The sequence below is a fragment of the Streptomyces sp. NBC_01707 genome, assembly GCF_041438805.1.
In the GTDB taxonomy this organism is placed as follows: domain Bacteria; phylum Actinomycetota; class Actinomycetes; order Streptomycetales; family Streptomycetaceae; genus Streptomyces.
In genome coordinates this window covers 2,295,223-2,352,893 of sequence record NZ_CP109190.1, presented here as the reverse complement: position 1 = coordinate 2,352,893, position 57,671 = coordinate 2,295,223, and the positions used below count along the sequence as shown (strand labels likewise).

Genomic DNA, 57,671 nt, shown 5'->3' with positions numbered 1-57,671 from the left:
CCGGGCACGAGATGGCGCAGGGCCTGCGGGGCGAGCGGGTCGAAGGCCGCGTCGGAGGGGCCGAGCAGATAGTGCAGCGCTGCCCCGCGTGCCCGGGCGATCTCTTCCAGCTCACTGCGCAGCACGAGTTGGGTGGCGTCTCCGGCGCGGTACAGGAGCGTGAGGTCTCCCGGGTCGCCGGGCAGCGCCTCGAACAGCGCCCGCATCGGCGTGATCCCCACGCCTCCCGCCAGCAGCAGCACCTTGCGCCGGGTGCGGCGGTGTGCGGTCATCGCCCCGAACGGCCCGGTGGACAACACCCGGGTGCCCGGCCGGAGGCGGCGCATCCGGCGGGTGTGGTCGCCGATCGTCTTGACGGTGACGCGCAGGGTGTCGTCGCGGACGGGCGCGGACAACGAGAACGGCAGGGCGGTGTGCCACAGCCTGCGTTGCAGGAACCGCCAGCGAAAGAACTGGCCTGCCTCTGCGCGGAGTTCGTCGAGGTCGGTTCCCCGCATCACGACGGAGATGACGTCCGGGCCTTCCCGGTGCACCGCCATGACGCGCAGACCGTGGCGCAGCGCCTGCCGTACGGGGACGACGGCCCGGTACCAGAGCAGCAGAATGCCGACGGTCGTATGAAGCATCGCCCACACCCACACGGCCAGGACGCTGCCCGCGATGTCGGGCCCAGCCAGCTGGTGCGCGAAGGCGAGCGCCGCGCCGAGGTAGGTGAGCAGGTGGACGGCCCGCCAGGTCTCGTGCCGTACCCGGCGGCGTACGGCACGGGCGGAGGCGGCCCCGACGGTGATGAGCAGCGCCGTTCCGGCCGTGGCGGCCGCGATGCCGCCGTAGCCGAGGAGTTCCGCGGTGGCGTCGAACAGATCGGCGCCGGTGTGGGCGGCGTAACCGCACAGGGCGAGCAGGGCGTGCCCGAGGCACAGGCCGAGGACGTGTCGGCCACCGTGCGCATGCCACCGGGCGAGACGGTCGGCGCCGACGCCGTGCTCGATCGCGGGCACTCGCGCCATCAGTAGCAGCATGACCAGGATGCCGTACCCGGCGAGCAGTCCACTGAGGTGTGCGCCGCTGGCGAAGACCGCATCCAGTCGAGCCGATGGCTCGACCTGGAGGGCCCACATCAGAACGACTCCCAGGGCGCCGGCCATGACCGCGTCCCGGAGGACCCGGGGCGATATCCGTGGCGACGGAGTGGGCAGGGTGCTGCGGCGTTCGGCCGCCTTGATCGTCACGTCGTCAACCTAGGGCCGCCGCGGGCGGAGAAGGAGCTGGTCGGCGGCGTACGGGAGGTTCTTAAGGTGGCCTTGAGCAAGCGCTGACCACGGGTTAATGCTGAGACACGGCTACGCGATACGGCCCACGACGCGGGCGCTGTCGGGAACACCGAATCGCTGAAGCCGGCCCTCCGGACCCGGGTGCCGACGAGGGCGCAGCGGCCCGGCCCACACCTCGGACGATGTGCGGTAGCCGTCGGCCGACGCGGTCAGCTCCGTGGTGCCGGTCCGTTCGGCCATGACCACCGACACCGCTGCGTGGGCCTCCGCCAGGCGTTACGAGCCGACGGCGTACGGGTCATCCGCCGTCAGTTCCACTCCACCGCGGGGATTCCGCGGTGCGGAACCTCCGTCTGTGCCTCGATGGCGCCAGGGAAGAGGACGCAGGCTGCAGGTCGCGGTTCGGCGAGCGGCGTGAGCAGGGTGACGTGGTCCGGGCCGGGCATTCCGGCCGGTAGGTGGACGATGGGCCGTGCAGGATCGGCGGAGCCGTTGGTCACCACGAGCCGGAACCGGCTGCCGGCCTCGGCGAACTGGGCGATGAGATGAGGGCCACCGGTCACCAGCGGCCAGGCCGCCGATCCGCCCGCCACGCGGTTCAGTACCGCGTGCACGACTGCCTGGGCCTGGTCGCTGCGCGGCGGTGACCATCCGCATTCCTGCCCACGGCATCACCGAGCGGCGCGACGCCTGCCACCTCGACACCCGCAGCCGCGAGCCGCTCCAGGAACCGGACCAGGGCGCGTCAGCACCTCTGCCGCTGACCACAACCGTGTGGGACTGATGAGAGCGGAGTGCACTGAAGCCTCCCTGATACCCGGCGTACGGATAGCTCCACAGAGCCTCATCGAGCAGCTCCAAGATGATCCCCTTCGCCGCCGGGTGCCCCTGCTGGGCGATGTTCACGATCAGCGGGACCGCGACCCCTGCCGCTGAGCAATTCCACCGCCGCCGAGCCCCGAGCCGGCCTCCGGCGCCTGTACCAGGCGACTTCCGCCGCGCAGCACCCGTGAACACCGCCTTACCGGTCGACGGCCCTCATTTGTTAAGCTCCCCGCGCCTCCCGCGGGGGAAGTCCGGTGAGAATCCGGCGCTGACCCGCAACGGTGTGCGTGGGGGACCCCGTGGTCTCTCGCGCGAGCCCGATCGCCCGAGGGTGGCGCGACCCATTGACTGCTCGCCGAGGACTGCGAGAGGGGACCGCACGGCCGGCACGGTCGTCCGGGCTGCTCGACGTACATCAGGCGGCCCCAGGCGAAGGACCGCCCGATCGTGCGCCGAAGTCCCACCGTTCGTCGAATATCCGTGGCGCCTCTGGTCGCCGGGCTGGGGCTGGCACTCGTCGTCTCGCTGGGGTGCGGGGTCGGTCTCGGGGCCGCCGGGATCGGGTGGGGGAGTGTTCTGCGGTTTCTGTGGGCCGGGCTGACCGGCGGGACCGTGCACGCCGGTGACGTGGCCGCCTACACCATCGTCTGGGAGATCCGGCTGCCGCGGGTCGTGCTGGGCGCCGTGGTCGGGGCGGGGCTCGCGTCCGTGGGCGTAGCCGTGCAGGCCATGGTCCGCAACGCGCTCGCCGATCCGTTCGTGCTGGGCATCTCCTCGGGCGCGGCGGTGGGCGCCAACGCGGTCATCCTCATGGGGGCGTTCGCGGGGCTGGGCGTCTGGGCCCTTTCGGTGTCGGCGTTCGGTTCGGCGCTGGCGGCGATGGCTCTCGTGTACGCGGCTGCCAGTTCCCCGCGGGGGCTCACCCCGCTGCGACTGATTCTGACCGGGACCGCGATGGCGTACGGCTTCGAGGCCGTCACCACTGTGATGGTGTTCGGCGCGGCCCGCGGCGAGGCGGCCCGTTCGGCGATGATGTGGCTGCTCGGGAGCCTGGGCGGGGCTACCTGGCCGCAGGTGCCGCTCGCGGCTGTGACCGTGGCGGTGGGGTGGGCGTGGCTGCGGTGGCGGGCCGAGTCGCTCAACGCGCTCGCGATGGGCGACGACACCTCCGCCGCGCTGGGCGTCCGACCGGAGCGGCTGCGCAGGGAGTTGTTCCTCGTCACCGCTGCCGTGACGGGTACGGTCGTCGCGGTCAGCGGGGCCATCGGTTTCGTGGGGCTGATGGTCCCCCACGTCGCACGGATGCTCGTCGGCGCCGACCACCGGAGGGTGCTGGCCGTGGCTCCGCTCGCCGGGGCCGTCCTGCTGGTGTGGGCGGACGTGCTCTCCCGGCTCCTGCTCGCGCCCGCCGAGTTGCCCGTCGGAGTGGTCACGGCCGTGGTCGGGGTACCCGCCTTCCTGCTGCTCATGCGGCGCGGCGGCTATGCGTTCGGAGGCCGCTGACCATGAGGCTCGAAATCGAAGGCGTGACGGTCGAGGCCGCCGGGGCGCGGATCGTTGACGACATCCACCTCACCGTGGAAAGCGGTGCGTTCGTCGGCCTGGTCGGCCCCAACGGGAGCGGCAAGTCGACACTGCTGCGTTGTGTGTACCGGGCGCTACGCCCGGCCGAGGGAGTGGTGCGCCTCGACGGCGACGACATCCACGCCATGGATTCCCGCGCCGTCGCCCGGGTACTGGCCGTGCTGCCGCAGGAGTCCTCGGCCGAGTTCGACTTCACCGTCACCGAAGTGGTCGCCATGGGGCGACTGCCGCACCGCGGCCGTACGGCGGTCTCGGACCGGGAGATATGCGCCGAGGCCATGAGCCGCACGGGCGTCACCCACCTCGCCGACCGGGGATTCCTGGCCCTGTCCGGCGGCGAGAAGCAGCGCGTCCTCATCGCCCGGGCGCTCGCCCAGCGGCCGAAGGTGCTTGTCCTGGACGAGCCCACCAACCACCTGGACATCGCCCATCAGCTGGATGTGCTGTCCCTGGTGCGGGGCAGTGGCCTGACGGTGCTGGCGGCGCTGCACGACCTCAACCTCGCCGCGGCGCACTGCGATCTGCTGTACGTCGTCGCCGACGGCCGCGTAGTTGCCTCCGGGCCGCCACGCGACGTCCTCCAACCCGCGTTGCTGGCCGACGTGTTCGGGGTCCGCGCGCATCCCGTACGGCACCCGGAGACCGGTGCGGTCCAGCTCCTGTTCGACCTCCTCCCCACCCCATAAGGACCCCCATGCGCAAGCTGCTCGCCGCTGTCCTCTGCCTCGCCACGACCGCCGCTGTCTCCGGCTGCGGTGCCGACCTCGAATCCTCCTCCAGGGACGACAGGTCGTCCGCGGTCACCCTCACCAACTGCGGCAGGAAGGTGACGTACGACAAGGTCCCGGAGCGTGTCGTCACCAACGACGTCGGGATAACCGAGCTGATGTTCGCGCTCGGTCTGGAGAACCGCATGGCAGGGTTCGCCATGCCCGACGAGAAGGGCGACCTGACCGACGTGCCATGGAAGGACGGCTACGACAAGGCCAAGTGGCTCTCCAAGGACCAGCTCACCAAGGAGAACGTCCTCGACGCGAAGGGCGACTTCGTCTTCGCCGGCTGGAACTACGGTTTCGGCGACGACGACGGCCTCACCCCCGACGCCCTGAAGAAGATCGGCATTCCCTCGTACGTCCTCACCGAGTCCTGCCGCAACGGCCGTACCAAGACCTCGCGCGGCATCATGTCCCCACTGGACGCCCTGTACACCGACCTCACCAACCTCGGGAAGCTCTTCGGTGTCGAGAAGCGCGCGGCCACGCTGATCGCCGGCTTCAAGAAGCAGATCGCCGATGTGCAGGCGCAGGCCCCCGCGGGGACTGACCGCCCCAAGGTCTTCCTCTACGACAGCGGCCAGGACCAGCCCTTCACCTCCGGCCGTTACGCCGCCCCCGAAGAGATCATCGACAAGGCCGGCGGGACCAACGTCATGCACGACCTCGGCGACTCCTGGACAGCCGTCGGCTGGGAGAGCGTCCTCGATCGAGACCCCGACGTCATCGTCATCTGCAACTACGGAGACGTGACCGCCGAACAGAAGAAGAAGTTCCTTCTCTCCTACCCGCCTCTGAAGAACGTCTCCGCGATCAAGCACAAGCGCGTCTTCGTCCTCGACTACGTCGACCTGGTCGAGAGCCCCCGCAACCCGTCGGCCATCGCCCGCCTCGGCGCGTACCTGAGGAGGGTGGCCGAGTCACAGTGAGGGGGAGTCAAGATGCTGGAGCCGGCGGGTCCGGTCGCGAAACACGACTGCGAGCTGGACAGGGTCACCGGCGCGAGACTCTCGGGATCGTCCCGGCGAGGGACAGGGCGATCAGCGGGTCCAGACTCGGAGACAGCCCCCGTGAAGGCCCGCCATCTCTCGGAGACGGACGCCATCACAGCCCCTGGCCCCCGTCGCCGTCCCGGCAGCCGTCCGTGCCAGGGCCTGTCACGACCGGCAGCTGCGAGGGCAGACCCCACTCGCTCCAGGAGCCGTCGTACACAGCCGACTCCGCGTAGCCGGCCAGCTCGGCCGCCAGCGCCAGAACGCAGGCCGTGACACCGGATCCGCAGCTGAAGACCAGCTTCTCCCGGTCCCCGGCAAGCGCGGAGAACGCCTTGCGCAGCTCCTTCGCCGGGCGCATCCGGCCCTCGCGCTGGAGTTCGCCGAAGGGCAGATTCACGGCTCCGGGCATATGGCCACCACGCAGCCCCGGGCGGGGCTCCTCGGCTTCTCCCGTGAACCGCTCCCGGGTGCGGGCGTCGAAGACGGCCGAGGCCGGGTCGGCCAGGGCCGCTGTCACGTGGCCGCTGTCGATGATCAGCCCCGGGCGGGGCCGCGCGGTGAAGTCACCGCACGGACCGGCGTACGCGGGCTTCCCGCTCTCCACAGGCAGCCCGGCCGCGGCCCAGGCAGGCAGGCCGCCGTCGAGCACCGCGGCCCGGTCGAAGCCCATCGCCCGCAGCATCCACCAGGCGCGAGCACTGGAGTAGATGCCCGCGCGGTCGTAGACGACGACCGTGCTGCAGTCGTCGACGCCCAGAGAGCGCAGCTCCTGGGTGAACCGGTCGGCGCCAGGCATGGTGTGCGGGAGGGGAGACGACCGGTCGGACATCACCCCGTCGATGTCGAAGGGCCGTGCCCCCGGTATCCGCTGTCCGGCGCCCCGGTGCGCGCCCACGGTGGCGTCGAAGACCACGAGCCCAGGCGTGCCGAGCCGCTGCGCGAGCCAGCCGGTGCCGACCAGCGGGCGGGGGAGTGGGGTTCTCGGGTCCGTGGTGCTCACAGCGTTCCCTCCTGGATCTCGGTCGGACGGCATACGGCCTGCTCGTCGGACCAGGCCGCCACCGTCTCCATGTCGGCGGCCACCTCTTCCTCCGTGTCACCGTCGACCACGTGACCGGCCGGACAGAGGCCAGACTTTACGCCTCCGTGGAACACCAGGCCGACGGCCCCGGTGAAGGAGACCTCCCGGACGCAGTGCGGCGCCCCGCCCGCGGGCAGGTGTTCCAGCACACCGGTCGACGGGGGGATGTCGAGGCATCCGGCGGGCCGGTGGCCGGGCGTCGGCGCCGAGACTTGCCGAAGTGTGTGCGAGTGGCTGTGCCGGTGGTTGCGTGTTTCGACCGGTATCGTCCGGCACGTTGTGTCGGGCACCCGGCACCAGCCCGGGCACAGGAGGGCCGCCGTGACCAGTCGTCAGCACTCGACGTCGTCGGATGACGGATCCGCATCGCGGTCGTCGGAGGCGGCCGGCGTTTCGAGTGCGCACGACGCGGTGCGTCTCGCGGTGGTGATCGGCGCTCTCGGCGTGGTGTTCGGAGACATCGGGACGAGCCCGATCTACACCCTGCAGACCGTGTTCAACCCGAGCGATCCACATCCCGTCCCGGTCAGCACGGCGAACGTGTACGGGGTGGTGTCGCTCGTGTTCTGGTCGGTGGTGATCATCGTCATGGTCACCTACGTCCTGCTGGCGATGCGTGCCGACAACGACGGTGAGGGCGGCATCATGGCCCTGATCACGCTGTTGCGGCGGTTGAGCGCACAGCGTGGTCGGCGGGCCACCGTCATCCTGGCGGCGCTGGGCATCTTCGGCGCCTCGTTGTTCTTCGGGGACAGCATGATCACCCCGGCGATCTCGGTGCTGTCCGCGGTCGAGGGGCTGAAGGTCGTCCAGCCATCGCTGGAACACCTGGTCGTGCCTATCACCGCAGTGATCATCGTGATGCTGTTCCTGGTGCAGCGCAGGGGTACCGCGGCGGTGGGTCAGGTGTTCGGGCCGGTGATGATCGCCTGGTTCGTGGCCATCGGCGCGTGCGGTGTGGCCGGCATCGTCGACCACCCGGAGATCCTCAAGGCGTTGTCGCCGACCTATGCACTGGGCTTCCTGTTCGGCCACTTCGGCATCGCATTCTTCGCCCTGGCCGCGGTCGTGCTCGCGGTGACCGGCGCGGAGGCGCTCTACGCCGACATGGGGCACTTCGGCCGCCGGCCCATCACCCGCGCCTGGCTGATCCTCGTCTTCCCCGCCTGCATGCTCAGCTACCTGGGCCAGGGCGCACTGATCCTCGGCGACCCCGCCAACGTCAGCAGTCCGTTCTTCCTGCTCGTGCCCGACTGGGGACGATGGCCCATGATCCTGCTGGCCACGGCCGCGACGGTGATCGCCTCGCAGGCGGTGATCACCGGCGCGTACTCGGTCGCCTCCCAGGCCGCCCAGCTCGGCTACCTGCCGAGGCTGCGGATCGCGCACACCTCCGAGTCCACCATGGGCCAGATCTATGTGCCGTGGATCAACTGGACGCTGTTGGTCTCGGTCCTCACCCTGGTCTTCGCGTTCCGCACCTCCGCGGCGCTGGCCTACGCGTTCGGCATGGCGGTGACGGGGACCATCACGATCACCACCCTGTTGTTCTTCTACGTCGCCCGAGCGAGGTGGCGGACACCGCTGTGGCTGCTCGGCATCGGCGCGACCGTGCTGCTCTTCGTGGACCTGCTGTTCCTGGCAGCCAACCTGACCAAGCTCGCTCACGGTGCCTGGCTGCCTCTCCTGATCGGCCTCACCGCGTTCACCGTCATGACCACCTGGCAACGCGGCCGCGAGATCGTCACCAAGGAGCGGGCACAGCGCGAAGGCGCACTGAGCGAATTCATCGACGAGCTGCGCAGCGGGAAGGCGCCGACGCGCCGCGTCCCCGGTACGGCCGTCTTCCTCAACCGCGGCAAGCAGACCGCGCCTCTGGCCATGCGGGCCAACGTCGAACACAACCACGTGCGACACGAACACGTCGTGATCCTGTCGCTGGAGACCGTGCCCGTGCCCCGGGTCCCGGCCGATCAGCGGTCCGTCGTCGACGATCTCGGCTACGCCGACGACGGGATCGTCCACGTCACCGCACGGTTCGGCTACATGGAGACACCGGACGTGCCCTCGGCCCTGGCACTGCTCGACCCGGCCACGACCGAGGGGCCGCTGCAGCTCGACGAGGCGTCGTACTTCCTGTCGAAGATCGAGCTCCGGCGAGGGAAGACGCGGGTCATGGCGCCGTGGCGTAAGCGGCTGTTCATCGCCACCTCCTACATCACCGCCGACGCCGCCGAATACTTCGGCCTGCCCCGCGACCGGACGGTCATCATGGGCGCGCACATCGAGGTGTAGGCGCGTCGGCGCCATCCGCGATGCCGCCCGGATTCGTATCCAGGCCATGGCCCTGGATCGGTGCCGCCGCACTCAGCCGGCCGATGCTCAGTCGTACGGCTCACCGAGGTCTGCCGGCCGGCACCACGTTCACCGAACGCGTCGGGTCACATCTTCAGTTGTGCGCGAATGAGCGTGTCAAGACGCTGCCATGCTGGAGACGAGGCGTTGACCGTCCCCTGGATGAGGGTGGGGATCTCCGAGGTGACGTCCAGCTCGGGTGGTTCGTCGGATCCGTAACGTTTCCGGGTCGCCTCGACGATCCGGCGCGCGAGGTCGTCGATGCGGGGGTCGTCGGGCACGAGGTCGTACGCGTGGTCGTAGTCCAGGAAGAGCTGTCGCAGAGCGGGATCGGAGAGGCTCCGGGCCTGGTCGTGGAACAGGTCGAGCGCACGGTCCGGGTGAGTGGCGAACACGAGGATCCACAGGTCGCGTTGGAGCTCCACCCAGCGACGGGAGAATCCCTGGTCGGCCAGGTGCTCCAGGTGGGTTACGACGTCGGTGGGCAGTGGTACCGACTGCCCGGCGGCGAGTCGGCGCAGGCGTTTCCGCGCGGCCCGCATGCTTCGGATGCGGGCGGTGAGTTCGTCGTCGATCTCCCGCAGCGCCTGCCGGTAGTCCTCGTCGGTCGCCACTCGCAGCTCCCGGATGCGGGCCAGCGGGACGCCGGCTTCGGCGAGGGTGCGGATCTTGATCAGGTCGATGGCGTCCTTCGCGCCGTATCGCCGGTAACCGGATACGTCGCGGTCGGGCTCGGGGAGCAACCCTTTGTCGTGATAGACGCGGATGGTCTTGGTCGACACTCCCACGTAGCCGGCCAGCTGTCCGATGGTGATCACACGCCTATCGTCCCACTTGACCTTGCCCCTGGGGCAGGGGTGCAGCATGGCGGCATGGCGAACATGAATGCTGATCGGGAGACCTTGCGTGAGCTGGCTGATGAGGGCAACGAGGCAGCTCTGGACCGGCTTGCCGACCTCGTTGACGAGGCCGACGACATCGAGGAGCTGAGCGAGCTGCTGGACGAGGGATCCATGCGAGCCGGGCTGCTGCTCACTCGGCGCGCGGCCACGAGCGGCGACCTGCGCGAGCTGCAGCGCATCGCCGACGCCGGTTACGACGAGGCCGGGAACGAACTGGACCGGCTCTTGAAGGAGCCGGCCGACGCACCCGACCGCGACCCCCGCACATGACGGCACCCACCGCGCGCCCACCAGCGCCCGGTGGATGTCTATCGCGGATGTCGACGCAGATGATTTGGTTGGAGGGCCACGTCCTGCCGACGGAGGGCCCAGGACAGCTTCAGCTCGTACGTGACCGGGCCGAAGATGTCGCAGTCCTCCCATGGAGGCCACGGGGCGCACCATTCCCCGCCGATCGGTGCGGTGTGCCAGGTGGCGCCGTCGTCGCAGGAGTACCCGACGGCGATCTTCGCGGCCAGGCGAAGCGGCCGCACCTGCCGGCTGTCGCCGGCCATTCCAGGGCGTTGGCATCGGTGAAGCGGAAGGCCGACCTCCGCGCTGCGGGCCGGGCCCACACGTCACGACAACGCGGGCCCGGCCCCCTTCCACGCAGCGCCGTCAAGCTCTGTGCGCGGTCACCGTCAGACGCCCGGTGCCGGTGAGCAGGTCGTTCAGCTGGAGCATGTCGCCGGTCACGAGCCCCGCCGACACCCTGCGTCGCGGGAAGCGGGAGTGCAGCCAGCGCCCGAGCCCGGACGCGTCGAGCTCCCCGGGAGGCACGTCCTCGCCCCGCCCACCCGAGACGCTCCACCGGGCCGGACCGCCGAACACTGCACGTTCCAGCCGCTCCAGCCACTTGACGAGAGCCCGCTGCCGACCCGCGTACGCAGTGGCGTGCACGGCTGGATCCAGCAAGGGCCGTGCCCAGCGGACGAGTTCGCCCGCCGGACCCTCGGCCTGAAGTTCGGGCAAGCGCCTGCGTGCGATGCTCAGCCGCGCACTGCCGTACTCGATCCGCATCACCCGCACCCGGCTGCCCGAACCCACCACTCCGGACCCGGCCCATATCCCGAGCCCGGTGAACGGCGATCCTTCCGGTACGCCTCCCGGGCTCCAGGCCCGTTCCAGAGCGGCGAGGACCTCGGCAAGTTCGTGCACATTGCCGACTGCTGTCTCCTCCACGACCCGCGGATCGCGGAGCAGCGCGGTATCGCCCGCGAGATGCTCGGCGGTCGAGACCAGCGTGACCACCGAGGTGGGGTTCCCGAGCCGGCGAAGCCGCGACTCCAGGGTGTCCAGACACACCCGGATGCCGTCGGGCCGGCTGAGCAGCCCGCCGGCGAGCGGCCGCGCGAAGGGCGCATCCGATCCGCCGCGCGCGGGCACCGGCCGGGGGAGCAGGGGAGACAACTGGGTGAGCCACGCGTCGAGTTCCGCGCAGCTCCGTACGGGTGCTCCCAGCCGGACGCTGCCGCCCGGCTCGGCCTGCGCCCGCAGCAGCGGTGGGCCCGGCGGGCCAACGGGCACGGGCATGATCTCCACGGTCGGCGACGACAGCTCGATGCCGCGCGTCGTGGAGACATAGAGTGCGGCCACCCCGGCATCGCGGAACACATGCGCGAGCCCAGCGGCGTCGAGTCCGGAGTGCAGCTGCCTGCCGTAGGGCTGGTCGGGCCACTGCACATCCCCGATGACCCGGAAACCCCCGTCACCGACGAGACGACTGTGCACCCATTCGATCCATGCATCGAGCGGCTGCTTACCGTCCCGCCAGACCAGCCCTCCGCCGCCACCCATGACTACCCTCCCCGTACGGGATCCCGGCCACCCATCGATGGCAGTGGACAGGGTGGCCGTGTCCCGGTGGGTGGCGCAAGCGGTCCGCAGCACCGTCTCGGATCCGTCGCCGCATGTCGTGGTCGTAGCCCCGCACCGTCTCGCCGGAGTCCAGCACTGGTCCGGCCGGCCGACGGCAGCCGGGCCGACGCCCATCACCGCCTCACGCAGCTCTAGTTGACCCCACCTCGAACTCGCAGCGGGCACCGCCGTGGCCCTTGGAGACCAACGCCTGTCGGCCGCCCGAAGCCAACGCCCGGCCCCCAATGGTTCACCGTGCTCTGGGGCGAGTGATCATGGCCCTCAAGCTTCCGACGCGTCGTGCAGTCTGGGCGCCTTCGTACTGGTGGGCGCGGACGGTTTCGAACCGCCGACATCTGCTTTGTAAGCCTGGCGCCGATCACAGGACGGTCCTGGCTGGTCAGCAGCCGTACAACAGCGCCCAGCCTGTCAGTGGGTCTCTGCACCGCCTCGCACCCCGATTGACCGTGACTGACCGCTCGATCTGGCACGGATCTGGCACGGATCTGGCACGCGCCACGCCACCGCCCGGGATTCTCGGTATGGCCGTCCACCTCCGGGCTTCCCCCTCAATGCGAACTTCGGACAGGGTGTGCTGAGGTCCGCTCGACAAGACGGCCGTCACTGGTTGTCGTGGCCGCTGACGAGCCTCCTCAGACGACCCCGAGACTGTGCGAGCACGGGTGGGCACGGCGTCTTCCGCTCCTGAGAGGCCTCAACTGGCAGATGCACTCTCACCGGCGTTCCGCGAACGTACGAGATCGTGCAGCAGCCGTGCCTCACTGGCTACTCTGGGACAACGGGAAGTGACTGGCTGGAGGGGGCGGGTTTATGGATCCGGAGATGGCCGTGTTGGCGGGTACAGCGGGAACAACCCTGGTCACCTTATTGACAACCGAGGCGTGGCAACGCGCTAGGGACGGTATTGCCTCGTTGTGGCGCCGAACTGAGCCAGAGCGAGCTGAGGCGATTTCCGCAGAGCTCGACGTGACTCGAAGAGAGCTGCTGGCAGCGCAGGCCGGCGGCGACCTCGAATCCCGTAGCGAACTAGGTGCAGAGTGGCAGGGCCGCATGCGGCGGCTGCTCGCAGCACATCCCGAGGAGACGGAAGCACTGCGGGCGCTGCTTAGTGAACTAGCCCCATATGCGCCCGCAGACTCATCGGTGACGCAGCACGCCAGTGCCTCGGGTCATGCCCGCGTCTACCAGGCCGGCCGTGACCAGAACTTCGACCGCCGATGAGCGCCCGTAACGATGCCTGGGCCGATGGTCAGGGCCGCGTCTACCAAGCCTCGGGCGACCAGCACATCACTGAGCATCACCACCACACCCCAGATTGGTCGGGCCCAGACTCCGTGCGTCGACCAGCAGTTGGTCGTACCCCTCTGGTGCTTCGCGACCGCGTGGGAGAGATGGACCGTCTGCGCGCCGCGGTCGAGACCGGTGTTGGCAACCGCGTCTATGTCCTCCACGGTCTAGGCGGCTGCGGCAAGACCGCCGTTGCTTGCACGCTCTTCCACTACGCCACCAATCAAGCCGGCAGACTCGGGCTGTGGGTCAACGCTTCCGACCCCGCCTCCCTACGCGCTGGCATGCTCGCCGTCGCCGCCGACCGCGGGGCAAGCGACGGCGAACTGATGGGAGCACGCAGCGGACTACGCCCCGCCGCGGATCTGGTGTGGCACTACCTTGACCGCTCTGACCAGCCCTGGCTCCTGGTCATCGACAATGCCGATGCCCCCGGCATACTGCGCGATGGCGGCTGGCTGCGCACCAGCCCAATCGGCACTGTCGTGGTCACAACCCGGCAGGCAGCGGCGCACTGGTGGCCAGGGGCAGAACTGCTCCAATTTGGCGTGCTTCCACGTGAGGATGCCGCGCTCGTTCTCCGCGACCTTGCGCCGCACGCCGGATCGATCGAAGATGCCGCCGAGGTCGCCGACCGGCTCGGACGACTGCCTCTGGCACTCACCCTCGCTGGCGGATTCCTCGCCCACCAGGTGATCGCCCCATGGAGCCTTGCCGACTACGGCCGCCGACTCGACGGCAGCGCCGGTCTCGACCCCATCGAACTCATCGAACAAGGTGCCACAGCCATCGGCGGTGATTCTCGCCATCTACCCAGCCGCACCTGGCAGCTCTCCCTGGACGCTCTCACCACACTAGGACTGCCCGAATCAGGCCACCTTCTGCGCCTACTCGCTTGCTGGTCCAGTGACCCATTGCCACTCTCAGTCCTGCTCGGGGCCGAACTCGGCCCAGAACTCCGAGCATCTCGAATCGAAACGGCGCTCCGGGGACTCCTTGACCACTCTCTCACCGAGCTGGTGCCTGGCGAGATGCGCTGCCTACGAACCCACGGTGTACTACTCGACAGCGTGGCCAGGACCACGCTCACTGACCAGCGTGAGCAGCTCGTCACCACGGCTGCCCGCCTATGCCTTGCCGTATTGCCCGAGGTACCGGACCGAGGGACTCTGGACGCCCATGCGAATCTGCTCGCACCACATGTGATCGCACTACTGCGGCGAGCAGTTAACTGGGAAGTTAGCCAATCTACGGTAGAAGCTGTGGCGGAATGCACTCTCCGGCTTGTGACAGCTATCCATAGGGCTGGTGATTATGCTTCGGCACTCAGCTTGAGCAACGAAGCTGTGGAGGTGCTAAATTCCACGCTGGATGAGGACAACCTCCTACTCATCAGACTGCGTCAACGTGTCGGGAGATCACTTTTTCGGCTTGGGCGATTCAAGGAGTCCGAGACCCTCTACCAACGCGTGCTGGAAGTCTGCGAAGAGACACTGGGGCCAGATGCACCGGAGACTTTGACAACCTGCTTGAAATTTTCAAGCCCCCTCATCAACCTTGATCGACAGCAGGATGCCGTATCCCTGATTCGTCGCGCAGTGGAGGGCCGTGTTCGTCTATTCGGACCAACACACCCTCTCACGCTTAACGCGCGAGTGTATCTCATGGAACAGACCACCCAGACGGCCGAGTTGACAGCAGGTTCGACCTTGGTCGAAGACTGCCGTCGCGACATCGGTGAACGTCACACTATAACGCTTGGAGCAAAACTCAACTTTGCGTTCGCACTTCAACGCGCAGGGCAACCAGTCGAGGCATTGCCGTACGCCCGCGTCGCCTTTGAAGGTTACCTACAACGTTTCGGCGCCGATTACCCAGTAGCATTGAATAGCCGATTGACTCTAAGCAGAATTCTGTGGGATCTGGGGCACCACACAGAGGCGATCGAGCACGCGGAACAGCTCGTCGAAGGTCGGACCAAGGTGCTCGGACCGAGTCATCCATGGACACTCAGGTCAGAGGAACTCTTGACGCAATATCGAGCAGCAAGGAGAGAACTGTAGAGCTGTCCGCAGGGGGTTTACGGACCAACAGCGGTTGCTGATAGTCGCTGTGGTCGCGGTACATCTCTGTTGTACTGCTGGCCGAGGGGACGGACCGATGCGGGATGGTGGGACCGTGAGTGCAGGCAGCCGCAGGGTGCTGGGCGTCGTGGGCACGGCGGCCGATGGAGTCGAGCAACTACGCACCGGCCTGATCGAGCCAGCGATCGCCCTCGGCTGGCAGGTAGCCGTGACCCTGACCCCGAATGCCGGCCAATGGCTGAGGGCGAACGGCGAACTGGACCGACTGGAAGCCGTAACTGGCCTCCCAGTCCGGGATACACCTCGCCTACCGACCGAGGCTCGCCCACACCCGGTCGCCAACTGCTACGTCGTCGCACCCGCAAGCGCGAACTACGTTGCCAAGCTCGCAACAGGCATCGCCGACAACCAAGCACTGACCCAAGTGAGCGAGGCACTCGGAACGATCGGCGTTCCCGTCGTGGTATTCCCGCGGGTCAACGCGGCGCACGTACGACACCCAGCGTGGGAGGGGCATCTCGCGACCCTACGGAAGGCGCACGTAGAGCTCATTCACGGTCCTGACATCTGGCCGCTCCATGAACCCCGCGAAGGGCCGGCAGTTCGACAGCTCCCCCCACCCGCTGTCTGTCGGGCTGCACCCGCGCATATTCGGGCCGTTCGCGACCGCTGAACGCCGCGGCTGTCCATAATCGTTGATGTCAACGTTGGATGTCAGCGGAACAGCTCCGGCATTGGGCAGACCTCCAACGGCTCATCCTGTCGGTCGGCCCATTTCCACCACACATGGCGACTGGCGCACTTCCACAGCGAACGGCACGTCCGCTTACCGTCGTCCTCCCGCACACAGAGCACGAATCCGCCGAACTGCATGGCTTGGCTGCACTCAGGGCAGGTTGGGGCGTCGGTCATGCTGCGCACCTTAACGGAGCGCGAGGACGCCGCGCTCTGAGCTTGGGAATCGCCGGGCCTTGGGCCCCCATCGGAGAGCTGACCAGCGGGAACGGGTACCAAGGGGAGGCCTTCACGTCTTCTGATTGCCCGCCCCATCCGGCCACTGCACCTGGTGGAACCCGTCCTGGGCCGACCCCGTCAGAAAGAGACCCGCCGCCTTGTCGACCTTCGAGGAGATCAAATGCGCACAAGGGCCATGCGCTCCGTCAGCCTGCTGGCCGCAGTGGTCGCCCTCGGGCTGGCTGTCTCTGGTTGCGGGGATCAGCCCGACAGGGACGCCGGCGGCGACGCGGCGGTAGTGGCCCACCGCGCCCGGCAAGTCGCTGCGGCCTGGGACGGGTCAGCCGCAGCCGCCGCGTGGCGTGTCGGCTACCACCCCATGGGTGATGTCATCCAACTGCCGCGTGGCGGTCTGCGGAGCAAGGCTGATGAGCAGGCATACCAAGACCACAGCTTCGTCCTGCAAGGCAAGTTGCCCGCCACCGGGTCGAAGGATGGCCGGGTGGCGTGGGCCGGGGGCGCGTCCCTCACACGGCCACTGGCGGGGGCGGAAGAGTCGTACAAGACCCTCTCCAGCGGCCGCGTTGGCGGACAGCCACACCTCACCGTGACCGGCGCGAAGCTGGGCACCATGACGGTGACAACCAGCCGCGGACCGGCCACGGTCCCAGCCTGGCTCTTCACCCTTGACGGCTACGCCTCCCCCCTCAAGCAGGCAGCTGTTGCCCCGTCGAAGCTCCCTCAGCCACCGCTCGGCCAGGCCCGTGACGTCCCTGGCTATCCGCTGAACCAGCTGGTCAAGATTGCCGCAGACGGGCGATCAGTGACCGTGGTGGCCCTTCATGGTGTCTGCGACGACGGCCCCGCAGTGGAAGTGCTGGAAACCAGCGGCAGCATGGTGCTGTCGAGCTCCGTCCAGCATCGGAAGGATGGCGGCTACTGCACCAAGCAGGCGAAGTTGCAGCAAGTGACGGTGAAGCTGGAGCGCCCACTGGGTAACCGCGTTTTGCTCGATGCGCACACGGGTCAACCGGTTCCCTACAAGCCGGAGCACGGGCCCTCACCGAGCTGGAGCTGAGCTGCGCCCGTGCAGTCCCCCTACAGGCCACTTGACGATCTATAGGAGCTTCCTTGACGCCCTGGGCCGCGACTGCTCGGTTCTGCCTGGGTCGAAGGTGGTCGGGATGGGAGCCCACAACGCTCGCCACGATTCGGCCGGCACTTGCGAATGGCGACCCGTCCATCCCGGAGTCTGAGCGCCCCGCCGGAGGCATGTCTTGTGCCTTAGTTTCCTCCTCGGTCAGGCTCTCTCTAGGTTCTGCCCGGCCGATCTTGGCTGTGGGAGGATGCCGTCCATGACTTGCAGCCGAAGGGGCCGTGCCGCGTAAAACACCAGCCTCCCTTCGGCCGAGGGAACGTGGCTGCGGAAGACCCTGGGTGCGGTATCGCGATGTCCCGGGTCTGTCGGGAGCCGCGAATGCCGCCGTCCGTGTGCTCGAACGGGAGCGATTGTCTCCGGGCATTGTGGCAGTGGCACTGAGCGTGTGGTCGGTACATGTCCACGGCGCCAAGCGCCGGTGGAGGCAGTGGGAGGCTGAGTTCACCTGTCCCTGCTGCGGCGAAGGCTGGGCCCGGGACAAGCTACAAGAGGCTCTGTTCATGCTGCCGCCAAGGGCCGCCGCCGAACTCCGGGTGCAGATCGAGCGCCTGGATCTGGCGCTTCTTGGGCGAACGCATCACGAGCCGATGGCAGAACCGGAGTTGGCGTGGTGGCATCGCAGGTGCTGACCGTACCCATGCCATCCACTGTTTCGTTGGCTCTTGTATGACCGGTCGGGGAGATCTGACAGAGGCGGAGTGGCGACGCCTGAAGCCACTCCTGCCTACGGGTAACAACCGCTGCGTGCGGTGGCGCGATCACCGCCAAGTGGTCAACGGGATCCTGCACCGGACCTCGATTCGTGCCCACCAGCACGCGGCCGGCGCCCGGAAGGCGTTCTCCCACTGGTGAGTGGTCCATCCCTGCCGGGTCAGACCACGCATGGTGATAATTGTGTCGGTGAGGTCGAAGAATGCCACGATGACAGTGGCGCGCCGCTCGTAGCAGTGGGCGCGGAGACTGCTTCGGCAGCCACTGCTTCCTGGCGGACGGCTGCCCGTCGTGCCCGTCCTCAGTTGACCTCCCGCACTCTTGCAGCGGTCCGCTCGGCGAGCTCGTGGATGCCGTTCGCGGCGTTCTCCGAGAGCTCGCCGAGTATGGCGTCGGCGGCGGTGAGGAGGGCACGGGTCTCCTCGGGGCGGCCCGCGTCGGCCAGGGCGAGGGTGAGCCGGTAGTGCTCCTCGGCGATGAAGCGGCCGAGGCTGACCTGCTGCCAGTGGCGCAGTGAGTCGTCGCCCGGGGTGGCCAAGGCGTCGCGCACAGCGGCCAGGCTGTCCGCCGCCTGCGGCAGCTGGCCCGCCTCCCGCTCCAGGCGGGCGAGGGTGTGCCGGGCCGAGGCCCGGTCCCATGCCGTCTCCTGAAGGGCGGCGTACAGGCGCTGGGCGCGCAGCGCCTGGGGAAGGTCGCCAAGTTCCTCAAAGTCCCGGGCGAGTCCGCTCAGCGGAGCCGTGGCCAGAGTGCGGGGCGCCCCAGGGCGACGGAATCTGCTCTGGTCCATGAAGATGTTGTCGAGTTCGCGGATCAGCGTCGCCCGCGCGAGGTCGACCATCCCCTGGTCCCGCGCCAGGTCGGTCCACGTGGAGACCGGCTCGTCCGACGGGTCCGACCCGAACATCGACTCGTCGAGCGCCCGCGCCCACTGTCGCAACTCGTCCGCGCTTGCGCCCGGTTCCGGCATACCGCCCAGGCCGCACGCTGTGTCGAAGTCCGTCTCCCGGACCTCAAGCAGCAGCGGCAGATCTCCGGTGTCCCCGCGCAACCCCACCAGCATGGCCGCGAGCCGCAGTTCGTCCGTCATCGATGACCGTGTCTCGTGCCGCAGTAGGTGCCGCAGCAGCTCCAGATCGCCCTCGGCGCGGTCGAACTGCGCGGCCCGCAGGGTGATTCGGCGCCGGACCGGGTCCTCGGCGACTTCACGCCATGCCGCGTGGTCGCCCTCCCGCAGGCAGGCAAGGTCGGCACGGCCCGCCGCGAGCACTGGCTCCCACAGCGGGGGACCGGTCGGGCCTATCCGGTCGTACGCGCACCCCTCATCTGCGTTGAGCAGTACGAAGTCCGGCTCGGTCCGCAGCAGCGCGACGCGCAGCCTGCGCACCAGCTCGACCGGGGAGCGTTTCGGGAAGCCCAGCGCCGAACGGAGCTCGGCCCGCTCCTCGTCGATTCCGTAGTACTCACGGATCTCGTCCTCGGTCTCCGCGACGCACGCCAGGATCTTCTCCTCGCGGTCGTCTGGCGACAGACCAGTGTAGCCGCGCCAGCCGGGCAGGCCGATCACGAGCTCCAGGGCCTCGTCGACACTGGAGCCGATGATCCCTGCAGCGCCCTCCGAGTCGGCGTAGAGCACCGAGCCGTCCGCGCACACGAAGTACGTGCCGCCGGTATCGTCCCCGGCTACCGTCTCCAGCGGCCCACCCGAGGCGAGGCGGACCTCCTCGACATGGCCGTGGGCGGCGCGGTCTAGATCGAAGTCGAAGGGGAACGCGGCCAGTTCGGCCAGGCGGCGGTCCTGTCGCAGCAGCCATAGCGCATGATCGGTCATGTCACAGAAAGTAACACCGTCCACTGACAACGGACTCGCGGCCTCTGAGGAGGCCATGCGGATAAGGGAACGATCACGGTCGGCGGTTCGGACGTTCGTCCCAGCGTTGGGTCGTCTAATCGCCTCGTGGTGGCCACATGGCTCGCCACGTCGGCTACACCGGAGGCCGCACCCACGGAGCGAAACGCTGACCAGGGGCGGCGTCGTCGCGCCAGTACCTCAGAACGGTCTCGTGAACGACCTCGAACCGTTCCGCGGCGATGAGGCACGAGACGGACTTCTCACCGCCCGCCTCCGCTTCGAAGGCGACAAGGACGGTCGGATTCTCACCAAGCTGGCGAGCGACTCGCACTAGCTCCTCGCTCGTCGGTAGGCGGAAGACCGGATCGTGAAACATTGTCGGGCAGCTGACGAAGTCCGGATCGCCGAAGACCAGCTCCAAGCCGTGGTGGTACGTGAGGTCTTGTCCGGCCGCCAGACGGAACTCACCGGCGTTCCAGGCGACGACGTCCCAGTCCCACCAGGGCCCCTCGGGGAGCTGGATGCCGACGTGCTGGCGTGCCCTGTCCACCCTTGGCCCCTCATGCTGCTCGAATAGATCGACAGGCTACACAGGGACTCAACACTCCGAACTTGACTTCTTGTATGCCGGAGATGTCCGGATAGCTCTGACCGTGAGCAGGGAGGGCAGAGACTGCCGGTCCCCCTTCAGCGCCCACTCGCCGTAGTTGACGGCCTGGTCCAGGTCGCCCTGTCCGGCTGCCACCACGCCAAGGGTGATCCGCGCCTCCGTCATACGCATCGGTAAGCGCTCGGAGCCGTCGAAGTCCGTTCCCGCCCGGATCACTTCATCGGCAAGGTTCTCGGCGAAGCGGTCCTCTCCGAGCAGGCGGTAGCCGTCCATCGCGTAGAAGTCGAACTTCGCCGGGTCCACCAGGAAACCGATTCGCGCCTCCCGCGTAGCCGACGGCTGACGTTCCTCAGCCCACCACTCGCCCCAGCTTCCATCCCGTCCGCCTTCGGCCCACACATCGTGGAGCGGGCCTGGTTCAGGGCGTCAAGGTGGAGCGCGTCGCTGTACGGACGACTTTGACGCCCTGGGCTGCGACTGCTCGGTTCTGCCTGGCCGAAGGTCGTCGGGATGGCAGCCCACGACCCTCGCCACGACTCGGCCGTAGTCTGAGCGCCCGCGCCGGAGGTATGTCTTGTGCCTGCGGTTCCCCTCGATCAGGCTCTCTCGCTCTAGTTGCGCGACCGGCGTAGCCGGGGCCCAGAGCGGGGCGGAGACAGGAGCGCAGGGGCCCCGGCGGTGAGCCGGGGAGCGCGCGACGAGCCTTGAACCCGTAGAGAAGGTTTCTACTCACGCAGCACATAGCTACCTGTCTTGTCTCGGTTGATCCTTGACGTTGTGGCCTCACCTGATGCTTGACACCGCTTGCCTCGGCTTGGCTGTGCGCGTCGTATCCGCGTGCAGGGAGGGCCGGGGCCGTGCTGGTGGAGTTGAGCGTGGTCGAGCAGCGGTATCACGCGGTGATGGAGGTCGCCGCGGGGGTTCCGGTCACTCAAGTCGCCGCCCGGTATGGGGTGTCGAGGCAGTCGGTGCACTCCTGGGTGCGCAAGTACGAGCAGTCGGGCCTGCCGGGATTGGCAGACCGGTCTCACCGGCCGGACTCGTGCCCGCACCGGATAGCCGGGGAGGTGGAGGCGCTGGTGTGTGAGTTACGGGACCCACCGTGCTTCGGCCGGCTCAAGGTCGAACGAGAAGCGGACCCGCAGCGGACATGCGAGGCATGGCCGACTCCCCTGCTCAACAGGTCAGTTGATCGCGCGGCCAGAATCACGATCCGGCCCAACGATCTTTGACGTGGCACGCACTTCCGTGCCGGACCGGATGATCACTGGCATATGCTCCGCGTGCTCGCATACAAGACAGACCGAGGGGGCGTTCATGAGTGATTCTCGGAGAGCCGGTTCGGAGACCAGGGACGGGGGCTGGGAGGGTGAGGAACAGGGAGGGGCACCGTCTTCGGTGAACGTGAGCGGTGCGCCTGACAGCGGGACCGGGCCGTGGCGCATGCTGTCGTGCCTGGGGGTTGTCGTAATCGTCCTGGCAGCGCTGGTCGGAGGGACCGTTTGGCTGTTTCAGGATGAACTGTTCCACCCGTTCGGCGACGTCCGGGCGTGCGAGGGAAGTGAGGTGCAGTTGCCAGGCGTGATCCGCGCCGGCGGTGCGTCGATACCCGCCGGTGCCTCCGAAGTTCACTACTTCACCGGGGACGGCAGCGCTCAGGTCACCTTCGTGAGCAACCAGATGCCGGACTACCTTTACCGTGCGGGCATCCTCCCCGATGGCAATCCCCTGTTCGACGAGAAGTACGGCACCAAAGGGGTTGCCAACGATGAGATCGAGCTCCCGGATGGTCTGTGCGGCTCTACCCTGCGAGGTCCCGTCTGGATCTACGACTCCAGAAGCGCCACCGGGTCCGGCTTCACCGTCATGGTCGAGCGTTCTCCCACGGCCGACGACTCCCTCCGATTCCCGACTCGCGCCGTGGTCACCTACAACCTCCCCTGACGCGCACGGTGGACAGTTGCCGGTCTGCTGATCAGGCCACCTGCCGACCAGCATGACTGAAGAAGTCCACGAGCCTGATGAGGGGCGCGCGTCCCTCCTCAGGCCTTCTTGCAGCTGGGTGCGGGTTGTCAACTTGACCCAGGGGGCGCGACGTTCTCGTGTCCGGGTGAGGGGACACTTGCGGCACGGCGCATCTGCTGTCGCTGGCGGCGCAGCAGCCAGACACCCAGCAGCAGTCCCAGGGCCGCGCCCGTGGGTATTCCCACCATGAGCCCGTGCTGCAATCCGGAGTTCCCGGCAGCCGGCGCGATGACGGTCGTCAGCAGGATGACGGAGGTCAGGCACACCAGCAGCCAGGCCAGGTGAGCATAGAGGCGGCGGGTGAAGTAGGCGCTGCGGGCGGGACGGTCGGGAGGCTCGACCAGGGAGGCTGTGGCGACCTGTCTCCCAGGTGTCCGTCATGGTGTGCGGTTCTCCTGAGAGGGAGGCGCGTCGGCGTGGCAGTGCACGTATCGGTGACGTGTACGCGGTCTCGTCATCGATCAGTGCCGAGCGGGTGGCCTGGCACAGGTCGCGCTACGGCGGTCATGACGCCTAGCCCGTCCGGCGGATCATGGGGCGAGGCGAGGGCCGACCAGTGCCCTAATCGTGTTGACCGCCCCCGGCAGGCAGTGGTGGAGTCGGCACGTGGACAGCATCCCCGCCAACCGGCGGCTCTGGAACCAGATCAGCAGCGCCTACCAGCACAGGCACGACCCGCAAATCGGCGCCACACCCCGGCTGTGGGGCATGTACTCCATCCCCGACGCGCACCTGCACGCCCTGGGCGATGTCACCGGCAAGCGCGTCCTCGAACTCGGCTGTGGCGCCGGCCAGTGGTCCAGAGCGCTCGCTGCCGAGGGCGCCAACGTGGTCGGGCTCGATCTGTCCGAAGCCCAACTCGCCGCAGCGGCCCGCGCGATGGGAGCGGCCCGCTACCCGCTGGTGCAAGGCGCCGCCGAACAACTCCCCTTCGCCGCCGGCAGCTTCGACCTGGTGTTCTGCGACTTCGGTGGGCTCAGCTGGGCGCCCCCGCACCTGGCCGTCCCGGAGGCCGCACGCGTCTTGGGGCGAGGCGGGCGCCTGGTGTTCAACGTCGCCAGCCCATGGTTCGAAGCTTGCTACGACGAAGCCGCCAGCCGCGTGACGACGACGCTGCAGCAGGACTACTTCGGGCTGAACACCATCGCCGAAGACGACGGCGCGACCAGCTATCAGCTCACCTACGGCGACTGGGTCAAGGTCCTGCGCGGCGCGGGTCTCATCATCGACGACCTCATCGAGCCGCGGCCCGAACTCGGAACATCCAACGGCTACAACGAAACCGACCCACCCGACTGGGCACACCGCTGGCCGGCGGAACTGCTCTGGGTAACCCACAAACCGTAAGTTCCGCCGCGCCGAGACGTGAAGGCATCCCTTCGCCGGGCAGGCCTGGGTCCTGCCCAGCTGATCATGGGCGGAGCCAGAGCCAGAGCCGGATCGAGGCGAGGGTGACGGGCCCGTGGAAGACGTAGGCGCGTTTGTCGAAACGTGTGGTCACGGCCCGGAAGTTCTTCAACGCGTCGATCGTCCGCTCCACTTCGTTCCTGCGTTTGTAGATCGTCTCGTCGAAGCCGGCGGGCCGTCCGCCCCTGCTCCCGTGAACTTCGCCGCGCCCGCTTGGCGCCGTAACCCGAAAAACCAGTGGCCGCGCGGGCTCGGGGCCCCATACGTTCGCCTCCATGGTTGACGCAACTTTCGGGCATCCGCGCCTCGCAGCCATCTACGACCCACTCGATCGGGACCGCAGCGATCTCGACGCGTATCTCGCGATGGCGGAGGAGTTCGGGGCGCGGTCCGTGCTGGACATCGGGTGCGGTACGGGCGTGTTCGCACTGCTGCTTGCCGAGCGCGGGATTACGGTCACCGGGATCGATCCCGCGCGGGCGTCCGTCGACGTCGCGCGTGGCAAGCCGGGCGCGGAGCGGGTGCGCTGGCTTGACGGCGACGCGGGGGACCTGCCGCCCATGCAGATCGACCTGGTGACGATGACCGGGAACGTCGCTCAGGCGATCGCCGATCCGCAGGCGTGGCGTACGACGCTGCGCGGCGCGTACGAGGCGCTGCGGCCCGGCGGGCTGCTTGTCTTCGAGACGCGCGATCCGGCGCAGCGCGTGTGGGAGGAGTGGGCGGAGTGGACGCGCGAGACCACGTACCGCATGACGGACATCCCGGGCGTCGGCCATGTCGAGACCTGGGCCGAGCTGACGGATGTGAGCCTGCCGCTGGTGAGTTTCCGGGGTACGCACGTGTTCGCTGCGGACGGGGACGTACTGACCTCGGAGTCGACACTGCGCTTCCGCGAACGTACGGAGATCGAGCGGGACTTGCACGAGCACGGCTTCGTCGTCGAGGACGTACGCGACGCACCCGACCGGCCGGGCAGGGAGTTCGTGTTCGTGGCGCGGCGCGGTACCGCGGAGCCTGTCCCTCCCGGAATGCCCTAGGGAGCATGTGCATCACACAGCACCGGGCAGACGGGACTTTGAAGACACTCCCCAGGCCGGGGCCGGGAACGCGAATCTTCTCCGGAACAGCCTTGATCCAGGTACAGTCCGCGCGTTGGCCGGCGGTGTGCAAGTCCAGCTCATCCCGCGAGGTCACGCAAACACGTAGATCGGCGGAGTCTCGATGGCTGCGTCAAGGAGCTCAGCCGGCTCTGGGTCTGGTCAGCCTTCGGTGTCTGCGGCCTCGGTGAGCAGGTCCATGACGTGGTTGTGGAACCGGCGTTCGGCGTCGCGGCATGGGGCATTGAAGAAGGCTTGCTGAGCTTCGGCAAGATCGCAGTTCAACAGGTGCATGGTCACGAACACGGCTTCCACGCCGTGGCACCCGTTGTCTTTGAGGAACTGCTGGAGTGCGTCCGTGTCGCCGGTTGTCTCCCAGATGGGCCGGGCCGTTTCCTGCATGGCTGCGATGCGTGCTGATCGTTTTGCGTCGAAGCCCATCGGCCCCGCCTTCCTGGTTCGGGCCGCATGCTACCGCCGGGTGGGTGGGGTGCGCTGGCCCGTTTGAGGGGCTTGGGCGACGGGTGGACCGAGGGTGCAGGGGCTGCCGTCATCGACTACGGTGGCCGCCCCGCGGCGGCTTCGGCTTGCTGCGGAGGCGATTTGGTCGGTGGGCGTGGACGGCGGTTGCTGTACTTCGCTGTTGTACGGCCAGAGCCCAACAGGCCGATGCGGGAACGTCGCACCGGCGCGGTTCAGTCGCGCCAGATGGAGACCAGGCGCGCTGTCGTAGCCAGTACCAGCGCCGCCGCAAGGAGATACAGGCCAAGGCGTTCTTCGGGCACCACCGGTGACCACACCCGCCACGCCGAGTGGCTGTAGCTGTCGGTGTCCGGGGAGGATCCGTAAAGGAGGACGGAGAACCTGGGTGCGGTACGGCTGCGCACCCACAGTAGAGCGCCTATGGCGGCGCAGGTTGCGGCTGTCGCATACAAGGCCGTGGCGGTGCGCGGGACCTGTCTGTTCACGGGGCTCTTCCTCGTCTCCGTCGCTGTGGTGTCCAGATCCTCTCGCCGCCCACACCGGTCACGTCACGGCAGGGTCGTGTCGAGCGCCCGTGAGGGTAGCCCACCCGCTCATCACCGCCGACAGCACGACGTGAATGTGTGGCCTCATCCTCATCGGGTCAATCGCGGACAGTCCGGCACCAGTGGTTCGGCCTGAGACGCCTTCGTTCTTGGCTCGCTGAGATTCAGCCTGGTCCGGCGCTGTCCGCCTCTGTCGGTGTCAGCTGCTGATGTCAGGCATGACCGACCTGTTGACAGAGCTGCTGTCGGTGAAGCGGACTGTCCAGCCTTGTCGATGAGTTTCGCGACCACGCCCTCGAAACGGGTGTTCACCAAAGACGATGTCACCTACGTCGAGACCGAGAGGCTCGACGACGGCCGTGTCGTACCGGCGGGCGCGTGCGGGTCGTGGGAAGGCGTGCGCCGAGTGCCGCCGACGTGGTGTCAGGCTGCGGGCTCGTGCGGGCTGACCGGCCGTCGCCGATGTCCGGGGCGTGAACGTCGCGGGACCGAATCTCCTTCGGCACTCCTCTCGACGTACCACCCACCGCACCTTGCCCGGTAACGCGTCCGCTCACCTTCCGCGCGGCAACCGATTGTCGGACCCCTGGTCACGACGTCGCACATGACGACAGTGAGCGCCCCGCCGGCGGACGGACCCTCGCCGAGGGGCTGGGGCCACCCGATCCACAAGGCGCGGGACGTCACGACTCTCCGCTGCTGGGCCCCAGCACGCACATACACCTTCGGATCGTCCGATGCGACCCGCACTCGCCACCGTTGCGATCCCCCCGATGTACGTGACGAACCGGCTCCCTCCCAACACCTCACCGATGGCGAAGCGCCTGTCCGCCAGGTGGAGCGCCCCGTCAAAGACCCTGGTGAACGAGGGATCGGAGGCAATGCGCTCGCCGTAGTCCCGCAACAGCCACACCTTGATCAGAACTGCCTGTGCCTGTCCACGGACAATGACGTGTGCGTCGGAGGAACTCATGCTGCGACCCTCGGTGTGGTGTCGCGCCGCGAGCCGCCGCTCAGCGCCCCTTGTAGTTGATTTTCATTGTGTCCATGTCCGTCGCGGTGGAACGCAGGCGCCCGTGGCCGTACCCGTGCTCCTTCAGCGTCGTTTCCGCCCGGTCCTCGGCGATCGCGGATGCCATCTCTTCGCCGTCCTCGGCGTCCGACACGACCACGTACCGGAAGCTGAAGTGCTTGAGCACCGTGTCGTAGGTGAGCGAACCCTCCTCGGTGAACTGCATGGCCTCCAGGCCGTGCTGCTCCACCTCGGCCAGCAGACGGGCGCGGGCCTCGTCCGTGAGGCCCTCCCAGGTGCCGCGCACGATCACTCGGTAGGTGTGCTGGGTGCTCATCCCGTTCTGCCGCCTCTGTCGCATGAACCGTTGGGGAGCAAGGCTACGACGGCGAGGACGGGACGCACGCGGAATATTGCCGCCGTCGACGCCGGTGGCGGCCTTTGCCGAAGTCTGACGGCGACGCCCCTGGTCGGGGCGGCTTCGAGAGTGTTCCATGGTCATCGGGGGCGCCCGGACCTGCGGCGGCCCGCGCGAGGGAGCGAGGTTGCTTTGGCCACGACCGTACGACGTGCCGTACTGACTCTGCCCGCCGCACCGCTGGGCCCGGAGAACCCGCTGCCCGCGCTGCGGCCGCTCGACGAGATGCATGTCGTCGACGACCGTGACCGGGCCGGGCTGCCGCGTGACATGGCGCGGCAGATCGGCTACGAGCCGCTGACCACCGTCCTGCCTGTGCGCATTCTCGACGGGTACGGGCGCGAGCGGACCCCCACCGGTCTGGACGCGATCGTCATCGAGAACGACCGGCTCCGGGCCACCGTCCTGCCCGGGCTCGGCGGCCGGATCCACTCCCTTCACCACAAGCCGACCGGCCGGGAGCTGCTCTACACCAACCCCGTCCTGCAGCCTGCCGACTTCGCCCTCAACGGCGCCTGGTTCTCCGGCGGCATCGAGTGGAACATCGGCGCGACCGGCCACACCACGCTGTCCTGCGCCCCGGTGCACGCCGCCCGCGTCACCGCGCCCGACGGCGGTGAAATGGTCCGTCTCTGGGAGTGGGAGCGGCTGCGCGACCTGCCGTTCCAGGTGGACCTGTGGCTGCCGGAGGACTCCGACTTCCTCCACGTCGGGGTACGGATACGCAATCCGCACGAGCACACCGCGCCCGTCTACTGGTGGTCCAACATCGCCGTCCCCGAGGGCGCGCGGTCACGGGTCCTCGCCCCGGCCGACGAGGCCTGGCACTTCGGCTACGAGCGGACCCTCACCCGGGTGCCCGTGCCGGAGACCGGCTCCGTCGACCGTACGTACCCGCTGCGCAGCGACTTCCCCGCCGACTACTTCTACGAGGTGCCCGACGGCACCCGCCGCTGGATCGCCTCCCTCGACGAGGACGGTCACGGACTCGTCCAGACCTCCACCGACACGCTGCGCGGCCGCAAGCTCTTCCTCTGGGGGAGCGGGCCCGGCGGGCGACGGTGGCAGCAGTGGCTCACCGAACCCGGCACCGTCGGCTACGCGGAGATCCAGGCCGGACTCGCCCGTACCCAGTTGGAGCACATCCCGCTAGAACCGGGCGCCGAGTTCAGCTGGCTGGAGTCGTACGGACCGCTGACCGCCGACCCGGGCGTCGTGCACGGCGACGACTGGGCCGCGGCCCGCGCCGAGACCGAGCAGCGCCTCGCCGAAGCCCTGCCGCGCGCCGACGTCGACGCCGCGTACGCGGTCTGGCGCCCGCACGCGGACACCGAGCCCGGCGAGTCCCTCGCCACCGGCTCCGGCTGGGGCGCCCTCGAAGTCCGGCGCGGCAAGTACCGGCTCCCGGGCACACCGTTCGCCGAGTCCACCCTCGGTGAACAGCAGGCACCCTGGCTGCACCTGCTCGACCAGGGCGCCTTCCCCGAGCCGCGCCGCGTGACGCCGCCCGGACCCTCGCTCGTCTCCGCGCACTGGCGCGACATGCTGGAGACGGCATCCGCCGAACCTCTCACCGAGTACCACCTCGGCGTCGCCCAGTGGCACGCCGGTGACCGCGCCCAGGCGGTCCGCAGCTGGGAGCGCGGTCTGGCCCTTGCCCCGTCCCGCTGGCCGCTGCTGCGCTGTCTGGCGGTCGCCGCCCAGGAGGGCGGCCAGCGGAACAGGGCCGCCGACCACTACGCCGAGGCGTTCGAGGACCTCTGCGCGGAACGCCGGGACGACGGCGAGGCGTGGACCGCCGCCACCACGGCCCTTGGCCATGAGGCGATAGAGGCGTTGCTGGCGGCCGGGCGGACCGACGAGGCCCGAACGGTCTGGGACGGGCTGCGCCCGGCGATCCGGCAGCGCGGCCGGTTCCGCCTGCTGGAGGCCCGGCTCCTGCTTGCCGAGGGCGACCGTGGGGCCGCCCGTGCCGTCTTCGACGAGGGCTTCGAGGTCGCGGACCTGCGGGAGGGGGCGGAGATCCTGGACGAGGTCTGGTCGGCGCTCACCGACGAACCACTGCCCGAGGCGTACAACTACCGGATGCGCCCGCGGAGTTGACCGGACGCTCGCCGGAGTGAGCGGCCCACGTGCGAACCGGCCGGTGAGGTGCCGGTGCGCGTGGGCAGGGAGCGACGTCAGGAGTTGCGGAACCTGCCGGATCAGGCCGGCAGGTTCCGATCGACGTACTCGAAGACCGAGCCGTCCGGATGGACCGCGATCAGGTTCCGGCCGACCGGGGTCGGTACCGGGCCCGCGAGTATCCGGGCGCCGACGCGGGTGAGCGACTCGTACGCGTCGTCGACGTTCTTCACCGCGATCGTCGCCGTCACCTTGCGCAGGATCTCCAGTTCCGACTCGGGGCCACTCATCAGCAGAAAGCAGCTGATGGCGGCGACCGAGACACCGCCGCGCTCGAAGCGCAGCGCCGGACTGGCCGTGAGGTCCTCGTAGAAGGCCACCGCGGCCTCCAGGTCGTCGACGCAGATGCGCAGCGTGGTTCCCAGAATTTCCATGCGGAACAGGGTAGTTGGCGGCGAAGCGTCCCGTGATCGATTCCCGTGGCCGGCCCGGCTGCGTCAGGCGCGGCAGAGCACTTCGCCGTGCGGCACCATGAACCATGCGTCCTCCTGCTCACCCCAGGTGTGCCAGGCCGCCGCGATGTCGTTCAGTTGTGCGGTGGTCGCATGGCCACCGTCCACGGCCAGCTTCGCGTACACCGAGCCGACCGTACGGTCCGCCCACAGCCCGCTCCACCAGACCCGGTTCTCCGGCGTGGCGAAACACCAGGCGGCGGCCGACGGGGTGATGTCGGTGAAGCCGGCCTGCCGGGCCCAGCAGAGCAGCCGCCGGCCTGCGTCCGGCTCCCCGCCATTGGCGCGGGCCACCCGCCTGTACAGCTCCAGCCACGCGTCCATGACCGGCGCTTCGGGGTACCAGGCCATCGCCGCGTAGTCGCTGTCGCGGGCCGCGACGATGCCGCCGGGGCGGCAGACCCTCCGCATCTCGCGGAGCGCCTGCACCGGGTCGCCCACATGTTGCAGTACCTGGTGGGCGTGCACGATGTCGAAGGAGTCGTCGGGGAAGTCCAGGTCGTGCACATCGGCGGTGGCGAACTCGATGTTTTCCAGGCCGCGTCGGGCGGCGACCTCGGCGGCCCGGTCCAGGATCTCCCCGGAGGTGTCGACGGCGGTCACCCGGCCGGGGGCGACCAGCGCCGCCAGATCCGCGGTGATGGTGCCCGGACCGCAGCCGACGTCCAGCACCGCCATGCCCGGCCGGAGTTCGCCGATCAGATAGGCCGCCGAGTTGGCGGCGGTGCGCCAGCGGTGCGAGCGCAGCACCGACTCGTGGTGGCCGTGGGTGTAGACGGCGGTCTCCTTCGGCATGGCTGTGCGTCCTCTCTCGGAGCGTGATGCGAAGCGCTGGGCGTGGCACCAACGGTACGCCGAGATGTCGGATCGTGAGATTGGCGTCTTGTTATGTGGACGACGACGATGATGACTCACACGGGCATCGGGCAGTAGACGGTCAGCGCCTCGGGAAGCTTGTCGATGACCAACTCCCTCTGGCTGTGCGCTACTTCGCCGTCGTACGCATAGGGCGTTCCCGGGGCCAGGCCGGCGATCCGCACCCTGCGGAGCCGTACCGCCGCATGAACGGGGGAGCGGGTCAACGGGCCCGCTACCGCAGCCGCGAGGAGGCGAAGACCGGGTGTGCGGCCGCCGTGCACCGCCCGGACGTCCAGCAGTCCGTCCGCGAGGTTGTGGCGTCGGCCCGGTGCCGGACCCACTCGCCGGAACAGACCGTTGCCCACGAACAACAGCCACAACGGCCGTCGCTCTCCCTGTAGCTCGGCCTCCAGCGGGCGATCGCCGCGCAATACGTGGAGCGCAGCCAGGACGCCTGCCGGCCAGCCGCCGATACGCGGTGCCCAGTGCTCGCGGGTCCGTACCAGCTCCGGATAGGCACCCAGGCTGAAGGCGTTGAGGAAATAGCCCGGCGCGCCGGTCGGCCCGTCCGGCCCCGGCCGGAAGCGGCCGAGGTCCACCCGTACCGCATCGCCCGCCGCCAGCGCGGCACACACGTCGTCCACCGTCTCGATGCCCAGGTCGTAGGCGAAGTGGTTGAGGGTTCCGCCGGGGAACACCGCGAGCGGCACGCGGTGCGCGGCGGCGACGGCAGCGGCGCTGTTGACCGTGCCGTCGCCCCCGCAGATCCCGAGCGCGCGGCCCCGTCCGGCGGCCTTCTCCAGTTCGGTGGAGAGCTCGCCGGGCGCGCACTCCACCACCTCGGCGAGCGGCAGCGAGTCGCGCACCAGCGAGGCCGTGGCCGTCGCCGAGCCGGACTCCTGGTTGACGACGACCACCAGGCCCCGGCCGCCCGGCAGAGCGGGCGCATGGGCGGGAGGTCTGCCCGGTGCGGGCAGCTGTCCTCGCGTCGGTACGACACCGCGCAGCGCGAACGCGGCTCCTATGCCGAGCGCCGCACCGGCCACCACATCACTCGGATAGTGGACCCCCGTATAGACGCGCGAGGCGGCGACCGCCAGCGCGAGCGGGGCGACCGCCGCACCCCAGCCCTTCGATTCGAGGGCGACACCCGTCGCGAAGGCCGCCGCCGACGCGGCATGCCCGGACGGGAAGGAGGTGGTGAACGGCTGGCGCGTGAGCCGCCGTATCACCGGCACGGCGTCCAGTACCGGCCGCTCCCTGCGCACCGCACCCTTCCCCACGGTATTGATCGCGGCCGAGGCCACAGCCAGCGAGACCACCCCGCGGAGCGCGGCGCGCCGGGCCCGGGCGCTGCCGCCCAGTGCGGCCATGCCCGCCGCGGCGCCGAACCACAGGAGCCCGTGATCGGCGCTGCGGCTCAGCCGTGGCAGTACGGGGCCGGCGCCCGGCCAGTGCCGGCCGGCCACGCTACGGAAGACGGCGAGATCGCCCCGGTGCAGCCAGGTGCGGAGTCCGGTGGGCGAGGGGGCTGAGGACGCGTTGCTCGGAGACGACATGGGACTGCGGATACCCTTTTCGGCCGCGCCGAAGCAGCAGACGTGCTCGCGCGCGGCTCTCCGGACGGAGACAGTGGTCACATGGCATCTCACACCCCCTCCGCCCGCGCCCTGCTCGACCGGCACGCCGAGGCGCTCCGGCTCTTCACGGACCGGGTGCATGCCGTGCGGGACGACCAGTGGTCCGCATCGACGCCGTGCACCGAGTGGTCCGTCCGAGATCTGGTCACCCATCTCACGACCGAGCAGCTGTGGGTCCCGTCGCTGCTGACGGAGGGACGTACCGTCGCGGAGGTCGGTGACGCCTTCGACGGCGATGTGCTCGGCGACGACCCGGTCACCGTGTGGGACCGTGCGGCAGCAGAGGCCCGCAAGGCGTTCGAGGCCCCCGGAGTGCTGAAGCGGACCGTGAACCTCTCGTACGGGGACAGCGCCGCCGACGCCTACTGCGCGCAGATGGTCAGCGACGCGGTGGTCCACTCCTGGGACCTCTCCCGGGCCATCGGCGCCGACGAACGGCTGCCGGAGGATCTCGTCGAGTTCACCCGGCGCGAGGTCGGGCCGTACGTGCAGAGCCTGTCGCAGACCGGCCTGTTCGCCCCGCCGGTCAAGACCGGGAAGGGCGCGGACCCACAGACCGAGCTGCTCGCCCTGCTCGGGCGGCAGGTCCGACAAAAGAGGCAGTAAACGGAGCAGATCGACGCATCGGTGGGGCGTCGGGGTGGGTCGGCGGCATTGCCGTCGCAAGTGCGCTGCGACTAGCCTGTGTTCGCGATTCCGGCCAATGGTCGGAGTGTCGAACGCGAGAGGTGGGTGCACAACCATGGGGCGACTCGTCCCTGCGGTGACCAGAGCCCTGGACGTACTCGAACTCTTCCTCCACGGCGACGGAACGCTCTCCGCGCCCGAGGTCACCCGCAAGCTCCAGCTGCCGCGCACCACCGTCCACGAACTGCTGACCACCCTCGCCGCCCGCTCGTACCTGGTGGCGCTCCCCGACCAGCCCGGCCGCTACCGCCTCGGTGTCCGCACCTATCAGCTCGGCAGCCGGTACGCCGAGCAGCTCGACCTCGCCGCCGAGGGGCAGCAGGTGGCCCGCGAGGTCGCCGAGACCTGTGGCGAGACGGTCCATGTGGCGATCCTGGAGGACACCGACGTCATCTATATCGCCAAGGTGGACTCCACCCATGCGGTACGGATGGTCTCGGCGGCCGGACGCAGACTGCCCGCCCACTGCACCTCTGTCGGCAAGATGCTGCTCGCCACCCTGCCCGACCGGGAGCTCGACGCCCGGCTGGACGGCCGCGAACTCACCGGCATGACCCCCAACAGCATCACGGACCCTGCCGAGTTGCGGACCGTGCTCACCGGCGTGCGGGAGCGGGGCGTCGCGATGGAGCACCGTGAGTCCAATCCGGATGTGAGCTGCGTGGCGGCTCCGGTGCGGGACCGGGCGGGCCGGGTCGTCGCCGCGCTCTCCATCTCCGTACCGATGATCCGCTGGAGCGAGAAGCGCGAGCAGGAGCTGGCGGTCCTCGCGGCGGACGGCGCCGACGCCCTCTCCGCCCGACTCGGACACCACCGGAGGGAGCAGTGAGCGCGATGCGCCTCGACGTGGCGGTGCGGGAGCGGGCCGAGCTCGGTGAGGGCCCGACCTGGGACCCGGCGACCGGTCGGCTGATCTGGGTCGACATCCTCTCCGCCCGAGTCCACACGTACAACCCGGTGAGCGGCCACCGCACGGTCATGGCCACCGAGCAGCATGTCGGAGCGGCGAAGCCGCGTGCGGGTGGCGGGCTGGTCGTCAATCTGCGCGACGGCATCGGACTCTACGACCCCGACGGCGCCTTCCGCTGGCTGGTGCACGACCCCGAGCCCGGTCGGCGTGGCAACGATGCGGCCGTGGCGCCCGACGGGGCGCTGTGGGCGGGCACCATGCGCTACAACGAGGCGGAGACCGGCGGCAGCCTGGCCCGCATCGCGCCCGACGGCACGGTAACTCCGGTGCTGCCCGTGGTGGCCTGCAGCAATGGCATCGGGTGGAGCCCGGACGGGCGGCTCATGTACTACATCGACACCCCGACGCGGCGCATCGACGTCTTCGACTACGACGGCCGGCGCGCCCTGAACCGGCGGCCGTTCGCGACGGTCGAGGAGGGTGCGGGCTTCCCCGACGGGCTGACGGTCGACGCCGACGGATGCGTATGGGTCGCCCTGTGGGACGGAGGGGCGCTGCGTCGCTACACGGCCGGTGGCGCGCTGGACCGGACCGTCGCACTGCCGGTGCGGCGCCCGACGGCCTGTGCCTTCGGCGGTACGGACCTGCGCGACCTCTACATATCCACGGCCCGGACAGGGCTCGCCGCCCCGCACCCGCTGTCCGGTTCGCTGTTGGTGCTGCCGGGCGCGGGGCAAGGGATGCCGGGGACAGCCTTCGCGGGCTGAGGCGGGCGAGGGACGTTCGAGGAAGGCGACCTCGATGCGCGCACTGCCCGCTAATCGCTCGTGAAGCGGCGCAGCGGGCCGGGCAGCCGGGAGCCGAGTGGCGACATGTTCGTGCCGGCGCCGTGCCGGGCCAGCAGGTCGAGGGCCAGCCGCCCCCGACGCACCCGCTCGCGGGCCGTGTCCAGCGCGACGTCACGCAGATGCGCGCCGTACGGATAGATGCCGGGCGCCCTGGACAGGCCGAACTTGAGATAGATGGGGGCGCCGCGGCGGATCAGCTCGGCGGCCTCGTACATCCGCACATAGCCACCGAGGTCGTCCGGCGCCTCGATGTACAGGTCCATCGGTGCGCCCGACACCCTTCGGATCTCGGTGAAATGAGCAAGTGTCAGGTCTGACGGAATGTTGATCGAGTCGGCGCCGAGCCGCTCGTGGACCGCGAATGAGGCCGGGTTCACCGGCCCGATGAGTGCCGACACCTTGAACGTCGTATCGGCGGGCAGCACGCCCCGCGTACGCAGCCGGTGCAGTGTCCAGAGCACCCCTTCGTCGGCGACGAGCAGGCATTTCACACCCAACTCGGACGCTCGTAGGGCGTCTTCGACACAGCCGGCCAGCGCGTCATGGCCGCGGGCGCGCAGCCCCGCGCCGCCCGAGTCGGTACGGGTGGAGGCGCCCGTGTCCCAGCTTCCGCGCGGTCCGGTGAACAGGCAGAGCTCGATACCGCGTTCGGCGCAGCCCTCGATCATCTCGGTGATCTCGGCGTCGCTGAGCATCCAGATGCCGCTCCCCTGGCTGATCCGATGGATCGGTACGTCGAGACGGGAGGACTCCTTGAGGACGACGGAGAGGGCCTCCGGGCCTTCGACGGACGGAACCTCGGTCCGCCAGGTGCCACCGTCGGGGAAGGCGTGCGGGGAGGTGTCGGCGGGGTCGGCGGCGGGCGCGCCCAGCCCGAGCGCGGTGAGCGCGGGCTCGCCGGGGCGACGGGCGGGGGAGTCGGACGAGGTCATGAGCGACCTTTCGTGTTCGAGATATCGGACGAGGTTCGGGTGGGCGGGTATGGGCTGCATCGGTGCATGGTGTGAGGAGAGCGATGGGGCCGACGGGGCTCTACGGGCGCAGCAGCACCTTGCCCGTCCCGGGACCGCCGCCGCCGACCAGTGCCACGGCATCGGCGAACCGCTCCAGCGGGAACTCATGCGTGATCAGCGCCGCCGGATCGAGCAGGCCGGCCGTGAACGCCCGCACCGCATAGGACCAGGCCGCCGATGGCGCCCCGAACACACTGCGCACGGTGAGCTGGCTCAGCGACAGATGCACCGGATCGATACCGGTGGCACCCGGCGCGAACATCCCCGTGAGCACCACCCGGCCGCCGCGCCGCGCCAGCAGGCAGGCGTCGGCGGCCGTGGACGGCGCGCCCGCCGTCTCCACGACCAGGTCGTAGCGGCCGTGCACCTCGGTGGCCTCTTTCGGGGTGCGGGCTTCGCTCGCCCCGAACGCCAGGGCCTGGCCCACCCGTTCGCCCCGCGGGTCGATCACCGTCAGCTCCCCGGGCGACATGGCGGAGAGCAGCTGCACGGCGAGCAGCCCGAGCGTCCCCGAGCCCACGACGGCGATGCGCTCACCCGGTTCGGGTGCCCCGGCCCGTACGGCCGCAGCGACCACCGCGGCCGGTTCCAGCAGGGCGGCGGCCCGCAGATCCGCGTCGTCGGCCAGCGGGTGCAACAGTCTCGCCGGGACCACGACATGGTCGGCGAACGCCCCCGGCCGGGTGAACCCCGTCTCGTCGTACCCGGCCGTGCACAGCGACGTCTCCCCGCTCCGGCACCGTTCGCATCTGCCGCAGGACCGGAAGCCCTCTGCGACCGTCCGGCGGCCGAGCAACGCCGGGTCGACGCCCGCACCCAGGGCGTCGACCACCCCGGACCACTCGTGGCCGGGCACCACCGGGTAGCGGACGTAGGCCGGGTCGCGATGGCCGTCGTACACCTCGCGGTCACTCATGCAGATCCCTGCCGCGGCGACCCGCACCCGGACCTCACCGGGACCGGGCTCGGGAACGGGCCCGCTGGTCAGCCGGTGCTCGCCGGGCCGCTCGACCGTGACCGACCGTGAGTGGGTGCTGCTCACTTGGGCTTCCTCCGCTCCCAGCCGTCCGCCCACAGATCGAACCGGGCCTGCTGCTGCGGGAATTCGGCGGCCGCGTCCACATCGAGCTCCACACCCAGGCCCGGAGCATGGGAGAGCTCGAAGCAGCCGGTTGCGGGGTCCACCTGCGGGGCGCCCTTGACGACCTTCTTGATGTCCGCGTCCGCGAAGTCGTTGAAGTGTTCGAGGATCTTGAAGTTGGGTGTACAGCCCGCGAGTTGGAGACTGGCAGCGGTCAGCACCGAGCCGCCCACATTGTGCGGAGCGATCAGTGTGTAGTGGGTCTCGGCAGTCGCGGCGAGCTTGCGGGTCTCCAGGATGCCGCCGATGTGGCCGACGTCCGGCTGGATGATGTCGGCAGCCTGCGACTCGAAGAGCTCGCGGAACTCGGTCCGGTCATGGATGCGTTCGCCGGTCGCGATCGGCAGATCGACCTTGCCGGCGACCTTGCTCAGCGCCTTGAGGTTCTCCGGCGGTACCGGTTCCTCCAGCCAGGCCGGACGGAACGGTGCCATCTCGTGCGCGATCCGTACGGCGGTCGACGGGCTGAACCGGCCGTGCATCTCCAGCATCAGCTCGGCGTCGGGGCCGATGGCGTCCCGTACCGCCTCGATCAGCGACACCGCGTACCGGGTCTCCTGCTGACCCAGTTCGAAGTGGCCGGTCCCGAACGGGTCGATCTTCAGGGCGCGGTATCCGCGCTCGACGACGGCCCGCGCGGCCTTGTGGTACGCCTCCGGGGTGCGCTCGGTGGTGTACCAGCCGTTCGCGTACGCCTTGACCCGTTCGGTGACCTTTCCGCCGAGCAGCTGCCAGACGGGGACGCCGAGTGCCTTGCCCTTGATGTCCCAGCAGGCCATCTCGACGACCGCGATGCCGGACATCACGATCTCTCCGGCCCGCCCGTAGTCGCCGTACTTCATCCGGCGTACGAGGTCCTCCACGGCGAACGGGTCGGATCCGGCGATGTGGTTGGTCTCCGCCTCGCGCAGGTAGCCGATCAGTGCGTCGGTGCGGCCGAGCATCCGGGTCTCGCCGACACCGGTGAGGCCCTCGTCCGTATGGACCTGGACGTAGGTGAGGTTGCGCCAGGGGGTGCCGACGACGTGTGTGCTGATTCCGGTGATGCGCACGGGAGTTGCCCCTCGACGTGTTCGATATTTCGTCACTCGTTCGAAATTCTGGCGTGACCGTAATGACGCGGTGGGTCGAGTGTCAATGGGGCCGTCAGGTCCCGGTGCCATTCCCGGTCGGGAGGGTGCTGCCGACCGGCCCGGCCGCCGGGCCGTGGACGGTGTGTCGCCCGGCCGGGCAAGCGGTGTCGCTCAAACCTCCGTATAAAGGGCCCTGGGAACGAGACAGGGTGACGGAGCGACAGCGAAGGAGGCCCGGGATGGCGCGGGAGCGGGCCGGGCAGGACAGGGATGGGGGACCGGCCGGAGGCGGCGCCGGGCGGGCCGCCGCCCGAACCCTTCGGGAGGACCGCGGGCCCGTTCGGTACGGGCCGCCCGCACCCGACCCCGGGCTGCCCGTGCTGCCCGAACTGGCCGACGTGCTCGCCGCCGCTGCCGGGCGCAGCGAGCCCGAACCGACCGGCGGCGGCAAAGCCCTGCGCGAGGCCGCCGCCGCCTACTGGATCCGGCGCGGACTGCGCGGCGGACCGGAGCACATCGCCGCCGCCCCCGGCGCCTCACCCCTGCTGCTCGCCCTGATCGCCGCGCACGGCGGCGATGTCCTCATGCCGCGCCCCTGTCCCCCCACCTGGATCCCGCAGGCCCGGCTGCTGGGCCGGCCGGCCTACCATGTGCCGACCCCGGCCGAGTGCGGTGGCGTGCCCGATCCGTACGCGCTCCTCGAGACCGTACGCAGAGTGCGCGCCGAGGGCGGTCGGCCCCGGCTCCTGCTGATCTCCGTCGTCGACGACCCGACCGCCACCGTCGCCCCGCCGGAACTGGTACGCGAGGCGTGTGAGGCAGCGGTCGCCGAGGGGATGCACATCGTCAGTGACGAGACCTGGCGCGACACACTGCACCGGCCGCACGACACGGTGCTGCTCAGCCCCGCCGAGATGTGCCCCGAGGACGTCACCGTCGTCAGTGATCTGGCCGGTGCGCTGACTCCGTCCGCCTGGCCGGTCGCGGTCGCCAGATTCCCGGACACCGAGCGGGCGGCGGCGCGCCACGCCCGTACCCTCGACATCCTCACCGCGCTCGGCGCCCTCGTCGCGGGCCCGGTGGCCGCCGCGGCCGCCCACGCGCTGCGTGAACCGGAGACCGTCACGGCGCGGGTCCGGCTGGCCGCCGGACTGCAGGCGCAGGTCGCAGCCGCGGCCCACCGGGCGGTGCTCGCCTCGGGGGCGCTGGCCAGACCCCCGCAGGCCGGTCGTCATCTATACGCCGACCTCGGCCCTCTCCGGTCCCGGCTGGCCACCCGGGGTGTCACGGACTCGCTGGAACTGGAGGAGTACCTCACCGAACGCCTCGGTGCCTCCACCCCGGGAGGACACCGCTTCGGCGACGAACTGGGTGCGCTGCGGGTGCGGCTGGGTACCGGACCGCTGCTCGGCTCGACCCCGGAGCAGCAGATGGAGTCCCTCACTGCGGTGGAGCCCCTTGAATTGCCGCACGTCGCGCGAGCGCTGAACATTTTTGCAGCAGCGCTCGGCGAACTCCGCTGACGACGGCATACCCGACGGACCACCCGACGGCCTGCGCGACGCTGCACGCGCGCCCGTACCCGTGCCGCCGCACCCGCGACGACCCACTCGACGACGCACTCCGAGACGGGAGTCCCTCGATGACGGAACAGACCGAGCGCTCCCTCGACGGTCCAGCGCGCCCGGCCCCCGTCGGCCGGATCGTGTCACCGCGTCCGCTCGGTGAGGTGAGGGTCTGGCCCGACACGTTCGCCGACCGGCTCACCGCCCCGCTGCCGGGCGTCAGGAGCATGTCCAGACTTGCCTATGAGCGCGCCGTGCGGCCCGACGCGGAGGGACTGCGTGGTGTCGGTCGGCTCCCGTACGCCCCCGAACCGCTGCCCGACACCGACGCGGGTACGACCACCGTGACGTGGGTCGGACACGCCAGCTGGATCGTCCGGACCGCCGGGCTGACCATCCTCACCGACCCCGTCTGGTCCCGCCGCATCCTCGGCACACCCGCCAGGATCACGCCCGTCGGCGTTCGCTGGGAGGATCTGCCGACCGTCGACGCGGTGGTCATCAGTCACAACCACTACGACCACCTCGACGCCCCCACCCTGCGCAGACTGCCGCAGGACACCCCGCTCTTCGTCCCCGCGGGCCTCGGCCGTTGGTTCCGTCGCCGACGCTTCTCCTGCGTCACCGAACTCGACTGGTGGGAGTCGGCGGTGCTGAACGGTGTCCGCTTCGACTTCGTGCCCTCCCACCACTGGTCGAAGCGGACCCTCACCGACACCTGCCGCTCCCTGTGGGGCGGATGGATCATCAACGGCATCGGCGGTGCCGACGGACAACGGGTGTACTTCGCCGGGGACAGCGGCTACGGGCACTGGTTCACGGAGATCGGCCGCCGCCACCCCGGGATCGACCTGGCCCTGCTGCCGATCGGTGCGTACGAACCGCGCTGGTGGCTCGGTGACGTACACACCGATCCGGAGGAGGCCGTGCAGGCGTACGAGGATCTCGGCGCGCGCGCGATGGCGCCGATGCACTGGGCGACGTTCCTGCTCTCCGCGGAGCCCGTACTCGAACCGCTCACCCGGCTCCGTACCGCCTGGCAGCGGGCCGGCCATCCGCGCGAAAGCCTCTGGGACCTGCCGATCGGTGGCTCCCGGGTGCTGGACGGGGCCCGCACCCCGCGCTCACCGCAGCCACCCCAGGGCGTCAGCGGCTGAACCGGTCCCGCGCCCTGCGCCACAGCGCGGGCACCCCGCTGATCAGCAGCGTCAGACCGACCGCCGCGACCACGCCCTGCCACGGCTCGGGAAACAGCGAACCGCCCAGAATGCCGATCAGCTGGTACGTCGCCGCCCACGCCAGACAGGCCGGCACATCCCCCCGGGCGAACCGGCGCATCGGCATCCGGCCCAGCAGGCACGCCAGCATCACCGGAATCCGCCCGGCCGGCACCAGCCGTGACAGCACGAGCACCACCGAACCGTGCTCGTCCAGCTTCTGCTGCGCCTGGGCCAGGCGCTCCGGCGCCGCGCGGTCCCTGATCGTCCGCAGCCACTTCGAACCGTTCCTGGACCGCACCCCGCGCTGCCCCAGCCAGTACAGACAGACGTCCCCGAGGAACGCCGCCGAGGACGCCACCCCGAACACCACCAGCAGCGCGAACGGGTCCGTCTGATGGAACGCCACCACCGCGGCCGAACTCACCAGCGCCCCGGTCGGCACCACCGGCACCAGAGCCCCCAGCGCCACCAGCAGGAACAGGGACGGATAGCCGACGGCCTGCTGCGTCGACTCAGGGGGCAGCTGCCCCACCACCTCCTGGATCACCTGGCGGCCTCCGGCCGCACATGCTCCCCGTGGGCCAGCCGGTGCACCGTCACGTCCGGTGCCAGCAGAGCCGCCTTACGGACGAACTCGTCGCCCGGTGAGTGGAACTCGTGGGGCCGGATCCCGTCCATCCCGATCGGCCAGTACGTGCCGTAGTGCACCGGCACGGCCGATCGCGGCGCCAGCCGGGCCAGGGCCTGGGCCGCGCGGCCCGCGTCCAGATGGCTGTGGCCCAGATACGGGCCCCAGCCGCCGACCGGCAGCAGCGCCACGTCGACCGGGCCGACCGCCTCCGCCATCTCGTCGAACAGCCCGGTGTCCCCGGCGAAGTACGTGCGCGCCTCGCCCTCGACGACATAACCCAGCGCGGGCGAACGGTGCGGGCCCACCGGCAGCCGCCGCCCGTCGTGCTGTGCGGGGACGGCCCGTATCCGCACGCCGCCGACCCGCACCTCGTCCCCGGCCGCCACCTCGGTGATCCGCAGCCCCCGCACCCGGCGCAGCATCCGCAGCCCCGGTACGGAACGGACGGCGCCGAGCGGAACGATCAGCCGGCTGCCGGGCGCGAGGCGGGCAAGCGACGGCAGATGCAGATGGTCGGAGTGCAGATGGGAGATGAGGACGATGTCGGCGACCGTGGCCTCGGGGCCCGGGAGCGCCCCGCGGCGGCGCCGCAGGTGGGCCAGGCGGCGCACGAAGAGGGGGTCGGTCAGGACGCGGACTCCGGAGTCCTCGATGGTGCAGGTGGCATGACCCCACCAGGTGACTTCCACCGGCACCGTCCGCCTCCTCGCCCGTGGTTCCCGCTGTCCGTTCCTGGCCATGAGCGTAATGCCGGAGCCGGGGAGGCGGCCGGGCGCGTCCGGCCGCCGCTGTGCCCGCGACAGTGAGATCTCAGTCCGTGAGCCCCAGCGCACCCGCCGCCTGGATCGCCAGCCACACCTCCGCCAGCGCTCCCGTGGACGACAGATCGCGGTCGGTCAGCGCGCCGAACCGCCGCAGCCGGTAGGTGAGGGTGTTGGGGTGGATGTGGAGGGCTGCCGCGGCCGCATCCGTGCGGCGGTCACGCTCCATCCAGGTGCGGGCGGAGACCAGCAGCTGCGAGTCGTGCGCCTCGTCGTAACGCAGTACCGCGCCGAGGACATGCTCGACCAGCGCGGTCAGCACCGCCGGGTCGTCGGGCAGCCAGCGGCCCATCGAATCGTCCCCGTAACGGATCACCGGGCGACCCGACTCGACGGCCTTCGAGACCGCCCAGAGAGCCTCGCGCTGCGCCACCCGCAGTGCGGCGCCCGGCAGGAACGGACGGCTCATCCCCGCCGCCACGTCCGGCAGATCACCGATCCGGTCGGCCAACTGCGGCGCACCCAGCACATAGCGGTCCTCGCCCCAGGTGAGCAGGAGATGCGGATGGTCCTGGAGACACCGCAGCAATGCCTCGTCCGTGGTCCGCCGGACCACGATCAGCACGGTGTCGCCCTCGATCGCGTGCCGGGCGAGCCTGCGCCGGGCCGCCTCGGGGTCGAGGACCTCCTGCAACAGCTCGGCGAGGGTCTCCGCACCCTCCCGGCGGAGCGTCTCGCGTTCGTTGCGCACCATCGCCACCCGCAGGGCCGCCACCGTGGCGATGTGCTGGACGACGGCGAGCCCGGCCGGCTGGGCGCCCTCCCGTTCGTAGGCGACGAGGAACCCCGCCGGGCCGCCGGGCGCCGGAACGGGCAGCACGAACCCGCCGGGCACGGTCGGCGGAGCGTCGACGGAGGCGGGCAGGACGCCCGGATCGGGCACGGGCACGCCGGGCAGAAGGGGGCGCCCCTGCGGCGTGCAGAGGTAGACCTCGTACCCCGAGAGACGTTCGAGGCGGCGCAGCAGCGTCGGCGTGTCGAGGTCCTCCGCGACCAGCCAGCGCAGCGAACCGAAGACCTGCAGCTGGGCGCCGAGCCGGTGCCGGGCATCCTCCTGTACCGACGCGGCGACCTCCTGGGACACCGCGATGAACGGAACGGCGAGCGGCACCTCGAGGACCGGGAACCCACGCTCCTCGGCGGCCCGGAAGAAGGCGTCGTGCAACGGGGGCATGTGCAGCTGCGCCGAGAGGGCCAGTGCGGACACCCCGGCGTCGTCCAGCCGCTCCAGATACGCGCGCTGTCCGGCCGCGGTACGCGGCATCGCCAGGCCCGTGGTCATGATCACCTCGGCGCCGAGGAGCCAGGGTGTCGGATCGTCCAGCTCGCTCGCGTGCGCCCAGGAGACCGAGCGGCCCAGACCACTGCTGCCCGCCTTCACGGTGAGCTGGAGCGCGGGGTATGCGAGGAGATCCTCAACGGTGAGTTTGTCGCTGGCCACAGACAACAGGGTAGCCCTTTGTGATTTTCACAATTGCCGCCCACGGTTCGGCACCACAGACTGAGGGGCCAGTCCCCGTGCATGAACAGTAGGTGGAGCGTCCGTGACTTCCTCGATCACCGAAGTCGAGACCAACGGGGTCGAACGGATACCCGAGGCGGACCGCACCGCCCGCCCGCTCGACCTCTTCCGGCTCGCCTTCGGCGGCGCCAACACCTTCGCCACCTGTGTACTCGGCGCGTTCCCGATCCTCTTCGGGCTCTCCTTCTGGCAGGGCCTGGCGGCAACCGTCCTGGGTCTGCTCGTCGGCGCCCTGCTGCTCGCCCCGATGGCGCTCTTCGGCCCGGCCAACGGCACCAACAACGCCGTCTCCTCCTCCGCCCACCTGGGCGTGCACGGCAGGATCGTCGGCTCGTTCCTCTCGCTGCTCACCGCGGTCGCGTTCTTCTCGATCTCCGTGTGGTCCTCCGGTGACGCACTCGTCGGCGGAGCCCACCGGCTCGCCGGTCTCCCCGAGTCCGACGTGAGCTACGGCGTCGCCTACGCGATCTTCGCCGGACTGGTGCTCGTCGTCTGTGTCTACGGCTTCCGGTTCATGCTGCTGGTCAACAAGATCGCGGTCGTCGCCGCCTCGGCGCTCTTCGTCCTGGGCGCCTTCGCCTTCGCCGGAGATTTCGACCCGGGGTACGCGGGAGCCTTCGCTTCGACCGCCGACCCGCTCTTCTGGCCGGCCTTCATCGGCTCCGCGCTGATCGTCCTGTCCAACCCGGTCTCGTTCGGCGCCTTCCTCGGCGACTGGTCCCGCTACATCCCGACCGCTACGCCGCGCCACCGGGTCATGGGCGCCGCGTTCCTCGCCCAGATCGCCACCCTGCTGCCGTTCCTCTTCGGCCTGGCCACCGCCTCGATCATCGCCGCCAAGGCCGCGAAATACGTCGACCCCGCCGCCCCCAACTACGTCGGCGGACTGCTCGCCATCTCGCCCGGCTGGTACTTCCTGCCGCTCTGCCTGATCGCCCTCATCGGCGGTCTCTCCACCGGCACGACCGCGCTGTACGGCACCGGGCTCGACGTCTCCAGCGTGTTCACGCGCTTCAGCCGGGTCCAGTCGACGTTCTTCATCGGGGCCCTGTCGATCGCCTTCATCTTCGTCGGCCGGTTCGCGCTCAACCTCGCGCAGTCCATCTCCACCTTCGCGACCCTGATCATCACGTGCACGGCCCCGTGGATGATCGTCATGGCTCTCGGCTACCTCACCCGGCGCGGCTGGTACGACGCGGACGCCCTCCAGGTCTTCAACCGCCGCCAGACCGGTGGACGCTACTGGTTCAACCACGGCTGGAACTGGCGCGGCATGTCCACCTGGGTCATCTCCGCCGTCGTGGCGCTCCTCTTCACCAACCTGCCCGGCCAGTTCGTCGGCCCGCTCGGCGACCTGGCGAACGGCGCGGACATCTCCCTGCCGGTCGGCCTCGCCCTGGCGGCCGTGCTCTACCTCGCCCTGCTCACCGTGTTCCCGGAGCCGCGCGGGGTGTACGGGCCGGACGGCCCCAGGCTCGTCCGGGCGTCGGACACCGAGGTCCCGCCGATCACTGGCGGTCCGCAGGAGCCCCTCACCGCCGAACCCGCCGCCGCTCACTGAGCGCCCGCCCCGCCGTCACCAGGAGCCACCCATGAGCACGTCCGAGAGCACCCCCGTCCAGGAGATCCAGGCTGCCGCCGACGCGCTCGTCGCCGCCTTCGCCGAGGGGCGCCTCGACGACTACTTCGGCTCCTTCGCCCCGGACGCCACCTTCGTCTTCCACTCCACGCCGCAGCGGCTCGCCTCCACGGCCGAATACCGCGCGCTGTGGCAGCAGTGGGTGGCCGAGGACGACTTCCGGATCCTGGGCTGCACCTCCACCGGACAGCTGATCCAGCACCTCGGTTCCACCGCCGTGTTCAGCCACGACGTCGAGACCAGGATCGCCACCCGGGCCGGCGAGGAGACCCTCCACGAGCGGGAGACGATCGTCTTCGCCCGCGCCGAGGACGGCAGCTGGCCCGCCGTCCACGAGCACCTGTCCGCCCGCACCACCGCCTGACGAGGCGTTTCGCGGGTGCGGCCACCCCGACCGGGGCGCATCCGTGACGCCGACCGACCACGAGAGAGACCGGTTCCATGAGCACCACGTTCCGCAATTACATCGACGGCGCCTTCGCCGACGCCTCGGACGGCCGCACGCTCGATGTCGTGGACCCCAGCACCGGCGACGTCTATGCCACCTCCCCGCTCTCCGGTGCCGCGGACGTCGACGCGGCGATGACGGCCGCCGCTGCCGCGTTCCCCGTATGGCGCGACACCACGCCCTCCGTACGGCAGCTGGCCCTGCTGAAGATCGCCGACGCGATGGAGGCGCGGGCCGACGAGCTGGTGGCGGCGGAGAGCCGGGACACCGGCAAGCCGCTCCACCTCACCCGCAGCGAGGAACTGGCCCCGGCCATCGACCAGGTCCGCTTCTTCGCGGGTGCCGCCCGGATGCTCGAAGGCCGCTCGGCCGGCGAGTACATGGAGGGGATGACCTCGATCATCCGCCGCGAGCCGGTCGGCGTCTGCGCACAGGTCGCGCCGTGGAACTATCCGCTGCTGATGGCGGTCTGGAAGTTCGCACCCGCGCTCGCCGCGGGCAACGCGGTGGTCCTCAAGCCCTCGGACACCACCCCGGCCTCCACCGTGCTGATCGCCGAGATCATCGGCGGCGTGCTGGAGGAGCTGGAGCTGCCCCGCGGCATCTTCAACGTCATCTGCGGCGACCGTGAGACCGGCCGGCTGATGGTCGAGCACCCGACCCCGGCGATGGCCTCCATCACCGGTTCCGTCCGGGCGGGCATCCAGGTCGCGCAGAGCGCGGCCAAGGACGTCAAGCGGGTCCACCTGGAGCTCGGCGGCAAGGCGCCGGCCGTCGTCTTCGAGGACGCGGACCTGGAGAAGGCGGTCGAGGACCTGATCGTCGGCGGCTTCTTCAACGCCGGTCAGGACTGCACGGCCGCCACCCGCGTCCTCGTCCACGAGTCGGTCCACGACGAGTTCGTCAGCGCGCTCGCGAAGGCCGCCGCCGACACGAAGACGGGTCGGCCGGACGACGAGGACGTGCTGTACGGACCGCTCAACAACGCAGGTCAGCTGGCCCAGGTCAGCGGCTTCATCGACCGGCTCCCGGAGCACGCCAAGGTCGAGGCCGGCGGCCACCGGGTCGGCGACAAGGGCTACTTCTACGCCCCGACCGTCGTCTCCGGCCTGCGCCAGGACGACGAGATCGTCCAGAACGAGGTCTTCGGCCCCGTCATGACCGTCCAGTCGTTCACCGACGAGGCCCAGGCGGTCGCGTACGCCAACGGCGTCGACTACGCCCTCGCCTCCTCCGTATGGACCAAGGACCACGCACGGGCGATGCGGATGTCCAAGAACCTCGACTTCGGGTGCGTGTGGATCAACACGCACATGGCGCTCGTCGCCGAGATGCCGCACGGCGGCTACAAGCAGTCGGGTTACGGCAAAGACCTCTCCGCGTACGGCTTCGAGGACTACACGCGCATCAAGCACGTCATGACGTCGCTCTGACGCCCTCTCCCCCCGCCGCCCCCGCCCCGGCTTCCGCCCGGCGCGTGGGCGGCGGCGCGCGCTCCCGCCCCGCACGCCTCCCGTCCTGACATGCGCCTTTTTGTACGAGTGTCGGAGGGGTAGGGTCGCGGTACGCCTAGCACGGGGGGAACGCCCATGGGGGACGTACGGGACGTACGGGTGGCGGCGATCGCCAGTCTCACACCGCTCGAGGAGCTCGACAGCGACCCGTTCCTCGTGGACACCCGCAGCCAGCACGTCATGTGCGCCCGGTGGGCCGCGGACAAGGGCTATGTCGTCACCCGCGAGCTGCGTTTCTACGGCCTGCGCCCCGACCACCACGCACTGTGGACGGATGTCGAGGCCGGTGACGTCGAACTGTTCGTGGCCCCCAACGACCGAGTCCTCGCCAAGGCGCTGACGTCGGTGCCGCAGTTCGCCGCGGAGTGCGAGCGGCGCGGCGTACGGCTGGAGTTCGCCGGTCTCGACGAGCCTTCGTACAGCAGCCGCACGAAGGCGAGCGTGCATCGCAGGCTCTCCATGCCGACCGCCGGTTACGACGGCTGCTGACCGCCGACCGGTGCTCCGCGCCGTACGAGCCCGCTGTGAAAGGCTGGGAGCGGGCCCTCGGCAGTATGGCGGCCCGGACGTGTGAGGTGGCAACGGCGTGAGTGACGGGCGATGGCGAACGGCCGGCAGCGCCCTCGTGCGGGTGATCGTGGTGTGGGCCGTCTCGACCCTCACGATGCTGGCGCTCGCCGGGATTCTGCCGGACTTCCAGCTCCAGTCGGACAACGGTGACAGCATCACCAGGATCGCGTTCACGGCCGCCTGGGGCGCGGGCGCCTTCGGTCTGCTCTCCGCGCTGGTCTGGCCGGCTCTCGTACGGGCACTGCTCATCGTGCCCGCCTTCGTCCTGGGGATGCTGGTCTTCTTCCTCAACGGCTCGCTGCTGCTGGTCGCCCTGCGACTCACCCCGGACGGGCGCGGCGCCGCCAACCCGGAGACCGCGGTCGTCGTCGCCGCCGTGATGTCCGCCGTGGCCTCCGCGACATCCACCGCGCTTGCGGTCCGCGACGACAACGCCTACCGCCGCAGACTCTCGCGCCTGGCCGACCGGCGCCGTCGTCGCACCGGCACGGGCCGGGGCTTGGACACAGGTCGCGGTGAACCGCCCGGAACGGTCTTCATCCAGCTCGACGGCGTCGGCCACGACGTCCTCGCGCGGGCCGCCGCCGACGGTCTGATGCCCACCGTCGCGCACTGGCTCGGCGACGGGTCGAGCCACCGGCTCACCCCGTGGCGCACCGACTGGTCCAGCCAGACCGGCGCCAGCCAGCTGGGCATTCTGCACGGCAGCAACTACGACATACCCGCCTTCCGCTGGTACGAGAAGGAGACCGGCGACGTCATGGTCTCCAGCAGACCCGCGAGCGCCCTCGAACTGCAACGGCGCGCCATCGTGCGCACCCGTGACGGCGGGCTGCTGACCCTCGACGGAGCCAGCCGCGGCAATCTCTTCAGCGGTGGCGCCGACCAGCTCGCGCTCGTGCTGTCGATGGCCGCACGGCGCGGCAAGGGACGCCGCTCACGGGCCGGTTACTTCGCCTACTTCTCCGACCCGGCCAACGCCGTCCGTACCGCGCTGTCGTTCGTCGCCGAGGTCGTCCGGGAGATCGTCCAGTCGACCCGGGCAAGGCTCCGGAAGGACACGCCCCGGATCAAGCGCGGCGGCCTCTACCCCTTCATCCGCGCCTTCGCGACCGTCGTCGAACGCGATGTGGTGGTCGCCGCGGTCATCGGCGACATGTTCGCCGGGCGCACCGCCGTCTACGCCGACCTGGTCGCGTACGACGAAGTGGCGCACCACTCCGGGCCGCACAGCCGGGACGCGGAGAAGGTACTGACGCGGCTGGACCGTTCCCTCGCCCTGATCGTCAAGGTCGCCGAACACACCCCGCGCACCTACCGGATCGTGCTGCTCTCCGATCACGGACAGAGCCCGGGGGAGACCTTTGCGGGGGTGTACGGGCTGACGCTCAAGGACCTGGTGCGGGCGGGCTGCGGGCTGCCCGTGCCGCGTCGGGCGCAGCACACGAAGAGTGCCTCGGAGGCGCGTGACGCGGTACGGATCGCCCTGCACCGGCCCGTCGAGGGGAGGGCGATGGAGCACGCCGGACCCCCGTCGGACCCGATTGTCCTGGCCTCCGGCAACCTCGGCCTGATCTCCTTCCCCGACATCGACGGACGCGCGGCCCGCGAACAGCTCGACCGCCGCCACCCCGCGCTGCTCCGCACCCTCGCCGATCACCCCGGCATCGGCTTCCTGCTGGTCCGCAGCGAGCGGCACGGATCGGTCGTGCTGGGGCGCGGCGGCGCCGAGATCCCGGTGTCGGAACTGAAGGACGGGGAAGGCCCACTGGCCCCGTTCGGCCCGGGTGCGGCGGCCGCGGTGCGGCGCACCGACACCTTCCCGCACGTCGCCGATGTGATGGTCAACTCGATGTACGACCCGGACACGGGCTGCGTGCACGCCTTCGAGGAACAGATCGGCTCGCACGGCGGACTCGGTGGTCGGCAGTCACGGCCGTTCCTGCTCTGGCCCCGCTCCATGTCGGATCCGGTGGCCTCCCACGCATCGGCGGAGCCGGACGCGGAGCTGGTGGGGGCCGAGCAGGTGCACGAGGTGTTGCGGCGCTGGCTGCGGGAGTGCTCCGGGCCGCAGGTGCCGCTGACGCCCCACGACGAGGATGACGCCGGCCAGGCGGGCGGCGGGACCCTGCCGGCGGCCGGCTGAGCGGCGTTGTCAGTGGTGGGCGGCAGGATGGGGGCCATGACGAACTCAGCTGTTGTGCTCGCCGATGCCGCCACCTACGCCGCCGCGGTCGAAGAGGCCTCGGCGGCCGCCGCCGCGTACTACGCCGCGGGCGAGAGCACGATCGACGACGACGCGTACGACCGGCTGGTGCGCGGGATCGCCGCGTACGAGGAGGCGCATCCGCAGGACGTGCTGGCCGCCTCGCCGACCGGCAAGGTGGCCGGCGGCGCCGCGGGCGGGGACGTGCCGCACACGGTGCCGATGCTCTCCCTGGACAACGTGTTCTCCGCCGAGCAGTTCGTCACCTGGACGGCGTCCCTGGAGCGCCGGATCGGCAGACCGGTGGCCGCCTGGTCCGTGGAGCCGAAGCTCGACGGACTCGCGGTCGCCGCCCGTTACCGGTCGGGCCGGTTGGAGCGCCTGATCACCCGGGGCGACGGCACCGCGGGAGAGGACGTGTCGCACGCGATCGGCACCGTCGTCGGGCTTCCGGAACAGCTCGGCGAACCGGTGACGATCGAGATACGCGGTGAGATCCTGATGACGAACGAGCAGTTCGAACACGCCAACACCGTGCGCACCGAGCACGGCGGTGCCCCCTTCGCCAACCCGAGGAACGGCGCCGCGGGAACCCTCCGCGCCAAGGACCGCCCCTACACGGTCGAGATGACGTTCTTCGCGTACGGTGCCCTGCCGCTGCGCGAGTCCGGCGAGCTGACCGGCACCCTGGCCGAACTCCCGCACAGCGAGGTCCTGGAGTACGTCGCCGGGCTCGGTGTGCACACAGCGGCGGACACGGACGTGGCGCCACGCACCGTCACGACCGTGGAGGAGGTGCAGGCGCGGGTCGAGGAAGTCGCCGCGCTGCGCGCCTCGTTGCCGTTCGGAATCGACGGCATCGTGATCAAGGCGGATCTCGCGGCCGACCAGCGCGATGCCGGTTCGGGGACCAGGGCGCCGCGCTGGGCCATCGCGTACAAGCTCCCGGCCGTCGAGAAGGTCACCCGGCTCCTCGCCGTCGAATGGAACGTCGGCAGGACGGGCATCATCGCGCCGCGCGCCGTCCTGGAGCCGGTCGAGATCGACGGATCGACCGTCAGCTACGCCACGCTGCACAACCCGGCCGACATCACCCGCCGTGATCTCCGCCTGGGCGACCGGGTGATGGTCTACAAGGCCGGCGACATCATCCCCCGTATCGAAGCGCCCGTCGCCCATCTGCGGACCGGCGACGAGAAGCCGATCGTCTTCCCGGAAACCTGCCCGCAGTGCGGCTCCGAGATCGACACCGGTGAGCAGCGCTGGCGCTGTGTCCGGGGCCGGGACTGCCGACTGGTCGCCTCCATCTCGTACGCAGCGGGACGGGACCAGCTCGACATCGAAGGGCTCGGGGCGACCCGCGTCGTCCAGCTCGTCGATGCCGGCCTCGTCGCCGACTTCGCCGATCTCTTCACGCTCGAACGCGAGCAGCTGCTCGGGCTGGAGCGGATGGGCGAGACCAGCACCGACAATCTGCTGGCCGCCATCGAGACGGCACGCAGCCAACCCCTCTCCCGGGTCTTCTGCGCACTGGGGGTGCGGGGCACCGGGCGCTCCATGTCACGGCGGATCGCCCGCTACTTCGCGACCATGGACCGGATCCGGGCCGCCGATGCCGATGCGCTCCAGCAGGTCGACGGCATCGGCAAGGAGAAGGCCGCCGCCGTCGTCGCGGAGCTGGTGGAGCTCGCCCCGCTGATCGAGAAGCTGGTCGCCGCCCGGGTCAACATGGCCGAGCCCGGTGCGACGCCGCCGCCGGAGCCCGGTGAGGAGGACGCGGAGGGCGCCGCGGACGGCGAGGCGGCGGCCGAGCGGCCGCTGGACGGGATGACGGTGGTGGTCACCGGAGCCATGACCGGGGTGCTGGAGAAGCTCTCGCGGAACCAGATGAACGAACTGATCGAGCGGGCCGGCGGGAAGTCCTCGTCCAGCGTCTCCAAGCGCACCACACTGCTGGTCGCCGGGGAGAAGGCCGGGTCCAAGCGCACCAAGGCCGAGGACCTCGGCGTACGGATCGCCGCGCCGGACGAGTTCGCCGAGCTGATCGCCGAGTTCCTGCCGTCGGAGGTGTGAGGGGTGGAACACTCAAGCGCCCGTACGCGGGGGTGGACGGACGGGCGCGCCGATCCCTTGGATTTTGCCTGATAGTGGCTTTCTTTGCCTTCTTATTGCATAGTGAAGGCTCGGTCGTGCCTCGCTATCGGGGGGTCGACGTGTGTGTGAACGGCTGCTGCGGCAGGCCGGGGGGTGAGGGAAGATGCATTCTCCGCACAACGGACGGCGGCACGGCCGGTCCATCCGCAAGGGATACCGCGGTGTCACCCGCGGACTCGCCCTCGACCTCGGCAGTTCCTGCACCCGCGCCTGGATCCCCGGACTCGGCATCGTCACCGACGCCGAGTCCGGGGATCCCGAGAGTGGGTCCGGCCACGGCCGTCCCGTCCGACGCGGGCGCATCGTCGACCCCGAGTCCTGCGGCCGGATTCTCAGCCGCATCGCCGCCACGGCTCTGGGCACCGACCGGAGCGAGACCCTGATCGTCCTCAGCCACCCGGTACTCGCCGGGCCCGAACACCGGGCCGAGGTGCGGGAGCTGCTCGCCGCACTCGGGACGACGAGCATCATCGTGCTGGACAGCGCGAGAGCCGCTGCCGCCTACGCCGGACCGCAGGACGGCGGCCCGCTGCTCGTCGTCGACATAGGCGCCGAGCTGACCGAAGCCACCCTCCTGGTCGACGGAATGGTCCGTGACGCCCGCCAGGCCGAGACCGGGCTCAGCGACCTCGGTCGCGATGAGCCGCCCACCGCCGTCGTCCGCACCGCACTGGACATGATCATGGAGATGTGGCGGCAGGACCGACACGGCGCGGTACTCGGAGCCCTCCGCAAGGGGCCGCTGCTCGCCGGCGGCGGTGCGCTGCGCCCCGACGTCACCAACCGGATCGCGGTCCGCCTCGGGGTTCCGGTGCGGCTCGCCGACCACCCGGCCACCACGGTGGTCCGCGGGGCGGGACTGATCCTCGGCTCCGCGCTCCGGAAGGCCGGCGCGGCACCCGCCCTGCCCGGCCCGGTGAGGTGACCACCTTCCCGGGGGCGTCCCCGGGGTACACACCCCTGCGACGGTGGATGGACAGCCCGGCCGGCCGAGGGCGCGCGACGGCGGCCCGTCGAACCCTGGCCGTGCTCCTTCTCGTCGTGCTCACCGTCGTCGGCGGCGCGTCCGCAGCCGTCGCGGCCACCGGAGGCGTGACCCCGCCACGCTCCTTGTCCGGTCCTGCGGCTGCCGGAGGCGTGACCCCGTCACGCTCCCTGTCCGGTCCTGAGTCCGCCACCACGCACACGCCCGCCGCCCCGACGCCCGCCCGGCGCACCGACCTGACCGCCCGCCCCGGCCCCCCGCACGACACCCGGCCGCCCCGCACGGCCACGGCGACCGGCCACGACCGCACGGACCTCCCGGCCGTTCCCCGCCCCTGGGTCGCCACCGACCACATCCGCATCCAGCATCAGCTCCCGCCGCCCGGCCCCGGCGGCGCGCTGTTGCCGGGGCCGTTCCGTATCCAGGCACCGCTTCCCGCCCGGCAACAGGCCGTGGATGTTCCCTCCTTCGCATCCGACCGCTTCCGCGTGGCGCTCCCCGGCGTACGGGGCCCTCCGAGGACGGACCGTTCCCTCGGCCACCGTTCTGCTCGACAGATCTGACGGCGCGTCCTCGCCGAGGTGAGGGCGGCCGGCGTCCCTCGGAGGATTTCCATGACTCGCGCCACCACGGTGCGAGCGGTCCTGGCTGCGGCCGTGCTGCTCGTCTCCGTGCTCATCACGCTGACCATGTCACCCAGACTCGGCCTCGATCTTCAGGGGGGCACCAGGATGGTGCTCCAGGCCAAGGACTCCGCCACCGCGAAGGCGGACCGGGAGAGCACCGACCGGACCCTCGAGGTGCTGCGCCGGCGCATCGACTCGCTCGGCGTCGCCGAACCGACCCTGACCCGTTCCGGGGAGGACCGGATCATCGTCGAACTGCCCGACGTCCAGGACCCGCGCAAGGCCGCCGAAGTCATCGGCAGAACCGCCCAGCTCAGCTTCCACGCCGTCCGGGGCCCAGGCACGGAACAGGAGAAGGGCAAGGCCGCAGGGCTGTCGCTGCCCGACGAGGAGGGCCGCCTTCTCGCTCTCGGCCAGGCCCGGCTCACCGGAGCGGGCGTCAAGGACGCCGGGGCCTCCTTCGACGCCCAGCAGGGCGCCGGCTGGACCGTCGCCCTCGACTTCCACAAGGACGCGGGCCGGGAGTGGACCCGGCTGACCGGCGAAGCCGCCTGCCATCCCGCTCAGGACGAACGGCGACGGGTCGCCATCGTCCTCGACGACCGGGTCATCTCCTCGCCCCAGGTCGCCCCGTCCGTCGGCTGCAACGTCGGCCTGCCGTCCGGCTCCACGCAGATCACCGGCTCCTTCGGCGCCGACGAGGCCCGCGATCTCGCGCTGCTCATCAAGGGCGGCGCGCTGCCCCTCCCCGTCGAGATCGTCGAACAGCGGACCGTCGGCCCGACGCTCGGCGCCGCCGCCATCGACGCCAGCGCCCGGGCCGCCCTCATCGGCGCCGCCGCCACCGCCCTCTTCATCACGTTCGTCTACCGGCTCTTCGGCGCCCTCGCCGCGACGGCCCTGGCCGCGTACGGGGTCATCTCGTACGCCGCGCTGGTCGCCCTCGGCGTCACCCTCACCCTCCCCGGACTCGCCGGATTCGTCCTCGCCATCGGGATGGCGGTCGACGCGAACGTGCTGGTCTTCGAACGTGCGAGAGAGGAGTACGCGCAACGGTCCGGCCGTCCCCTGCGCTCCGCGATGACCGCCGGGTTCCGTAACGCCTGGAGCGCGGTCGCCGACTCCAACGTGACCACACTGATCGCGGCCGGTCTGCTCTTCTTCCTCGGCTCCGGACCGGTCAAGGGCTTCGGGGTCACGCTCGCCATCGGTGTTCTCGCGTCGATGTTCTCGGCGCTCGTCATCGCTCGCGCCCTCACCGAGATCGCGTCCCGCTCACGATTCGTCGGCGACTACCGGGGTGTCAACGGCATCGCACGCCCCGGACGGGTACGGACCTGGCTGGCCCGCCGTGACCCGCAGCTGTTCCGGTCCCCTCGCCGCTGGCTGCTGATCTCCACGGTGCTGATCGCCGTCGCGGGCCTCGGCATCGTCGTACGGGGTGTCGACCTGGGCGTGGAGTTCACCGGCGGCCGGCTCGTCGAGTACTCCACGAGCCGGCCCGTCGACGTGGAGACCGCCCGCACCGTCCTGGCCGGAGCGGGATTCGGCGACGCCGAGGTGACCACGGCGGGCGCCGGCGACCTGTCCGTACGCACGGGAGACCTCGACAACCACGAGGAGCACGCCCTGCGTGCCGCCCTCGCCGAGGAGGGCGGCGACACCACCAAGGTCCGCGACGAACTGATCGGCCCCAGCCTCGGCGACGAACTGCGGCGCAACGCCATCATCGCGCTCGCCGTCGCCGTGCTCGTACAACTCGCTTATCTGGCGGTCCGGTTCCGCTGGACGTTCGCCCTCGCATCGGTCGCCACGCTCGTCCACGACGTCATCCTGCTGGTCGGCGTGTTCGCCTGGCTCGGCCGCACCGTCGACGGCATCTTCCTGGCCGCACTCCTGACCGTCATCGGCTACTCCGTCAACGACTCGGTGGTCGTCTTCGACCGGGTCCGCGAACTGTGGGCGAAGGCACGCCGAGAATCCGTGACGACCATCGCCAACCGTGCCGTGCTGCAGACCGTGCCCAGAACCGTCAACACCGGCATGGGTGCCCTCTTCATCCTGGCCGCCCTCGCCGTGCTGGGAGGCGACTCCCTCGAGGACTTCGCGCTCGCCCTGCTCATCGGCATCTGCGTCGGCACGTACTCCTCCGTCCTGACTGCCGTACCGGTCGCGCTCACCCTGGAGAAGAGAGCCAAGACCCCGCCGCCCGCCCGCAAGCGCGCCTCCGGACGCACATCCGGCGCAGGGGCGAGACGCCGGGACCCGCTGGACAACGGGGCGCGCGTATAACCGCATCGCACTCCGACGACGTGTGCCGCCCCCGCCCAGCGGTGCGGGGGCGGCACACGCTGCGGCGGTCCCGCGTTCCGCACCCCGGTCAAGGCACAATCCTGATTCGGTCCCGGTGATTGGAGCGTGCCCATGCCCGACATGCTGCGTGACGCCTGGGCCACCCTCGTGCCCGACATGACCGACCGGCACGGGCCGCTGCCGCCCCTGCTGCTCGCCCTGACCGTCGTCACCGGCCTGGTCGACGCCGTCAGCTATCTGCAGCTGGGCAGGGTCTTCGTCGCGAACATGACCGGCAACGTCGTCTTCTCCGGCTTCGCGTTCGCCGGGGCCGCCGGCTTCTCGCTCGTCGCGCTCGCCGCCTTCGCCACCGGGGCGCTGCTCGGCGGCCTGCTCGTGCACCGCACCCACGCCCACCGGGGCAGAATGCTCCAGTACGCGCTCCTCGCCGAGACCGTGTGCGTCGCGGCCGCCGTGATCGTCACGCTGGTGTCCGGTACCCCGTTCGTGGGAGGGGCCCGCTTCACCCTCATCGTGCTGCTCGCCCTCGGCCTCGGCGTGCAGAACGCCGTCTCCCGCGCCCTCGCGGTCCCCGACCTCACCACGACCGTGCTGACCCTCACCATCACCGGCATCGCCGCAGACAGTCATCTCATCGGAGGAGCCGGCAACAAGACCGGCCGGAGGGTCGTCTCGGCCTGCGCCATGCTGCTCGGCGCCGCAGTCGGAGCACTCGCCGTCCTGAACGGACACCCGGCGCTGCCCGTGCTGCTCGCCGCGGTCATCCTGGTCGTGGCGAGCGCGGCCGCGACCGTCCTGGCCCGCGCCGAAGCCCCGTGGACCCGCCCCCTCGCCAGGAAGTGACACCTCGCGCCCGGCCGTGGACGCACGTGGCGCCGGACCTCAGGAGGTGAGCGACCTCAGATACGAGGCGGTCTCCTGATCGGCGGGCAGGAACGTCTCGATCGCCAACTCGGCCACCGTGACATCCATCGGCGTGTTGAACGTGGCGATGGAGGAGACGAACGACAGCACCCGCCCGTGGTGCTCGATCACCAGCGGCAGCGCGAACGACAGCGCCGAAGGCGGCCCGGCCGGCTCGTCGTGACCGTCGGCGTCCTCGGGCACCGGATAGGCGGCGACCTCCTCGTACAGTTCACGCAGCTCCGCCGAACGGGCCAGCGCGATCTGACGCTCCATCTGGGCCAGCAGATCGGCCCGCCACGCCCGCAGGTTACGGATGCGCGGAGCGAGGCCCTGAGGATGGAGGGTGAGCCGCATGGCGTTCAGCGGTGGGGCGAGCAGATGCTCCGCGACCCCTT

At 70.1% G+C, this 57,671-nt stretch carries 53 protein-coding genes, 2 pseudogenes and 1 riboswitch (2 of these 56 only partly in view); of the genes and pseudogenes, 30 read left to right on the top strand and 25 right to left on the bottom strand.

The genetic code is table 11. From position 1 onward, the window contains the following. From OG963_RS10630 to OG963_RS10620, 3 genes are all read right to left on the bottom strand, one after another. Positions 1-1,232, bottom strand: partial view of a ferric reductase-like transmembrane domain-containing protein gene (locus OG963_RS10630; protein ID WP_256223633.1) — the 5' portion only. 124 nt of this gene lie to the left of the window's left edge; 1,232 of the gene's 1,356 nt are visible here — the first part of the coding sequence; its start codon is at positions 1,230-1,232; the stop codon falls past the left edge of the window. Between the two features lie 111 nt (positions 1,233-1,343). Next, a complete protein-coding gene (locus OG963_RS10625) occupies positions 1,344-1,514 on the bottom strand; it encodes a hypothetical protein (RefSeq protein WP_371798809.1) in 171 nt (56 codons plus the stop codon). Between the two features lie 68 nt (positions 1,515-1,582). Next, positions 1,583-1,888 (bottom strand): hypothetical protein, encoded by a 306-nt coding sequence (locus OG963_RS10620; protein ID WP_143136444.1) that lies wholly within the window; start codon positions 1,886-1,888, stop codon positions 1,583-1,585. Between the two features lie 29 nt (positions 1,889-1,917). On the opposite strand from OG963_RS10620, the gene OG963_RS10615 reads away from it, so the two are divergent. The 4 genes from OG963_RS10615 to OG963_RS10600 all read left to right on the top strand — a co-directional run bounded on the left by OG963_RS10615 (position 1,918) and on the right by OG963_RS10600 (position 5,385). Next, positions 1,918-2,058, top strand: coding sequence for a hypothetical protein (locus tag OG963_RS10615; protein ID WP_176902266.1), 141 nt, complete (start codon positions 1,918-1,920; stop codon positions 2,056-2,058). A gap of 284 nt (positions 2,059-2,342) precedes the next feature. Continuing rightward, positions 2,343-2,426, top strand: a riboswitch (cobalamin riboswitch). Between the two features lie 120 nt (positions 2,427-2,546). Continuing rightward, the gene (locus tag OG963_RS10610; protein WP_030916380.1) at positions 2,547-3,602 is read left to right on the top strand and encodes an iron ABC transporter permease; all 1,056 of its coding nucleotides are present in this window, start codon (positions 2,547-2,549) and stop codon (positions 3,600-3,602) included. A gap of 2 nt (positions 3,603-3,604) precedes the next feature. Then, the gene (locus OG963_RS10605) at positions 3,605-4,369 is read left to right on the top strand and encodes a heme ABC transporter ATP-binding protein (protein WP_093776120.1); all 765 of its coding nucleotides are present in this window, start codon (positions 3,605-3,607) and stop codon (positions 4,367-4,369) included. An 8-nt stretch (positions 4,370-4,377) separates the two neighbouring features. Continuing rightward, a complete protein-coding gene (locus OG963_RS10600) occupies positions 4,378-5,385 on the top strand; it encodes an ABC transporter substrate-binding protein (protein ID WP_093776122.1) in 1,008 nt (335 codons plus the stop codon). A 175-nt stretch (positions 5,386-5,560) separates the two neighbouring features. On the opposite strand, the gene OG963_RS10595 is transcribed toward OG963_RS10600, so the two are convergent. Then, positions 5,561-6,451, bottom strand: a complete 891-nt coding sequence (locus OG963_RS10595) for a sulfurtransferase (protein ID WP_362268998.1) — start codon at positions 6,449-6,451, stop codon at positions 5,561-5,563. Next, a complete protein-coding gene (locus tag OG963_RS10590) occupies positions 6,448-6,681 on the bottom strand; it encodes a hypothetical protein (protein ID WP_093776126.1) in 234 nt (77 codons plus the stop codon). Before OG963_RS10590 ends, OG963_RS10595 begins: the two co-directional genes overlap by 4 nt. Before the next feature lie 172 nt (positions 6,682-6,853). Between OG963_RS10590 and OG963_RS10585 the strand changes: the two genes are divergently transcribed. After that, positions 6,854-8,827 carry a potassium transporter Kup gene (locus tag OG963_RS10585; protein WP_371798808.1) on the top strand — a complete coding sequence of 658 codons (1,974 nt, stop codon included), beginning with the start codon at positions 6,854-6,856 and terminating at the stop codon, positions 8,825-8,827. Positions 8,828-8,973: 146 nt separating this feature from the next. On the opposite strand, the gene OG963_RS10580 is transcribed toward OG963_RS10585, so the two are convergent. Beyond that, entirely contained in the window at positions 8,974-9,705 is a 732-nt protein-coding gene (locus tag OG963_RS10580) for a MerR family transcriptional regulator (protein ID WP_093776130.1), read from the bottom strand. 54 nt (positions 9,706-9,759) lie between these two features. On the opposite strand from OG963_RS10580, the gene OG963_RS10575 reads away from it, so the two are divergent. Then, on the top strand, positions 9,760-10,059 hold the full coding sequence (locus OG963_RS10575; protein WP_093776132.1) for a hypothetical protein: 300 nt from the start codon (positions 9,760-9,762) through the stop codon (positions 10,057-10,059). Between the two features lie 38 nt (positions 10,060-10,097). On the opposite strand, the gene OG963_RS10570 is transcribed toward OG963_RS10575, so the two are convergent. After that, positions 10,098-10,343: a hypothetical protein gene (locus OG963_RS10570; RefSeq protein WP_093776134.1), complete on the bottom strand. Its 246-nt coding sequence runs from the start codon at positions 10,341-10,343 to the stop codon at positions 10,098-10,100. A 103-nt stretch (positions 10,344-10,446) separates the two neighbouring features. Then, entirely contained in the window at positions 10,447-11,625 is a 1,179-nt protein-coding gene (locus OG963_RS10565; protein WP_371798807.1) for a hypothetical protein, read from the bottom strand. Positions 11,626-12,923: 1,298 nt separating this feature from the next. Here OG963_RS10565 and OG963_RS10560 point away from each other — a divergent pair. From OG963_RS10560 to OG963_RS10545, 4 genes and pseudogenes are all read left to right on the top strand, one after another. Continuing rightward, positions 12,924-15,056: a tetratricopeptide repeat protein gene (locus OG963_RS10560; protein WP_371798806.1), complete on the top strand. Its 2,133-nt coding sequence runs from the start codon at positions 12,924-12,926 to the stop codon at positions 15,054-15,056. Positions 15,057-15,153: 97 nt separating this feature from the next. Further along, on the top strand, positions 15,154-15,750 hold the full coding sequence (locus OG963_RS10555) for a flavoprotein (RefSeq protein WP_371798805.1): 597 nt from the start codon (positions 15,154-15,156) through the stop codon (positions 15,748-15,750). 462 nt (positions 15,751-16,212) lie between these two features. Continuing rightward, positions 16,213-17,109: a hypothetical protein gene (locus tag OG963_RS10550; RefSeq protein WP_371798804.1), complete on the top strand. Its 897-nt coding sequence runs from the start codon at positions 16,213-16,215 to the stop codon at positions 17,107-17,109. A 747-nt stretch (positions 17,110-17,856) separates the two neighbouring features. Continuing rightward, positions 17,857-17,982: pseudogene (locus OG963_RS10545) on the top strand (IS5/IS1182 family transposase); the annotation flags it as partial. Between the two features lie 220 nt (positions 17,983-18,202). On the opposite strand, the gene OG963_RS10540 reads toward OG963_RS10545, so the two are convergent. The 3 genes from OG963_RS10540 to OG963_RS10530 form a co-directional block, all read right to left on the bottom strand. Beyond that, a complete protein-coding gene (locus tag OG963_RS10540) occupies positions 18,203-19,729 on the bottom strand; it encodes a hypothetical protein (RefSeq protein ID WP_371798803.1) in 1,527 nt (508 codons plus the stop codon). Positions 19,730-19,883: 154 nt separating this feature from the next. After that, positions 19,884-20,300 carry a hypothetical protein gene (locus OG963_RS10535; protein WP_093931070.1) on the bottom strand — a complete coding sequence of 139 codons (417 nt, stop codon included), beginning with the start codon at positions 20,298-20,300 and terminating at the stop codon, positions 19,884-19,886. 48 nt (positions 20,301-20,348) lie between these two features. Then, entirely contained in the window at positions 20,349-20,663 is a 315-nt protein-coding gene (locus OG963_RS10530; RefSeq protein ID WP_371798802.1) for a hypothetical protein, read from the bottom strand. 566 nt (positions 20,664-21,229) lie between these two features. Here OG963_RS10530 and OG963_RS10525 point away from each other — a divergent pair. The 3 genes from OG963_RS10525 (at position 21,230) to OG963_RS10515 (ending at position 23,732) form a co-directional block, all read left to right on the top strand. Further along, positions 21,230-21,592, top strand: coding sequence for a helix-turn-helix domain-containing protein (locus OG963_RS10525; RefSeq protein ID WP_143020030.1), 363 nt, complete (start codon positions 21,230-21,232; stop codon positions 21,590-21,592). A gap of 166 nt (positions 21,593-21,758) precedes the next feature. Next, positions 21,759-22,304, top strand: a complete 546-nt coding sequence (locus OG963_RS10520) for a hypothetical protein (RefSeq protein ID WP_371798801.1) — start codon at positions 21,759-21,761, stop codon at positions 22,302-22,304. A gap of 687 nt (positions 22,305-22,991) precedes the next feature. Further along, on the top strand, positions 22,992-23,732 hold the full coding sequence (locus OG963_RS10515; RefSeq protein ID WP_319328249.1) for a methyltransferase domain-containing protein: 741 nt from the start codon (positions 22,992-22,994) through the stop codon (positions 23,730-23,732). Positions 23,733-23,796: 64 nt separating this feature from the next. Here OG963_RS10515 and OG963_RS10510 read toward each other — a convergent pair. Then, positions 23,797-23,985: pseudogene (locus tag OG963_RS10510) on the bottom strand (IS5/IS1182 family transposase); the annotation flags it as partial. Between the two features lie 82 nt (positions 23,986-24,067). Between OG963_RS10510 and OG963_RS10505 the strand changes: the two are divergent. Further along, positions 24,068-24,832, top strand: a complete 765-nt coding sequence (locus OG963_RS10505; RefSeq protein WP_371798800.1) for a class I SAM-dependent methyltransferase — start codon at positions 24,068-24,070, stop codon at positions 24,830-24,832. A gap of 222 nt (positions 24,833-25,054) precedes the next feature. On the opposite strand, the gene OG963_RS10500 is transcribed toward OG963_RS10505, so the two are convergent. From OG963_RS10500 to OG963_RS10490, 3 genes are all read right to left on the bottom strand, one after another. Continuing rightward, on the bottom strand, positions 25,055-25,333 hold the full coding sequence (locus OG963_RS10500) for a hypothetical protein (protein WP_093778907.1): 279 nt from the start codon (positions 25,331-25,333) through the stop codon (positions 25,055-25,057). A gap of 254 nt (positions 25,334-25,587) precedes the next feature. Further along, positions 25,588-25,860: a hypothetical protein gene (locus OG963_RS10495; RefSeq protein WP_093778909.1), complete on the bottom strand. Its 273-nt coding sequence runs from the start codon at positions 25,858-25,860 to the stop codon at positions 25,588-25,590. 1,073 nt (positions 25,861-26,933) lie between these two features. Then, entirely contained in the window at positions 26,934-27,269 is a 336-nt protein-coding gene (locus tag OG963_RS10490; protein ID WP_030916319.1) for a DUF6204 family protein, read from the bottom strand. A 213-nt stretch (positions 27,270-27,482) separates the two neighbouring features. Between OG963_RS10490 and OG963_RS10485 the strand changes: the two genes are divergently transcribed. After that, on the top strand, positions 27,483-29,453 hold the full coding sequence (locus tag OG963_RS10485; RefSeq protein WP_093931065.1) for a DUF5107 domain-containing protein: 1,971 nt from the start codon (positions 27,483-27,485) through the stop codon (positions 29,451-29,453). Between the two features lie 101 nt (positions 29,454-29,554). Here the strand turns inward: OG963_RS10485 and OG963_RS10480 are convergent, their stop codons facing one another. The 3 genes from OG963_RS10480 to OG963_RS10470 form a co-directional block, all read right to left on the bottom strand. Beyond that, a complete protein-coding gene (locus OG963_RS10480) occupies positions 29,555-29,908 on the bottom strand; it encodes a VOC family protein (RefSeq protein WP_030916314.1) in 354 nt (117 codons plus the stop codon). A gap of 63 nt (positions 29,909-29,971) precedes the next feature. Continuing rightward, positions 29,972-30,781 (bottom strand): class I SAM-dependent methyltransferase, encoded by an 810-nt coding sequence (locus tag OG963_RS10475; RefSeq protein WP_093778913.1) that lies wholly within the window; start codon positions 30,779-30,781, stop codon positions 29,972-29,974. Between the two features lie 116 nt (positions 30,782-30,897). Further along, positions 30,898-32,403, bottom strand: coding sequence for a bifunctional phosphatase PAP2/diacylglycerol kinase family protein (locus OG963_RS10470; protein ID WP_371798799.1), 1,506 nt, complete (start codon positions 32,401-32,403; stop codon positions 30,898-30,900). Between the two features lie 81 nt (positions 32,404-32,484). On the opposite strand from OG963_RS10470, the gene OG963_RS10465 reads away from it, so the two are divergent. The 3 genes from OG963_RS10465 (at position 32,485) to OG963_RS10455 (ending at position 34,848) form a co-directional block, all read left to right on the top strand. Continuing rightward, positions 32,485-33,090 (top strand): TIGR03086 family metal-binding protein, encoded by a 606-nt coding sequence (locus OG963_RS10465; RefSeq protein WP_093778917.1) that lies wholly within the window; start codon positions 32,485-32,487, stop codon positions 33,088-33,090. A gap of 136 nt (positions 33,091-33,226) precedes the next feature. After that, the gene (locus OG963_RS10460; RefSeq protein ID WP_030916301.1) at positions 33,227-34,000 is read left to right on the top strand and encodes an IclR family transcriptional regulator; all 774 of its coding nucleotides are present in this window, start codon (positions 33,227-33,229) and stop codon (positions 33,998-34,000) included. 5 nt (positions 34,001-34,005) lie between these two features. Next, positions 34,006-34,848 (top strand): SMP-30/gluconolactonase/LRE family protein, encoded by an 843-nt coding sequence (locus OG963_RS10455; protein ID WP_093778919.1) that lies wholly within the window; start codon positions 34,006-34,008, stop codon positions 34,846-34,848. A 50-nt stretch (positions 34,849-34,898) separates the two neighbouring features. On the opposite strand, the gene OG963_RS10450 is transcribed toward OG963_RS10455, so the two are convergent. The 3 genes from OG963_RS10450 to OG963_RS10440 all read right to left on the bottom strand — a co-directional run bounded on the left by OG963_RS10450 (position 34,899) and on the right by OG963_RS10440 (position 38,135). Beyond that, complete coding sequence (locus OG963_RS10450) at positions 34,899-35,861, bottom strand: hypothetical protein (protein WP_093778921.1); 963 nt, start codon at positions 35,859-35,861, stop codon at positions 34,899-34,901. A gap of 100 nt (positions 35,862-35,961) precedes the next feature. Further along, positions 35,962-36,984, bottom strand: coding sequence for a zinc-binding dehydrogenase (locus OG963_RS10445; RefSeq protein WP_093778923.1), 1,023 nt, complete (start codon positions 36,982-36,984; stop codon positions 35,962-35,964). Beyond that, entirely contained in the window at positions 36,981-38,135 is a 1,155-nt protein-coding gene (locus OG963_RS10440) for a mandelate racemase/muconate lactonizing enzyme family protein (protein ID WP_093778925.1), read from the bottom strand. Before OG963_RS10440 ends, OG963_RS10445 begins: the two co-directional genes overlap by 4 nt. A 260-nt stretch (positions 38,136-38,395) precedes the next feature. Between OG963_RS10440 and OG963_RS10435 the strand changes: the two genes are divergently transcribed. Both OG963_RS10435 and OG963_RS10430 read left to right on the top strand, forming a co-directional pair. Next, positions 38,396-39,679 carry an aminotransferase class I/II-fold pyridoxal phosphate-dependent enzyme gene (locus tag OG963_RS10435; protein WP_371798798.1) on the top strand — a complete coding sequence of 428 codons (1,284 nt, stop codon included), beginning with the start codon at positions 38,396-38,398 and terminating at the stop codon, positions 39,677-39,679. A 119-nt stretch (positions 39,680-39,798) separates the two neighbouring features. Further along, on the top strand, positions 39,799-40,878 hold the full coding sequence (locus OG963_RS10430; RefSeq protein WP_093778927.1) for an MBL fold metallo-hydrolase: 1,080 nt from the start codon (positions 39,799-39,801) through the stop codon (positions 40,876-40,878). On the opposite strand, the gene OG963_RS10425 is transcribed toward OG963_RS10430, so the two are convergent. From OG963_RS10425 to OG963_RS10415, 3 genes are all read right to left on the bottom strand, one after another. After that, on the bottom strand, positions 40,868-41,488 hold the full coding sequence (locus OG963_RS10425; RefSeq protein WP_371798797.1) for a DedA family protein: 621 nt from the start codon (positions 41,486-41,488) through the stop codon (positions 40,868-40,870). The genes OG963_RS10430 and OG963_RS10425 overlap by 11 nt on opposite strands. Next, positions 41,485-42,267: an MBL fold metallo-hydrolase gene (locus tag OG963_RS10420; protein ID WP_030916278.1), complete on the bottom strand. Its 783-nt coding sequence runs from the start codon at positions 42,265-42,267 to the stop codon at positions 41,485-41,487. The genes OG963_RS10425 and OG963_RS10420 overlap by 4 nt, the downstream gene beginning before the upstream one ends. Positions 42,268-42,382: 115 nt before the next feature. Next, positions 42,383-43,834 carry a PucR family transcriptional regulator gene (locus OG963_RS10415; protein WP_319740594.1) on the bottom strand — a complete coding sequence of 484 codons (1,452 nt, stop codon included), beginning with the start codon at positions 43,832-43,834 and terminating at the stop codon, positions 42,383-42,385. A 103-nt stretch (positions 43,835-43,937) separates the two neighbouring features. On the opposite strand from OG963_RS10415, the gene OG963_RS10410 reads away from it, so the two are divergent. The 10 genes from OG963_RS10410 (at position 43,938) to OG963_RS10365 (ending at position 57,213) form a co-directional block, all read left to right on the top strand. After that, the gene (locus tag OG963_RS10410) at positions 43,938-45,476 is read left to right on the top strand and encodes a cytosine permease (protein ID WP_371798796.1); all 1,539 of its coding nucleotides are present in this window, start codon (positions 43,938-43,940) and stop codon (positions 45,474-45,476) included. Positions 45,477-45,507: 31 nt separating this feature from the next. Continuing rightward, positions 45,508-45,918, top strand: a complete 411-nt coding sequence (locus OG963_RS10405) for a nuclear transport factor 2 family protein (protein WP_093778933.1) — start codon at positions 45,508-45,510, stop codon at positions 45,916-45,918. Positions 45,919-45,995: 77 nt separating this feature from the next. Beyond that, positions 45,996-47,435: a gamma-aminobutyraldehyde dehydrogenase gene (locus OG963_RS10400; RefSeq protein ID WP_093778935.1), complete on the top strand. Its 1,440-nt coding sequence runs from the start codon at positions 45,996-45,998 to the stop codon at positions 47,433-47,435. Positions 47,436-47,591: 156 nt separating this feature from the next. Further along, the gene (locus OG963_RS10395; RefSeq protein WP_030916264.1) at positions 47,592-48,005 is read left to right on the top strand and encodes a hypothetical protein; all 414 of its coding nucleotides are present in this window, start codon (positions 47,592-47,594) and stop codon (positions 48,003-48,005) included. A 97-nt stretch (positions 48,006-48,102) separates the two neighbouring features. Then, on the top strand, positions 48,103-50,232 hold the full coding sequence (locus tag OG963_RS10390) for an alkaline phosphatase family protein (protein ID WP_319328229.1): 2,130 nt from the start codon (positions 48,103-48,105) through the stop codon (positions 50,230-50,232). 27 nt (positions 50,233-50,259) lie between these two features. After that, a complete protein-coding gene (gene ligA / locus OG963_RS10385; protein ID WP_371798795.1) occupies positions 50,260-52,365 on the top strand; it encodes an NAD-dependent DNA ligase LigA in 2,106 nt (701 codons plus the stop codon). Between the two features lie 184 nt (positions 52,366-52,549). Next, entirely contained in the window at positions 52,550-53,371 is an 822-nt protein-coding gene (locus tag OG963_RS10380) for a rod shape-determining protein (protein ID WP_093778941.1), read from the top strand. Positions 53,372-53,418: 47 nt separating this feature from the next. Then, complete coding sequence (locus OG963_RS10375) at positions 53,419-53,994, top strand: hypothetical protein (protein WP_319328222.1); 576 nt, start codon at positions 53,419-53,421, stop codon at positions 53,992-53,994. Positions 53,995-54,045: 51 nt separating this feature from the next. Continuing rightward, positions 54,046-56,349, top strand: a complete 2,304-nt coding sequence (gene secD, locus OG963_RS10370; RefSeq protein WP_319328219.1) for a protein translocase subunit SecD — start codon at positions 54,046-54,048, stop codon at positions 56,347-56,349. Between the two features lie 132 nt (positions 56,350-56,481). Further along, entirely contained in the window at positions 56,482-57,213 is a 732-nt protein-coding gene (locus OG963_RS10365) for a YoaK family protein (RefSeq protein WP_371798794.1), read from the top strand. A 39-nt stretch (positions 57,214-57,252) separates the two neighbouring features. On the opposite strand, the gene OG963_RS10360 is transcribed toward OG963_RS10365, so the two are convergent. Next, positions 57,253-57,671, bottom strand: the 3' portion of a protein-coding gene (locus OG963_RS10360; RefSeq protein WP_030916246.1) for a helix-turn-helix domain-containing protein. Its footprint extends 391 nt past the window's final position; the window shows 419 of its 810 coding nt (coding positions 392-810); its start codon lies beyond the right edge, outside the window — the gene reads right to left on this strand; the stop codon is at positions 57,253-57,255.

Coding starts and splice junctions, on each gene's coding strand:
- OG963_RS10625 (WP_371798809.1), bottom strand. CDS start 1,514: ATGGCCGAACGGACCGGCACCACGGAGCTGACCGCGTCGGCCGACGGC.
- OG963_RS10605 (WP_093776120.1), top strand. CDS start 3,605: ATGAGGCTCGAAATCGAAGGCGTGACGGTCGAGGCCGCCGGGGCGCGG.
- OG963_RS10600 (WP_093776122.1), top strand. CDS start 4,378: ATGCGCAAGCTGCTCGCCGCTGTCCTCTGCCTCGCCACGACCGCCGCT.
- OG963_RS10575 (WP_093776132.1), top strand. CDS start 9,760: ATGGCGAACATGAATGCTGATCGGGAGACCTTGCGTGAGCTGGCTGAT.
- OG963_RS10570 (WP_093776134.1), bottom strand. CDS start 10,343: ATGGCCGGCGACAGCCGGCAGGTGCGGCCGCTTCGCCTGGCCGCGAAG.
- OG963_RS10565 (WP_371798807.1), bottom strand. CDS start 11,625: ATGGGTGGCGGCGGAGGGCTGGTCTGGCGGGACGGTAAGCAGCCGCTC.
- OG963_RS10560 (WP_371798806.1), top strand. CDS start 12,924: ATGAGCGCCCGTAACGATGCCTGGGCCGATGGTCAGGGCCGCGTCTAC.
- OG963_RS10555 (WP_371798805.1), top strand. CDS start 15,154: ATGCGGGATGGTGGGACCGTGAGTGCAGGCAGCCGCAGGGTGCTGGGC.
- OG963_RS10550 (WP_371798804.1), top strand. CDS start 16,213: ATGCGCACAAGGGCCATGCGCTCCGTCAGCCTGCTGGCCGCAGTGGTC.
- OG963_RS10540 (WP_371798803.1), bottom strand. CDS start 19,729: ATGACCGATCATGCGCTATGGCTGCTGCGACAGGACCGCCGCCTGGCC.
- OG963_RS10505 (WP_371798800.1), top strand. CDS start 24,068: ATGGTTGACGCAACTTTCGGGCATCCGCGCCTCGCAGCCATCTACGAC.
- OG963_RS10500 (WP_093778907.1), bottom strand. CDS start 25,333: ATGGGCTTCGACGCAAAACGATCAGCACGCATCGCAGCCATGCAGGAA.
- OG963_RS10490 (WP_030916319.1), bottom strand. CDS start 27,269: ATGAGCACCCAGCACACCTACCGAGTGATCGTGCGCGGCACCTGGGAG.
- OG963_RS10480 (WP_030916314.1), bottom strand. CDS start 29,908: ATGGAAATTCTGGGAACCACGCTGCGCATCTGCGTCGACGACCTGGAG.
- OG963_RS10475 (WP_093778913.1), bottom strand. CDS start 30,781: ATGCCGAAGGAGACCGCCGTCTACACCCACGGCCACCACGAGTCGGTG.
- OG963_RS10470 (WP_371798799.1), bottom strand. CDS start 32,403: ATGTCGTCTCCGAGCAACGCGTCCTCAGCCCCCTCGCCCACCGGACTC.
- OG963_RS10465 (WP_093778917.1), top strand. CDS start 32,485: ATGGCATCTCACACCCCCTCCGCCCGCGCCCTGCTCGACCGGCACGCC.
- OG963_RS10460 (WP_030916301.1), top strand. CDS start 33,227: ATGGGGCGACTCGTCCCTGCGGTGACCAGAGCCCTGGACGTACTCGAA.
- OG963_RS10455 (WP_093778919.1), top strand. CDS start 34,006: ATGCGCCTCGACGTGGCGGTGCGGGAGCGGGCCGAGCTCGGTGAGGGC.
- OG963_RS10450 (WP_093778921.1), bottom strand. CDS start 35,861: ATGACCTCGTCCGACTCCCCCGCCCGTCGCCCCGGCGAGCCCGCGCTC.
- OG963_RS10435 (WP_371798798.1), top strand. CDS start 38,396: ATGGCGCGGGAGCGGGCCGGGCAGGACAGGGATGGGGGACCGGCCGGA.
- OG963_RS10430 (WP_093778927.1), top strand. CDS start 39,799: ATGACGGAACAGACCGAGCGCTCCCTCGACGGTCCAGCGCGCCCGGCC.
- OG963_RS10405 (WP_093778933.1), top strand. CDS start 45,508: ATGAGCACGTCCGAGAGCACCCCCGTCCAGGAGATCCAGGCTGCCGCC.
- OG963_RS10400 (WP_093778935.1), top strand. CDS start 45,996: ATGAGCACCACGTTCCGCAATTACATCGACGGCGCCTTCGCCGACGCC.
- OG963_RS10395 (WP_030916264.1), top strand. CDS start 47,592: ATGGGGGACGTACGGGACGTACGGGTGGCGGCGATCGCCAGTCTCACA.
- ligA (WP_371798795.1), top strand. CDS start 50,260: ATGGGGGCCATGACGAACTCAGCTGTTGTGCTCGCCGATGCCGCCACC.
- OG963_RS10380 (WP_093778941.1), top strand. CDS start 52,550: ATGCATTCTCCGCACAACGGACGGCGGCACGGCCGGTCCATCCGCAAG.
- OG963_RS10375 (WP_319328222.1), top strand. CDS start 53,419: ATGGACAGCCCGGCCGGCCGAGGGCGCGCGACGGCGGCCCGTCGAACC.
- secD (WP_319328219.1), top strand. CDS start 54,046: ATGACTCGCGCCACCACGGTGCGAGCGGTCCTGGCTGCGGCCGTGCTG.
- OG963_RS10365 (WP_371798794.1), top strand. CDS start 56,482: ATGCCCGACATGCTGCGTGACGCCTGGGCCACCCTCGTGCCCGACATG.